This is a genomic window from Paraburkholderia sp. SIMBA_053, from assembly GCF_046534895.1.
Taxonomy (GTDB): domain Bacteria; phylum Pseudomonadota; class Gammaproteobacteria; order Burkholderiales; family Burkholderiaceae; genus Paraburkholderia; species Paraburkholderia caledonica.
The window spans coordinates 284,583-340,632 of record NZ_JAWRXU010000001.1 but is presented as its reverse complement, the minus strand read 5'-3'; the positions used below and the strand labels follow the sequence as shown (position 1 = coordinate 340,632).

The following is a 56,050-nucleotide window of genomic DNA, read 5'->3' as shown; positions in this document are numbered from 1 at the left end:
GCGCTCGGGGCCGGCGCGGGTGCGACGTTTGCCAACAGTGTGGCGCTCGGAGCGGGATCGGTGACGACGGTCGGCGCGTTGAGCAACTACATCGCTTACGGACTGAGCAGTCCGCAGTCGTCGGCGGGCGAGGTCAACGTCGGCAACCGGCAGATTACCGGTCTCGCTGCGGGCAAAGCCGGCACGGACGCCGTGAACGTCTCGCAGCTCGATGCAGTGACCAACCGGTTGACGACGCTCATCAACCAGCAGACCACCAACAACGGCGGCAGCTTCTCGTCGTCGCCCGGTACGCCCACGCCCCCGACGCCTTCAGGATCGAACTCGTCGGCGGGCGGGCAGGGGGCCGTGGCTTCGGGCAACAACAGTTCGGCGGTGGGTAACGGCTCGACGGCGTCGGGCAGCGGTTCCACAGCCGTAGGAGCCGGCGCGACATCCACAGGCAGCGGCTCGACCGCGCTCGGCGCGAACAGTAACGACGGCGGACGTGCAAATGTGGTTGCGGTCGGTTCCAGCGAGTCCACCCGGCAGGTGATCAACGTGGCGGCCGGCACCGCGCCGACCGACGCGGTGAACGTTCAACAACTGAACGCGGCGTTGTCGCAGGCAAACGCATACACGGACGCCCGCGTGAACGAACTGCAGAACGGCATCAATTCGACGGCGCGCAACGCGTACTCCGGCATCGCGGCAGCGACTGCGTTGACGATGATTCCCGAAGTGGACAAGGACAAGACCTTGTCGCTCGGTATCGGCACGGCGGGCTTCCGCGGTTACCAGGCGGTCGCGATCGGCGGTACCGCGCGCCTCGCGGAGAATCTGAAAATGAAGGCCGGCGTGGGCATGAGCCCAGGCGGCACGACCGTTGGCGTCGGCGCCGCAATGCAATGGTAAGTCGTGAGAGCGGGACCGCAGCCGCGTGTCCCGCGTTCTCCGCGTATTCCGCCACACACAGTCTATGGAGCACCTGATGAACCGACTATTTCTTGCAAGCCTTTTCACTACCGGCGTCCTTCTCATGAGCGGATGCACGGCAGCGAGTGGTCCATCCTTTAACGCCTATTCCGTCGACGCAAGCAACGGCGTCAGGACATACCGGGCCGAGTGCCACGGCCTCCTGGAAAGCGCGGCGACCTGCACGAAAGTGGCGCAACAGATCTGCGGCGACAAGTCTGTACAGCCGATCGAACGGATCGACCGCGTTCGCGAAGCCGACGACAACCGCAATGACCCTCGGGTTCTGCTGTTCAGCTGCGCTCAGGCGTCCGACAGCAAGACGTCGGCCGAACCGCCTTCGACGGTTGACGAAGGCGCGAGGATCGGAGACGTCGATCACCGTTCAGGAACTAAAGCGATGTAACCGTGAAGGCAGCGCGGCCACGCTCATCTCGGGCGTTGGCCGCCGTCTCGCCGACCTGAGCGACCTGCGCACGTTCAAAAACAGACGCACCGGCAGGTCGCGAAAACCGTACTTGCATGCCAGATCTCAACAAGCGCGGGGGAGTCTTACTCATCGCCTTGTTAAAAGCATGCATGCGGGGTCAACCTGCGGACGCATCGAGCGCCCTGTCATCCGGCGCTCGCATGCAAAACCGGGATGCCGCATCAATGCGTCGTTGCTTTCCAGGTCTTCGTTTCCTAATCTGGTCGGGAGGCTCCGGTCGGAGAGGCCGGTGAGCCGTCACGCGTTTTCCTGGAGGTCCGAAGTGTCCTTTGATCGTACGGAGACAGCCGTAGTATTCATCGACCCGCAAGTCGATGTCCTGAGCAAGTCGGGTAAGAATTGGGGCGCGGTGGGAGCGAGCGTGACGGAGAACAGGACGGTCGAAAACATGCTGCGAATCTTCAAGGCGGCAAAGACCGCGAAATTTCCCGTCTTTATATCGCCACATTACTTTTTCCCGACCGATCGCCTGTGGAAATTCAACGGACCGTTGGAGTCCGATGAATTCGCTACCGGGACGTTTGCCCGTAGCGGTCAGTTGAATCTCGAAGGTTTCGACGGATCAGGCGCTGACTGGCTCGACGAATTCAAGCCCTACATCAACGACGGCGAGACGGTTGTTGTGAGCCCACATAAGGTCTTCGGACCGCAAACCAACGATCTCGTCCTTCAACTGCGCAAGCGTGGCGTGAGCAAGGTGGTACTGGGCGGCATGCTCGCCAATATGTGCGTGGAATCGCATCTGCGCGACCTGCTCGAACAGGGATTCGAGGTCCACGTCGTGAGCGATGCGACTGCGGGACCACGTCACCCCGTTTGGGGCGATGGATATAAAGCGGCAATGGTCAATTACGCGTTTCTCGCACACGGCGTGGTGACCACCGACGAAGTTGTCGCTTCAATGGAATGACGCTCGCGTAACCGGCATTTCCTGGACGATCTGCCGTTCGCCTGCTGCCTCATCAATGCGCCGCTTCGGACTCGGCGATATGCCGCGCGATCGTCGCATTGACCTGGTCGGCGTGCGTGAGCGGTCCCATGTGTCCCGCGCCCGCGACGATTGCAAGGCGTGCCGCAGGCAGCAGCATGGGCAGCCGCTCGGCGATCGCCCGCGTCGGAACCGGCGCATGTTCGCCGCGCATGATCAACGCCGGCACACGCAGGCTCGTGTAAGCGCTGGTGGGCGTGCGTTCATCGAGAAGCGCGCGAAAGTCGAGCGGCGCTTTCGGCGCCCAGCGCGTGAGCGCGGCCTGCACCGAGGGCCGCAGCGCATCCCATGCGCCCCGTCCACTCCAGTAGTCGACGAACGAAGCCGCCGCACCGCGATAGTCGCCGCAGCTGACTCCGTCGGCGGTGCGCTTCGAGATCGCGACGATTTCCGAAAGCGCTTCGACTCCGTAGGTGCCCATTGCCTTCAGCAGGTGAAAAGCCGACGGTTCGTACAGCGTCAGGCTCGCAATGCGCTCGGGCCGCTCGACAGCCGCGCGCAACGCCACGCCACCGCCATACGAATGGCCGACGAGATGCACCTTGCCACAGGCGGCGTCGATGATGCCGACCGTCCTCGCCGCCTCGTCGGCAAGCGTGAACGCGCGCTCGCCGCTCCATGGGCCGGTGCTGTCGCAGCCGTAGTGCTCCGGCGCGACGAACGAATGGTGCGATCCAAGCGCCTCGCCGAGCTTGCGCCATTGCGTCGCGCCGGAGCCCGAGCAATGCAGAGCGATGACGGTCGTTGGAGATGAGCAGGTTCGCGATGCGATGGCGTTATTCATGTCGTTCCTGAGGAGTCGGGTAGTCGAGGAGTCGGAAGCACGGACGCCGTGCCGGGGAGTCTCTACTATCGGTGCGACGCCGCCGGCTGGCTATGCTCGAGACGCCGGAAGATTTGCTCTGCCATCCGAACTGATCGACGGACAGCGCGCCCATTGAGCGACTTCAACCGTCGATATCGAGCGACTGCATGCGACGTTCAAGCTCGCACATGTCCACAGCAGATGCGAGGTACGCGTCCCGACGGCTGTGTTCAGCGCGGTCGAGCAGCTCTTGCAGCAAGAGAAACAGATAGATGAACATGATGCCCTCCGGTCGACGACCTGGTCGATTAAGTACCAGCGCGAACGGGGCGCGACGCAACAGCATCCGGTGGGATGCACGGTGGCTTGCGCTACGGCTGGACGCTGTGTATTGCAGAGTCCATGCCATATCGATGCAAGCCTTGTTTAGCGGTGATCCGGACAATGCCGGGCGCGACGAATTCGATAAACTGTCGTCGCGTCGCCAACACGGATTCATGCGAAAGTCGGCATGACACGAACACCTGTTTGTTGCGGCGGGAAATGTGAGCGGAGCTTGAGAAACCAGGCGTGGGGATTGCTCGTAGTTTCTGTCGCCTCCATGAGGAGGCGTTATCGCACAGCAACGGAATCATCACTCGAAAGACGAACAACCCGAGGAAACACGCCAGCCGCGCCGACATGGCGTCGCCCCTGGCACGCTCGCACCGAAGGACACGCACCATGAGCAGACTGCTGACAAACTGGTTGACGCTTTTCGCCGTGACGATGCTGGTCGCCGGTTGCGTGGCTCCCGTCATGCCGTACACCGGACGGCACCTTACCCCGACAGAGTGCCGCGACCTCGCGGCACTGAGAACAAACGCGCCGCCGACCATGGCGCAGCACCAGAGCGAACTCGGTGCTCTGAGAAAGGCGGGCTACGACCCGTCCCCGTGGTATGACCCGTACTATCCGGACGACCTCCAGGCGGCGCAGCGCCTCGTCGACTACTGGTTCCAGACCGAGTGCCAGCGGCCTCAGTCCGGCTGATTGTCATTCACCAGCAGTCGATGCGAGGACGAACCGGGACAATCATTTGCAATGGTCCGATAGGGGGCATCCCGAATACAGACTGCCGCAACGCTCGTTTCTCTGGCTATGGACCATGTCCGGGCGCGGGCAGATTGCGCAAGTAACGAGCGAGCCCGTCAGATTCAACGGACTCGCGCAGTCCGCGCCCATGCGCCGGTCGCCTGTTAAGCCGCCCTTGCAGGAACCTTCGACAGAAGCGGCCCCAAACCTTCGGCGAACGTCAGATGCGAGATGACGGCATCGCGCAGTTTCGGGTACGGAAGCTCTGCGATCATTGCCGTCTGCACCGAAGCCATGACTTCGCCCGCCTCCGGTCCGATCATCGAGAATCCCAGGATACGATCGTCTTTGGCGTCGACGAGAACCTTCATGAATCCCTGAGTTTCGTCGGTCGCTTCAGTTCGCAGCACATTGCTCATTGGGAGTGTCGCGACGCGAACCGCAATACCGTCGCGAAGTGCATCGCGTTCGTTCAGACCCACGCGTGCGAGCGGCGGATCAGTGAATAGCGTGTACGGAACCAGGCGGCCGGTTGTCGTTCGATCTCCGCCAGCGAGGTTGTCGCGCACTATCCTGAAGTCGTCTACCGAAACATGCGTGAACTGCGGACTGCCCGCGACTTCGCCTATTGCCCATACGCCGGGTGCTGATGCCTGCAACCTGTCGTTGACGCGAATGTATCCGCGTTCGTCGAGTTCGATGCCTGCCTGCTCCAGCCCAATGCCGGCCGTATTGGGAACCCGTCCTGCCGCAACGAGGATGTCACTGCCTTCAATCACCCGTTCCCCCGAAGCGGTTCTCAGCACGACGCGAATCTGCGTACCGGAGCGGCCTTCGACACGAACTGTTTCAGCACCCGTCACGATATCGATTCCTTCGTTGGTCAGAATCCCACGCATCTCTTCGCTGATGTCCACGTCTTCGCGAGCCATCAGCCGGGCGCCGCGCTCGACAATCGTCACGCGACTTCCGAAGCGGCGATAAGCCTGTGCCATCTCGATGCCGATATAACCGCCGCCCAGCACGACCAGATGCGCAGGAGCGTAGTCGAGATCGAGCGCGCCGATATGCGTCAGCGGATTGGCGGCCAGCAATCCGGGCACATCGGGAATTGCAGCGTGCGTGCCGAGATTCACGACCACCTGATCGCCGGCGAGCGTGCGCGTGCCGCCGTCGTTCAGTTGCACTGCGATCGTCTTCGGTCCGATGAAACGGCCGGAGCCCATGATCAACTCGGCGCCGCTCGACGCATACGCCTGCACGTGAAACGCCGCCTCTCTCTCGATCATGCCGCGCTTGCGTTCGCGGACCTTCGCCATGTCGACGGCGACCGGACCGGTCGTCGTGCCAAAGTCGCCGGCATGCCGCGCCAGATGCGCGACCCGCGCGCTCCATATTTCATTCTTGCTCGGCAAGCAAGCCACGGCAGGGCATGACCCACCGACCCATTGCCGTTCGACTACGGCGACCCGTTGTCCGGATCGTCCCAGATGCCACGCCAGAAGCTTGCCGCCCTGGCCGCTGCCGAGAATCAACGTATCGAAATGTTCAACTTGAGACATGAAATCCTCCAGTACACCTGCGAGTGAGTTGGCCAGTGCGGCAGCGATCCGGCTTTCCGCCGGATCGCGACGATGCGGCGAGCGGCACGTCACCGCGTGACGAGTCCGCCCGACTACGCACGTGTTACTTGACCGGCGGGAAATCGACGTCAGTGTCGTTAATGCGATTGAATGTATTCGTGAAGATCGTCATGGCGATCGCCAGCGAAATCTCAGCCAGTTGCGTGTCGCTGTAGCCCGCGGTGCGAATGGCTGCAAACTCGCTTTCATCGATCGTGCCGCGCGTGTTCTGCAGCGTCAGCACGAAGTGGACGAGGGCGTCACGCTTCGCATCGCCCGTCGCCTTGCCCGCGCGAATCTGACGGAGCGTCTCGGGCGAGAGGCCGGTCATCTTTCCCAACATCACGTGAGCGGCCACGCAGTAATCACAACCCGTCTGCTCGCTGACGAGCAGCTTGATGGTTTCCAGATCCTGTTTGCTGAGACTGCTAGAGGCGAGCGCGCCTTCCGCGTCGAGCACGGCGTTCAATGTCGCGGGTGCGACTTGACCGACCGTCGCGAACAGGTTCGGCACGCTGCCGCCTGCGATCTTCCGTACCCGTGCATAGACTTCGGCGGTGGCGCCCGTGGCGTTCGAAACTGCGGGAATTGCAATGCGACTCATGATCGACCTCATGCGGTGGTGGTTAGGAGCCTTCACTTTAGGGTCGCGAAATGATCTTGTTGAGCCTCTCGATTGCCAATATCATGCTCAAAAGTATCAACCGAGGTAGATATGTCACTCACGCTCGATTGGCTGAGCCGTCTGCTCGGCATGATGACAGTGCGCGGGCAGCTCGAACTCCGATGCTCGTACGGCGCTCCGTGGCAAGTCATCTACGACGATTCCGCTGCCGGGGAAATGCCGTATCACATCGTGCTTGGCGGATCGGCCATTCTGGAGACGCCGGGCGAGGGCAAGCCGCAAGATCTGGGCGCTGGCGACATCGTGATGTTGACGCACGGTTCGGCCCATATTCTTCACGACGGCAGCGGCGCGCGCCCGAAACCTGCGCGCCAGCGCCAGACGTTGAACCTGACCGTCAGCGAAAATAAAGGCAGTGGTCAGCGCCTTGAAATGCTTTGCGGTCGAATCGTGCTGGCGCCGCCGCATGACCGCCTGATCCGCGCATATCTGCCTCCTCGGCTCGTTGTGCGGACGTCGGCCGCAAGGGCTTCGTCCAGCGCTGAGACGCTTGCACAACTGAAAGGGCTGATGGCGCTCATGCAGGCGGAATCGAGTGCGGACAGGCTGGGCGGCTATGCAATGCTGAACGCGCTGTCTACGGCGTTGTTCGCGCTTGCGCTGCGTATGTCCGGCGAGTCTGACGAGGCGCCGACAGGCTTGCTGGCTCTCGCTGGACATCCGCGCCTCGCCCCGGCGCTTGCAGCCATATTCAACGATCCGGCCTATCCGTGGACCCTGTCCGAACTGTCCGAACTTTGCAGCATGTCGCGCGCGACGTTGCTTCGCCACTTTCAGGACAAGGTGGGACGCTCGCCCAATGAACTCCTGACAGATGTCCGGATGGCATTGGCCGCCAATGAGTTGAAAAAGCCGGGCGTTTCCACCGAGGTCGTAGCCGAGACGGTCGGCTATCAATCCGTCGCGGCGTTCCGTCGGGCCTTCACCCAACATCTGGGCATGACGCCCGCCGACTGGCGTCGTTCGGAGAACAACCGGCACGGACAGTCATGATTTGCACCCGCTCCGGCCCGTCGCAGCGAAGATTGTCGCTGCGACGCAAATAAATATTCGAAGCATTCGACGGATTTTTCCCGCTGCCGCGTTTAAGAAGAAACGAAGCCCTGCCGCGCTTCGATACTGAATGAATGGGAGAAACCGACATGACATCGAAAACGCCGTTTCACTTTGGACGCAACGTGCTCGCCGTCGCGGCGACCTGCGCGGCCGCGCTGACCGCGGCACCTGCCATCGCCCAAGCCGTGATCATCGCGCCTGTCGCGCCACCGCCGCCCCGCGTCGAGGTCTTGCCCGCGCCGCGAGCGGGCTATGTGTGGGACCAGGGCCGCTGGCGTTGGCACCACGGTCGTTACGAGTGGGCGCCGGGCCATTGGCAGCCGGTTCGCGCCGGTTATCACTGGGTGCCGGGACATTGGGTGCAGCGCGCTCCGAACTGGCGCTGGGTCGAAGGCCATTGGGCGTGAAGGCCTCACATGACTCAAGGAGGCAAGCTGCCATGAAAACACTGTTGATATTGCTGCTCGTGGCGTCGCTCGGCGGTTGTGTGGTCTACCCGGCGCGGTCGGTCTACTATCGTCCGGCAGTCGTCGTGTATTGAACAACGGCGTGAATGACCGCTGCAAAAAAACCGCTTGAAAAACCGCGCCCGGATAATGCACGCGCAACGAACCTACGAGGATAAAGCCGACGTGAAGCGCATCGCACGTGTGTCGAAGGGTGCGGCCTCTTGAGCGAACGCGATCCCGACGCGGAATTGCTGGAGCAGGTCGGCCGGCACGATCCGGCCGCTGTGCGCACGCTGGTTGCGCGCAAGCTGCCGCGTCTGCTCGCGGTCGCCACGCGCATGCTGGGCGACCGCATGGAAGCGGAAGACGTCGCGCAGGAAGTGTTCGTGCGGATCTGGAAACAGGCCACGCGCTGGCGAGAAGGCGAGGCGAAATTCGACACGTGGATTCATCGCGTCGCACTCAATCTTTGCTATGACCGTCTGCGCGGCCGGCGCGAAGATCCTGGCGACGACCTGCCCGACGAGGTCGATCCCGCCCCGCCGCCGGATGCACGGCTCGAAGCGCGCGCCCGCGGCGAGCGGGTTCGCGAAGCACTCGCCGCCTTGCCCGCGCGACAACGCGAGGCACTGGTGCTCACTTATTACCAGGAGATGTCGAACACCGACGCCGCAGCACTCATGGGCGTCACCGTCGATGCGCTGGAAAGTCTGCTGGCTCGCGCGCGCCGCAATCTGCGCGCTCAACTGGCCGACAGCGGCCTTAGCAAGGACAAGTCATGACGCCGGAAAGATTTCACCAGATCGTCGAAGCCTATGGCGCCGATCCACGCCGCTGGCCGCAACAGGAGCGGGCAGCGGCGCAGGGCTGGGCGGACGCGCATCGCGCGCAAGCGGATGCGTACCTGGCTGAAGCCGCCGAGCTGGACACGTGGCTCGCTGCCGACCACGTTGCGCCGCCGGACGCGGCACTGCAGCATCGTATTATCGGCAGCGCGCCGCGGCGGCAGCCTGCTGCGCAGCGGCGCGCATGGTGGTGGTCAGGCGCGGCGGTCGCGGGCGTCGGCTTGCTCGGCGGCGCGGCCGGCGCTTTGGCCGTGTCGTTTTTCGTATTGACCGAGACGGTTCCGCCGATGCACGAGTCGTCATATCTAACGTCGAGTTTCGGTGGTTCATCTGCCGACTGGAGCGGCGAATGAACAGCCGGACATGGAAAATCGTTCTGGTAGCCTCGCTGGTGCTCAACGTGTTCCTGCTGGGCGCGATTGCCGGTGGCGCCTATCAGTGGTTTGCGGCGCGCGGTGCCACGACGCCGCTCGTCGCGCAACAGCGCGCGTTGCGCTTTGCCGCGCAGACGCTTTCAACCGAGCGCCAAAAAGAGTTTGCCGACAGCCTGAAGACCGGGCGCCGCGAGGCGCGACAGTTCGCGCGCGAGGCACGCGAAGGGCGGCGCGAGGTGTTGCGTCTGCTGGCCGCTCCGCAGCTCGATCGCCCGGCACTCGACGCCGCCCTCGCTCGCACGCGTGCGGCGGACAGCAATCTGCGCGCGCAAGTGGAAAGCAGTGTGGCGGATTTCGCGTCGGGGTTGTCGCCTGAGGAGCGCGTCAAGTTCGCCGACAGCCTCCGCTTGCGCGGACAGTGGCGCGAGCCGCAGCCCGGCGCCAGCGTCGCGAGGCCGGCGAGTCCCGCATCTTCGGGCGATTAAAAATCAGACTGGCGCGACGGATATCTCTCGCGCCGCACGTTCAAGCTGTATCTAACGCCGAAGAGGATCGCATGGCTGCGCAACCGAACCTTACCGCCGCTGCAATTGCGCTGAATCGCTTCGGCCTGGGCGCCCGCGCCGACGATACGCCGCCCGCCGATCCGAAGGCCTGGCTACTCGCACAGTTCGATCAGTATCAGGCGAAGCCGGCTGCGTGGGCGAGCCAGCCTGACTCGCTGGCAATCTCGGGCGAACTGGAGCAGCAGCGCATGCAGTTGCGTATGCAGGCTCAGCGCAATCCGGGCGGCGCGAGCATGCCCGTACAAGCGAATGCCCAGACAGGTGAGCAAGCGGCATCGCAAAGCGATGCGCGAAAAGATAAGGAAGGCGAACGAAAGGCGATTCGTGCGGAAATACGCGACAACTATCGATCGTCCGTGAATGCGCGGGTGGTGAGCGCACTGACGACACAGACGCCCTTTGTCGAGCGGCTGGTTCATTTCTGGTCTAACCATTTCGCAGTGTCGACGGAAAAGCCCGCTGTGGCGGCGCTCGCTGGCTCATTCGAAGCCGAAGCGATCCGTCCACATGTGCTGGGCCGCTTCGAGGACATGCTGGTCGCAGTGGAACGTCATCCGGCCATGCAACTGTTTCTCGATCAGACGCGCTCGGTAGGGCCGGACAGCGTCGCGGCGATGCGGGCGGCGCAGCGCAATCCCGAGAGCAAGCGCGGCCTCAACGAAAATCTCGCGCGCGAAATCATGGAGCTGCATACGCTAGGTGTGCGCAGTGGCTATAACCAGGAGGACGTGACCGAATTCGCCCGCGCGCTGACCGGTTGGAGTCTCGCTACCGGACCTCGGAATCCCGGGAATATCGCCAACGCCGGCAGTTCAGCCAGTGCAGGCATGCAGGCAAGCCGTCCGATGCAAGAAGCCTCGGCGCCGGGCAGCTTCGTGTTTCGCGACGCGTTGCATGAACCCGGCTCACGAACCATCATGGGCCGCCGTTACGATCAGCCCGGCGAACAGCAGGCGCTTGCAATCCTGCATGATCTCGCCAGCGCGCCCGCAACAGCGCAGCACGTCGGCTCGAAACTGGCCCGTCATTTCATTGCCGACAATCCGCCGGCAGGCGTGAGCGAGCGGCTTGCGGGCGTGTTCGAGCGCAGCGGCGGCGATCTGCCGTCCGTCTACCGCGCATTGCTCGACATGCCGCAAGCGTGGTCGCCCGTCGCTGTCAAGTTCAAGACGCCGTGGGAATGGGCGATCTCTTCGATGCGCGGGCTCGGCTGGCAAGACCTCGGTAATCAGCAGGCTGCGCCCATCCTGGCGCAACTTGGTCAACCCGTGTGGCGGCCCGGCTCGCCTGCCGGTTACGACGATATTGCTGCAAGCTGGGCCGCGCCCGATGCGCTGGTACGCCGCGTCGAAGTGGCGCAGCGCCTGGCCGCGCGCGTCGGCGACCGGCTCGACGCGCGTTCGCTGGGGCAGGTGCTGCTCCCGGGATCGCTCAGCGCGCCGAGCGCTGTGGCCGTCGCACGTGCCGAAAGCGCATCCACGGCCATCGCACTTTTGCTGGTCTCGCCCGATTTTCAACGGAGATAGTCCATGTCTTCACGCCGTCAATTTCTGCAAATTGCTGCTGCCGGAGCGGGCGCAATTCTCGTATCGCCGCGCATTGCTTTCGCGAGCGTCGGCACGGATCGGCGTTTCGTGTTCGTGATTCAGCGGGGCGCCGCCGATGGCCTGAACATCGTCGTGCCCTACGCGGAGCCTGCCTATGCAACATTGCGCGGCGCGCTTGCGATCGATGCATCGAGCGCGCGCCGCCTTGACGGCACCTTTGCGCTGCATCCCGCACTCGTGCAGATCGGCGCCATGTACGCGGACCGCCAGGCGCTGTTCGTGCACGCGGTGGCGTCGCCGTATCGCGACCGCTCGCATTTCGACGGACAGAACGTGCTCGAGACGGGCGGCGCGTCGCCATATCGGGTAAAAGACGGCTGGCTGAACCGGCTCGTCGCTCAATTGCCGAGCGCACGCGAAAACGCGATTGCGTTCGCGCCGACGGTGCCCATGGCGCTGCGCGGCAATGCGGAAGTAACTTCTTACGCGCCTTCAGCATTGCCGCAAGCGCCGGACGATCTGCTCATGCGCGTCTCCCAGCTATACGATCAGGACGCGCAGTTGCGCCCGCTGTGGGAATCGGCAATGACGGCGCGCGGTCTTGCTGGCGACGCCGGCGCGCGCCAGGACCCCGCGAGCCTCGGCAAACTGGCCGCCAGTTTCCTGTCACGCGATGACGGCCCGCGTATCGCAATGATCGAAACCGGCGGCTGGGACACGCACAGTGCGCAGAGCACGCGCCTTGCGAATCAGTTGAAAGCGCTCGACACAATGCTCGCGGCGCTGCGCGACAACATGGGCGCGGCCTGGAGCAAAACCACCGTACTCGTCGCGACCGAGTTCGGCAGAACCGCGGCCGCGAACGGCACTGGCGGCACCGATCACGGCACGGGTTCGGTGGCGGTGGTATTGGGCGGAGCGGTCGCGGGCGGGCGGGTCATCGCGGATTGGCCCGGTCTCGCGCCTCGCGATCTTTACGAAGCGCGCGACCTGAAACCGACCACATCGCTCGACTCGCTGATTGCCGGCGTCGCGAGCGAAGGCCTCGGCCTCGACCCTCAGCGTACGGCTCGCGCGCTATTCGGTCAGACCGTCGCGACGAAGCCGCTCACAGATATCGTGCGTGCATAGTGCGGCGCGCGCTAACCTCGGCTGACTCCCACGTCCACATGCTCCGGCGACTCGATCGCTTCCATCAACAGTGCAATGAACGCGGTCACTGCCTGTGGAAGCGTGCGGCCCGCCATTGTCTGAATCTGCAGCGTGCGCTGGTGCAGTTCGGGGTTTGAAATCGGCACCATTGCAAGTGAGTCGGACACGAGGCGGCTGTGTACCGTCAGATAGCCGGTCAACGTTATCGCGTCGGTGTAGCGCACGAAGTTTTGCAACGCCACGTGATAGTTGCTGGCGATTACCGGCTCGAAGATCAGCCCTTCGAGACTGCATGCGATATCGAACAGTTGCCGTATCGTCAGAGTCTGGCTCGGCATGGCGAGCGGCCAGGGCAGCAGGTCCGCCAGCGAGACGCTGGCGCGCGCGGCGAGCGGATGGCTCTGCCGCATCAGCGCGTACACCGGTGCGCGCTGTGCGTAATGCACTTGAACGTCCCGCTCCGGCACCATGTTGAAACATACCGCCACGTCGTGCGTGCCTTCACGCACGCGCTGCGTCGCTATCGACGGCGCGGAGACGTCGAGCTGGAAATGCGCTCCGGGATGCATCTTGAGGAACTGCGCAAACACGAGCGGCAGGAAGTCCGGTGCAACGCCTTCCGAACTCGCAATGCGAATCGTCGCGCGTTCGCCGGCTGAGAGACCGCGGATCTCTCCAGTGACACGCTCGTCCTCCAGCTGACTGCGGCGGGCGTGGTTGGCGAGGAGCCGCCCGGCATCGGTGAGTACCATGCCGCGCGGACGGCGCTCGAAGAGCGGCGTTCCCAGTTGCTCCTCGAGCCTCGCGATTTGCCGGCTCAAAGCCGACACGGCGACGAAAAGCCGCTCGGACGCCTTGCTCAGCGATCCGCTGCGCGCGACTTCGAGGAAATAGCGCAAGGCTGTCTGGTCCATTGGATGCGTTAGTCCCGGTGACGACCTTTGCCGTTCTGGCAAAGGTGGGTAAGAAATATTGTAATTGTGCAGAAATATCGGCCACCACAGCATGGGTGTCGACCCGCTGCCGCATGCGCCGCGCACTCTGACGCGGCGGCGCAACGCAGTTTCCAGCGCACCCGACGGAGACCGAGTTGACCCGACATACCGCCATTGAGCTAGCCACCGAAGGCTACCGATCCGGCCAGTTTCTCGCCGACCTGCAACGCCGCGTCGCGCTGCGTACTGAAAGCCAGGAGCCGGAGCGCAACTCGCTTCTGCGCGCCTATCTGACCGACGAACTGACGCCGCGCCTCGAAGCATGGGGCTTCGTGTGCCGCATCGCCGAGAATCCGCACGAAGGCGCGGGCCCATTTCTGATCGCGCATCGTCATGAAGGCGACGATCTGCCGACCGTGCTCAGCTACGGCCATGGCGACGTGGTGCGCGGCTACGACGCGCAATGGGCCGACGGCCGCTCGCCATGGGAGGTGAGCGTTGACGGCGAGCGCTGGTATGGCCGCGGCACCGCCGACAACAAAGGCCAGCACAGCATCAACCTGGCCGCGCTGAAAGCCGTGATGGATGCGCGCGGCGGCAAGCTCGGCTTCAACCTGAAGCTGTTGTTCGAAACCGGCGAAGAGGTTGGGTCGCCCGGTTTGCACGCACTTTGCACCAGCTTGCGCGACGAACTTGCCGCCGACGTACTGATCGCCTCCGACGGCCCGCGTCTCGCCGCCAGCCGCCCGACGCTCTTTCTCGGCTCGCGCGGCGTAACCAATTTCCGGCTCGATGTGAACCTGCGCGACGGCGCGCATCACTCGGGCAACTGGGGCGGCTTGCTGCGCAATCCGGGCATCGTGCTCGCCAACGCGATTGCGTCGATGGTCGATGCCAACGGCCGTATCGCGATCGAAGGGCTTCGTCCGCCGCCGGTGCCGGACGCGGTGCGCCGCGCGCTGGCCGACATCACCGTGGGCGGCAACCCCGGCGAGCCGGAAGTCGACACCGACTACGGCGAGCCGGGCCTGACGCCCGCCGAGCGCGTGTTCGGTTGGAACAATCTCGAAGTGCTCGCGTTTCGCACCGGCAACCCCGAAAAGCCCGTGAATGCGATTCCGCCGTTCGCGTTTGCGCACATGCAGCTGCGCTTCGTGGTGGGCACCGCCTGGTCCGATATCGCCGGCATCGTGCGCCGCCATCTCGACGCGCACGGTTTCCAGATGGTCGAAGTGAGCGTCGAACGCGGCGCGCCCGCCACGCGCGTCGATCCGGAGAACCCGTGGGTACGGTGGGCGTTGCGCTCGCTTACGCAAACCACCGGCGCGCAGCCGGTGCTGCTGCCGAACCTCGGCGGAACGCTGCCGAACGATGTGTTCGCCGACGTGCTCGGCATGCCCACGCTGTGGGTGCCGCATTCGTACCCCGGCTGTTCGCAGCACGCGCCGGACGAGCATCTGCTCGCGCCGGTAGTCGAAGAAGGTCTGCGCATCATGGCGGGCCTGTTCTGGGACCTCGGTACGCGCGAGGGCGACGCCCCCGACGCGAATCCGGCCGCCAATCTGCCCCGTCAACCGTATCGAGGACAGCGCAATGAGTACTGACACCGCCGCCATGCAACAACCGCTCGACGCCGCGCAGTCGCACAACATTGCGCGCCTGATCGTGGCGACATCGATAGGAAACGCGCTCGAGTTCTACGACCTCGTCGTGTATGGCTACTTCGCCTCCACGCTGTCGCGGCTGTTTTTTCCGACGCACGACCGCACGGTTTCGCTGTTACTTACGCTCGGCACGTTCGCGTTGTCGTATCTCGCGCGTCCGGTTGGCGCGCTGGTTCTCGGTTCATATAGCGACAGGCACGGCAGAAAGGCCTCGCTCACACTGTCGATTGGGTTGATGACGCTCGGCACAGGACTCGTCGCCGTCATGCCGCCGTATGCGACGATCGGCATCGCCGCGCCGATCCTGATCTTCCTGTCGCGCCTGCTGCAGGGCTTTTCGGCCGGCGGCGAATTCGGCAGTTCGACGGCGTTTCTCGTCGAGCATGCGCCGGCGCGCAGCGGCTTCATGTCGAGCTGGCAGTTCTCGAGCCAAGGCGCGAGCACCTTGCTCGCGTCGTTGTTCGGCGCCTTGCTGACCGGCCTGCTGACGCCGCCGCAACTGGAAGGGTGGGGCTGGCGTATCCCATTCCTGTTCGGCATGCTGATCGGCCCCATCGGCCTTTACATTCGCCGGCGCATGGACGAAACACCGGAATTCGCTCGCGCCGAAAAGCTCGCGTCGCCGATGCGCGTGGTGCTTGCGACACAAAAGGAACGGGTGCTCGTTTCTATCGGCTCGCTCGTGCTCACCACGACCGCGAACTACATGCTGCTGTATATGCCGACGTACGCGACGCATCAGCTCAAACTCTCGCCGTCGTCGGGATTCATTGCGACGCTCGTGGCGGGTTTCATCATGATGGCGCTGGTGCCGGTGGTCGGACACCTGTCGGACAAGCTCGGGCGCATACGCATCATGCTGCCGGTCGGCGTGCTGTTTCTGGTGACGGTGTATCCGGCCTTCATGCTGATGAACGCCTATCCGTCGTTGCCCATGCTGCTGGCCTGTGTGATCTGGGTCGCACTGCTGAAAGCGACGTACTTCGCGCCGATTCCCGCGTTGATGGCGGACCTTTTCCCTGTTGAAACGCGCACAACCGGCATGGCGTTCGCCTACAACATCGGCACGACGATTTTCGGCGGCTTCACGCCGGTGGTGGTCGCGGCGCTGATCGCGTTCACTCATAACAATCTGGCGCCCGGTTTGTACCTGATGATCGCCGCTGTAATCAGCCTCTTCACGCTGATGTGGGCGCGCCGTCGTCTGCATGTGCGGTGAGTGCGCGGGGTTAATCGCGGTCATCACTCTGCACGCGCAACGACTTTCCAGAAAAACTCACAGGAAATACGCATGAACGAAGCATTGCAGCAGGCCATCCAGTTTTCCATCGAGCATGAATCGACGTGGGATCGCCAGGTCGATGCCAACTGGGGCGTGCATGTGAAAGACCCGGCACCGTGGAACCGGCTGCTCGGACCCGTGCATGACCGGGGGCCGGTCTCGGGCGCGATTGCGCTCGACGGACACAAGCTCGCGACGTGGGGTGAGCCGGACCGCGCGGACCTCACGTTCAGCATTGCGAAGACGTATCTGGCGCTGCTCGCGGGCGTGGCCCACGACCGCGGCCTGCTGTCCGATCTCGACGAGCCCGTGCGCGTGCGCGTGCCGGGGATCGGCTTCGACGACGATCACAACGCAAGCATCACGTGGGCGCAATTGCTGCAACAGACGAGCGAATGGCAGGGCACCTGCTTCGGTTTGCCCGACCAGGCGGATCACTATCGCGCGGTCACGTTCGGTGAGCCGCCGAATGGCAAAAAGGGCGATCTGCGTCCGCTACAGCAGCCGGGCACGTATTGGGAATACAACGACGTGCGCATCAACCAGCTTTCGCTTGCGCTGCTGCATCTGTTCGGCGACCCGCTGCCGGACGTGTTCCGCGAGGCGATTGCACGGCCTTCAGGAGCAAGCGACGCCTGGGATTGGGTCGGCTACGACCACTCATGGGTGGAGGTGGGCGGACGCCGCGTGCAGTCGGTGCCGGGCGGCACGCACTGGGGCGGCGGCATGTCGATCAGCGCAAACGATCAGTTGAAGATCGCGCAGATGCTACTCGACGAAGGCGTCGCATCGGGGCGCCGTGTGCTGTCGAAGGAATGGATCGAGCGTATGCAAACGCCTTGCGCGATCGCGCCGTTCTACGGCTATCTCGTCTGGCTCAACACCGGGCAGAAGATGTTTCCGAGCGTGCCGACATCGAGCTATTTCGGTGTGGGCGCGGGTAGCTCGTTCATGTGGATCGAGCCGACCCGAAGGCTCGCCGTCATAGTGCGCTGGCTTAATCCCGAGCATGCGGATGAGTTCTTTGGGCGTGTGTTCGATGCAGTGGCGCAGTTGCGGTGACGGCCGGTCGGGTGAGCACGGCACAGATGCACATTGATAATTCGCTCGGCCGAAACAACCGGATCGTGGACAATGGTGCTCCGGGAACACGATCGCGCCGGACAGCCGGCCGCGTCGTGGTCCGCACAAATAAAACGGCGGCAAGGTATCCGCCTTCAATTTGCTACGGCGTCAGCGAAACGGAAACCGTCCAGTGCGCACCAATCAAAGTGCCTTCTTTGCCTCTTTGTTTCTGTCGAGACTAGCGGACCAGATTCTGCTCTTTCTGGTGCCCCTGGTCGTCTATCAGACTACGCATGAGACGTCGTGGTCCGGCATTGCGTTCTTCATCGAGGCGCTCCCGAGGTACCTGGTGTTTCCCTTCTGTGGCGTCCTTTGTGACCGGATATCGCCGGTCAGGATTCTGCGTGTCAGCCAGTTGTATCGCGGCTTCGCGTGTATTGCAGGCGTTATCGGATACGCAATATTCGCCGGCATTGGTTGGCTCGTCGTACTTTCAGCGTGTTGTGGCGTTCTCACGAGTCAGGGACTCGTCGCACGAGAGGTGTTGCTGCCCCAGTTATTCAAAAATCAAAAATTGGAACGGGTCCTGTCGCACTCGCAACTCGCCGACCAGATAGGTGTGGTTGCCGGCCCCGTATTAGCCGCGTTGATGTTGGGTTGCTGGAGATGGGAGTTCGTTGTCGTGGCAACGGCGATTCTGTTTTTCGCCGCGGACTGGGCGACCGTCTTATGGCAACGCACGAGCGACTTCGAACTGTTAGCGCCTGAGGTTGCCAGGGGGCCTTGGTCCGCGCCAATCAAGGTCGCGTTAGATCACGTCGCGCGCCTGCCGAAACTGAAAAAGCTCGTGGCGCTGGCTGCGGCGGAAAACCTCGTCATTGGCGTTACGCTGGCGACTTCGGCGGCGATGGTGACCGGCGTGCATCATCAATCCGATGCTTTCTATGCGCTTTTGCAGACTGCCGGGGCTATCGCAACCGTCGTCATTTTGCTGGTGATCGCGAGAACCGCGATACCTCGGCGAGTGCTGGGCCTGCTGTCATTCGTAGCGATATGCGCCGGCGGGATCGTTGCAGGTGTCAGCCCGTCCCCCTGGGGCTACGCGATCGGCTTTCTGCTGATCGCAGGCTTCGACAAGATGTTCAGCATCTACATTCGGACTGTGCGGCAGACAGTCATTCCACCAAGGGATTACGGCAAGACTCTCGGTGTGGTCATCATGCTCAACAATTTGACGCAGCCGCTTGCGGGCTTACTGGTCGGCCTGTTCTCGGGACACAACCGCGTCGGTCTGGTAATCGTATCGATCTCGCTCATGATGGGCGGCTCAGGGGTTCTTGCTCTGGCCATCGAGGCTCGGCGCCGCCACGCGAACAAACGCCTTTCGACAACTCCACCGAAAGCATGATCAAACCAATGCACAGCCAAAGCTGTTTCATCCCGGTGATTCCGCCGCGCCGCCTATCTTGCTGGACGCACGCGACTGTACGCTCGACAGATGCTCGCGCATGCATCGAGCCGCCGTTTCACCGTCACGGGCTTTCATCGCGTTGACGATTGCCTGATGCTGCTGGGCAAAATAATGCCGCGTCTCCTGGCTGACGGTTTTCTTTCGAACCTCCGGCTTGACGCGCATACCGTTGATCACTTCCATGAGCGCAATGAGCGCCGGATTGCGGGTGGCCTGGCTGATCAATAAGTGAAAGCGGTGATCCCATTGCTGCCACTCCTCGTCGCTGTTCGCGGCCGCGTTTTTCCGCGCGCACTTCTCAAGTTCGAGCAGATCGTCCCAACTGGCCTTGGTCGCGGCGAGTTCCGCCAGCGCGGGCTCGAAAAGTAGCCTCATCTCGGCGATATCCGCTGGACTGGTGCCCGCGCGCAAACCGCGCAGCGTGGGACCGAACTTGAGCGGCCGTGCTCCCAGATACGTGCCGCGCCCAACTCCGCGCCATACGCGACCCGACGCTTCCAGCGAGGCAAGCACCGAGCGCAATTCCCGTCGACTGACGCCAAGCTCTTCAGCCAGCTTCCTTTCGGGCGGTAACGCGTCGCCGTCTTTGAGCTGATGACTGGCGATATACCCGAGCAGGCCGTTCAACGCGGTCTCTTCCATTCCATTCGTCCGAACCAATGAATATTGGTATCAAAGATAACAGATTGACGGTGCACCGGCGCTGTGAATTTCATGCAATGCTTTTTTTGGCTGGTATTGCGCGATTGTATTCCAGGTTAGCATCGAGGAAAGGGTGGGGTCATCCAAGGCCGGCTGATGAAATTGATACCTTTAAACATTGGTTCAGCACCCGGTCGCAGCGATCAAAAGAGGAGTAGGTCATGTCGTTCACAACTCGTCCCGAACTGATTGGCACGTTCGGAATGGTGGCGTCGACGCATTGGCTGGCCAGCGCGTCGGCCATGGCCGCGCTGGAAAAAGGCGGCAATGCCTTCGATGCCGCTGCAGCCGCGGGGTTTGTACTCCAGATCGTCGAGCCGCATCTGAACGGTCCCGGCGGTGAACTGCCGGTGGTGTTCTACAGCGCTCGCGAAGACCGGGTTCGAGTGCTTTGCGGCCAAGGCGTGACGCCCGCGAGCATGACCATCGGGCGTATGCGCGAGCTGGGGCTGGAAGTGGTGCCGGGCACCGGACTTTTGCCGGCGGTGGTACCGGGGGCATTCGGCGCATGGATGGCCATGCTGCGCGACTATGGCCAGTTGCCGCTCGAAGACGTGTTGAGCTATGCGATTGGCTATGCGGAGAACGGCTACCCGGTGCTGCCGCGCATGGCTTCGTCGATCCTCGCGATCAAGGATTTTTTCCTCACCGAATGGCCTACTTCGGCCGAACAATGGCTGCGAAATGGCGACGCGCCCACGCCGAATCACCTCTTCGCCAATCCTGCGATCGCTGCCACCTACAAGCGCATTCTGCGAGAAGCGACTAGCCGCAGCGACCGCGCCGAGCAGTGCGAACGGGCTCGTGAAGTGTTCTACCGCGGATTCGTGGCAGACGCCATCGACCAGTACTTTCGGTCCACAGCCGTTCTCGATACGTCCGGGCAGCGCAATCGCGGCTTGCTGTCCGCCGACGATCTCGCTCGGTGGGAGCCATCCTATGAAGACCCAGTGTCCTACGACTACGGCGACCTTCGCGTCCACAAGACGGGTCCGTGGGGGCAGGGACCGATGTTCCTGCAGCAGCTTGCGCTGCTCAAGGGCTTCGATCTCGCGGCGATGGATCCGCTGGGAGCGGATTTCGTCCACACGGTTATCGAGTGCTCGAAGCTCGCGTTCGCCGACCGCGAGGTCTTCTACGGCGACCCGGCGTTTGCCCATGTGCCGCTAGATGTGCTGCTCAGCGACGCCTATAACGACGAACGTCGCAAGCTCATCGACCCGCAGCGTGCGTCGCTCGAATTTTGTCCGGGAACGCTGGGCGACAGCGGGCGCCGCGCCGCGCGCATCATGGCACTCGCCGGGAAGGAACAGTTTGGGGGCTTCGGGCAGGGAGAGCCGACCTTCGCGCCGCTGCCTGAACTTCGAGGCGACACCGTACACCTCGATATCGTCGACCGGTGGGGCAACATGGTGTCGGCTACGCCGTCCGGCGGCTGGTTGCAGGCGTCGCCGGCGGTGCCCGGACTCGGGTTCAACGTCACCACGCGTGCGCAGATGTTCTGGATGGAAGAGGGCCTGCCATCGTCCTTGGGTCCTGGCCGACGTCCTCGCACGACGCTGTCGCCCACGCTCGTTACCCGCGCGGGCAAACCTTACGCGGCATTCGGCACGCCCGGCGGCGACCAGCAGGATCAGTGGTCGCTCCAGCTATTCCTGAAACATGTGCACGCCGGCATGAACTTCCAGGCCGCCGCGGATTCGCCGTCGTTCCAGACCGCTCATTTTCCCGGCTCGTTCTACCCGCGCGCGATGCAGTTGGGCAAGATGTCCGCCGAAGCACGCTTTCCGGAAAGCACGCTCGCCGAATTGCGCGCGCGTGGACACGATCTGACCGTGGCGGAGCCTTGGGCATTGGGGCGGGTCTGCGCGGTCGGCATCAGAAATGGCCTGATGCGCGGCGCGGCGACGCCTCGCCAGATGCAGGCATATGCGATCGGGCGATGAACTTCGTGCCCGCGATCAACGCGCTCATTCCTCCATGGAGAAACTCGCCATGTCCGCTGTAGCTGCTCGTCTTGAACGGCTCCCGTTATCGGGATTTCATCGCAAACTTCTGCTGATCGGCGGGCTGGGGTATCTGTTCGACGGACTCGATTCGTCGTCGCTTGCGTTCCTGTTACCGGTCGTCAGCAAGCTGTGGCATCTGACGAGCGCCGAGACTGGCCTCGTTGCCAGCAGTACCTATATCGGGTACTTCTTCGGCGCTTTTCTGTCGGGGGTTTTCGCCGATCTCATCGGCCGCCGCCGCATCATGATGACGGCGCTGGCGATCTACTGTGTCGCGTCGCTCGCGAGTGCAGCGGCAACCGACTGGCACACGTTCTTCGCATTACGCATCGTCGCGGGTTTTGGCTCCGGCGCGGAGACCGTGGTGATCGCGCCATTCCTCGCGGAATTCGTGCCGCGGCGCTACAGGGGAATGTTTTGCGGCGCACTGGTCGGTTTCATGTCGTTCGGCTATCTGAGTTCGTCGATTCTCGGCTTCGTGGTGGTCAGAAATTTTGCCGATGGCTGGCGGTATCTCGCCGTGGTCACGTCCTTGCCGGTCGTCATGCTGCTCTGGTGGCGAAGGACGCTGCCCGAGTCGCCGCGATGGCTCGAAAGCCAGGGCCGAACCGAAGAAGCGAATCGCATCGTAAGCGCAATCGAATCATGGTTTACCGGCCGCGGCATTCATCTTGCGCCGGTTGCCTCCGTCCGCATGATGCCGGCGACGGCACCGGCCAAGGGTCGCGCATTGCAGAACGTGTTGACGTTGTGGTCGCCGCGACTCGCGCGTACCACGGCGGTAAGCTGGCTCATGTGGTTCTCGGTCGCGTTCGCGTACTACTCGTTCTTCTCGTGGATCCCGAGTCTGCTCCTCAAGGAGGGGCTCACCATGACCAAAAGCTTCGGTTATTCGATCGCGATCTATGGGGCGCAGATCCCTGGCTATTTCTCTGCGGCATGGCTCAATGAACGCATCGGACGCAAAGCGGTGGTCGCCTCGTACATGCTGCTGGGCGGCATCGCGGCGATCGCGCTTGCGTTCTCTCACACGGGAATCGGCATCATGCTTGCGGGCATATGCCTGTCGTTCTTCATGAACGGCGCATTCGCGGGCGTCTATGCGTACACCCCGGAAGTGTTTCCCACTGCAGTCCGCACGACGGGCACGGGATCGTCGTCGTCCTTTGGCCGCATCGGCTCGGTGAGCGCGCCGATTCTGGTCGGCCTCGTCTATCCGACGTTCGGGTTTCTGGGCGTATTCGCGATGACCACGACAGTTCTGCTCGTCGGAGCATGCGTGGTTTTCTGCCTCGGTATCGAGACTCGCAACCGTTCGCTCGAAGATATCGAGGCCGAGGAGTTCGGGCGTGCGCAGGATGTTCGAGGTCCGCTCAGTTCCACGGAATTAGGCGGCTGAACGCCGCGATGTGCCAACTCTTCGTTTATAGACCATGCAAGCCAACAGGATCGTGACTACGCCGCCCGTCCCGCAAACGCTGGACATTTCCCATCTGGAACATCTCGCCAGGGCCATGCGGCTCAACGGTCAGCCGGTGGCGCTTTTCCGTGCGGTTCATGAGGTGGCGGCAAGCGTAATCGGCTTCCGCCTGCTCACGATCATGTCTTACGACGCCGGGCGCGAGGAAGTCGAGCGCGCTTATACGAACATGCCAGACGTGTATCCAGTTGGCGGGCGCAAGAAGAAACGCGGCACCGCGTGGGCCAGACAGGTTCTGCACGACCTTGAGCCATTTCGCGCAGAAACGCCGCAAGGCATTCTCGAAGCGTTCGACGATCACACGGTGATGACCGGCATGGGCCTCGGATCGATATTGAATATCCCTATCGCGTACAACGGCGTGTGCATCGGCACGATGAACCTCACACACCGGGAAGGGTGGTACACCGAGCGGCACGAAGCGCTTGGCTTGCTGATCGGTTCGTTCCTCGCTCCCGCTCTGATCGCGGGCAATACGGTATCCGCCGGCAGTTCGGATTCTCTCTGACATGACTACAACTCCCCGCGCTACAACAGCGGCGACGGCGACGGCGACGGCGACGGCAACGGCAACGGCAACGCAAAGCGCGGAATCGCAAGGCCGTTGGCTGCTGGTCTTCGTCCTTTCCTATCTCGCGCTAATGGCCGATGGCGCCGACGTGATGATGTACGGCTTGACCCTCACGCGAATCAAGGACGATTTCGGGCTCAGCAATGTGCAGGCAGGAGCGTTGGGAAGTTTGACGTTGGTAGGCATGGCCGCGGGCGGGATACTGGGCGGCTGGCTGAGCGACCGTGTGGGCCGGGTGAGGGTGGTCGTATGGGCGCTGACGCTATTCTCGCTCGGCGCGGGACTGCTCGGGCTAACGCACAGCTTTTGGCAATTCGCGATTGTTCGCTTCATTGGTTCGTTGGGAATCGGCTGCATGGTGCTCGTCACCACGCTGGTTGCCGAATACGTGCCCACCGAAAGACGTTCGTTGATTCTCGGCGCGTTGCAGACCGCCATTTCGGCCGGCTATATCGTGGTGATCGCGCTGAGCAGCTGGATCTTGCCGCACTATGGCTGGCGCACGCTGTATTACGTGTCGGCGGTTCCCGTGGTTTTTGCGCTCGCGATCAAATTTGCCGTGCCCGAGCCGGCCAGTTGGCGGGCAAGCCGTGCAGCCGACCGCAAAAGCCAGAACGAAAGCGGCACTCAAGGTCACAGTGGAGCGCGATTGCGCGACGGCCGCTACGCCGTGATTTTCCGCACACGACAAACGCGCACGCTGTTCATCCTGTGGACTCTCGCCTCTGTTTTCATTCTTTCCGGCTTTTATGGTTTGAACAACTGGCTACCCACGTACCTCGAAAGAGAACTGCATATCAAGTTCAGTTCACTGACCGGCTACATGATCGGCACCTACGTGGTCGCCTTCATCGGCAAGATCTTCGCCGGGTGGCTGGGCGACCGCTGGAGCCGGCGCGGTGTATACGTGCTGGGTTGCGCGGGCGCCGCGCTCTTTTTGCCGGTCATAATCTTCTGGCATACGCGGGAGAACATTGCTGCACTCATGCTCTTCTTCGGCTTTCTGTATGGTGTTCCGCTCGGCACGATCGGCACTTTCATGTCCGAGAGCTTCGCCACTTCGATACGTGGCACTGCTGTTGGCGGTTCCTATAACGTTGGCCGGTTCTGCGCAGGCGCAGCGCCGATTGTTATCGGCTACCTCGCCACGCAGTTCTCCATCGGCTTCGGCTTTCTTGTCGTGGGTGCGGTTTTCTTTCTGAGCGGCGTCACGGCGCTGTTTATCCCGGACCGCCTGTACGACACCGAGCGGCCATCCACGCCATGACGCTTCGGGTTTCGTCCCAAAGCATTCAGGATGCGGTGGATCGTCGTGTCCCGCGCAGAGGCAAGAGGATCGTCCTATCAGCCAAGCGATGGAAGATAGGAGAATCGTAGCCACTTTCTGCGGATGGTGAAACGGTGATGCGCGCTCTTGTACGCATTCCCGAACTCACCGCTGCAGTTCACCAGGAAGCGGCAACCGGCGGCTGTGAAATGTTAAGGATCGACGAAGTCACGAATAGCGAAAGTTTCCCCGATCGATGCGATGTCGCGGTGATAGGCGGCGGCATCGTCGGCGTCAGCACCGCGTATGAACTGGCGCGGCGCGGTGTCCAGGTGGTGTTGCTCGAAAAGGGCGTTATTGGCGGCGAGCAGTCGGGGCGCAATTGGGGTTGGGTGCGTCAGCAAAACCGCGACCTCTATGAGTTGCCGCTCGCCATGCAAAGCCTCAGGCGCTGGGATGAACTGAGCGGAGAACTCGGCGAGGACATTGGCTTTCGCAGGGCGGGCATTCTGTATGGCACGGAGCTTCAATCGGACGTCGCGCAATGGGAGTCGTGGATTGCGCGCGCACGGGAGATCGGTTTCAACAGTGAGATCCTCAGTGCGCGAGAACTGGCTGCGCGCATTCCTTCCGGACGTGCAAGGTGGGCTGGCGGTCTGTGGTCGGTCACGGACGGCCGCGCCGAGCCGTCGAAAGCCGCGCCTGCAATTGCACGCGGGGCGCAACGGCTTGGCGCCAAGGTCTTCCAGAACTGCGCGGTACGCAGTCTGGACATGAGTGCAGGACGCGTAGGCGGCATCTGGACGGAGCGCGGCCGCCTCGCAGCCGACACCGTCGTGCTTGCCGGAGGCGCCTGGAGCGCGTTGTTCTGCCAGCATCATGGTATCGATCTGCCCGCCATCAACGTAATCGGAACGGCGTTGCGCACCGCTGAGGCACCGGCGGTCGTCGAAGGCTGCTTCTCCGGACCTGACTTCGCGTTGAGGCGGAGGTTGGACGGCGGCTACACCATCGCGGTCCCCGGCTATGGACGGGTCGAACTCGCGCCGCAAAACCTGCGGCATTCGGTGAAGTTCCGCACCATGTTCCGCAGCAAGCTGAAGAAGAAACTCAAGGTTCGCGTCGGTGCCAGCTTCTTCCACGGACCAGAGGCGAACGCGACGTGGCGCGACGATGACATCTCGCCATTTGAACGGACACGGGTGCTCGACCCGCGTGTCGATAGTGAATGGCTCGAACGCGGCCTGCGCAATGTGGCCCGCGTGTTTCCCGAGTTGTCGGGCTTGCGGATCGCTCACGCATGGGCGGGCGCAATCGACACGACGCCGGACCTTGTCCCGATCATCTCGAAGGTCGATGCGAAACCGGGTCTTGTGATCGCCTCCGGCTTTAGCGGTCACGGCTTCGGGCTAGGGCCCGGCGCGGGCTTACTGGCGAGCCGGCTGGTAATGGACGAGGCGCCGCAATTCGACATGGGTCCCTACAGACTGACGCGATTTTCCGACGGAACGAAACTGAGCAGCCCCGAAATGATGTGAGTTGAATTACGGGGACTAGTTCTCGTGGCACTGCAATGCGCGCTGAATGGAGTGCGCCTTTGCAATTAAACGCGACGTGCTACGATTGCCATCGTCAAGTTCCTGGCTGTCGCACGTCCATGCACAAACTGGCTTACCTGCTCGTTCCTTTGACGCTCGCCGCACCGTTATCAGCCTTCGCGCTTGGCGGCGAGAATGTGGAATACGACCAATGCATTCTGAATTCTTTAGCGAATAGCCAGAGCAGCTACGCGGCACGTGTTATCAGAAATTCGTGCCAGGCACTGTACGTAAACAGTGCACTGCTTTTGCCGCGCGAGAAGTCTTATCACGTGTGTATCTTGCAGAATGTCCAGAACGTGAGAGGGGCATTTGCAGTCAACGAAATATTGCACGCCTGCCGCCGCCAGAATCGGATGTGAGTTGTGCGCGTCGCGATTCGATATCGGCAAGCGCGAGCCTGTACCCGGTTCGCGGTTCACCGACCGCGCGGATAGAAAATGCCGACGTGACGTAGCTCGGTCAAACAGGCAGGGTGTGCCTGCCTGTTTGTCTACTGTTTAGCCGGCGTGCGCGAAGGCGCGTGTCGTGCGAGTCCTGGGCGGCCGGTCCCGCAGCAGCAGTGGCATCAAACGCCGGTTGGCTGTGCGCGCGGCCCACTCGCAATACTCGGCGCTGCCTAGCACCCAGCCATTCAGCGTGGACTGCATCAGTTTTTCGACTTCGAGTTGATCCGGGGACTGCGCGCCCAGATCCCGATAAGCCTCGTTACGCTCGAACGGCGTGTTGCCGAGCGCGCGATAAAGCGGGTGATCTTTGATAAAGCTATCGACACGCAGCCCGATATGGTGCGAGTAGCTCGACCACCGGTATTTTCCCGGCTCGTCTACAAGGTTGCTGCGCACCGGCGCATGATCGATGATCTGGCTCGCCAGCAGAAAATATCGATCCGGCTCGATCACGGTTGCCCGGTACCCGCCACGCCACATCGTGCCGCGCCGTCCGTGGCGTCGATTAAACGTCTCGACATAGCGGCGGCCCACCGCCTGCATCGCCATGGCCACGCTCGACTCATATGACGGCGTGACCAGAAATTGCACCGCACCTGGCATCAGGACCCAGGCGTGGACTGCCAGGTCGGCGACGCGCGCTGCGTCTGCCAGGCAGGCGAGGAAGTACAGGTAATCTCCTTCGTCCAGGAATGCGGGCCCCGTGAGCCCCTGCAAAATAACGTGCTGCGGTTGATCTGGAACGTAATGACGTGCGAGCCGTGTCATGCTGAATTAACCGGAAATCCGATGTGAGAAAGCGTTCCGACAGGTAACGAATGTGTGACGGTGCGTGAAGCAGGTATGAGATGGAATTCTAGTGGTGATAGGCGCGAGTTTTCATTGCGAATAGGCCTTTGTTCTAGCCTCATTTCACTGAATTGGCGTGCGCTGCCATCGCCGGTTTTATGCCAATGCTGAATCGCAGCGGCGTGCTAACGCAACTGGCCGGTGTGGTTGTGTCGACGCGGAAGGACGAAGTGGGGATCGATGGGCTGGCGGATGCGAAGCAGCGATCAGGCGCAATCGCGTGCGTCTGGGAGACCTCGGTGGTCGGACAGGTCTTACGCTTCTTTGGAAAGTGCGCCTGATGTCGTTATCAGGCGCACCTGGCACTTTGCGAGACTGTGAGTCGCCTACGACTGTCCGGACACCTGCTCTCGCCACCGGTAAGCCTGCTTCCACCCCAGCAAACGCTTGAGCTTTTCATTACTCAGCAAGGTCTCGAATTCACCGAGCGATTTTTTCACCGGCACATTCGGGTAGTAAGTCTTCAGCAATTCCGCGACTGGCCGGTCGGAGGAAACGTCGTCTGCGGCTACGTTCATCACCGTGAAGCCCAGTCCATCCTTTTCGATGCCCAGACGGCAGGCCGTTGCCAGGTCGCGGCCGTCGATATAGCTCCATGCAATGCGCTTTCTCAAGGCGGGGTCCTTGAGCCAGGTCGGGAATTTCTGGTAGTCCACCGGGTCGAGTACATTGCCGATGCGCAAGCAGTAAATATCCGCGCCCGTGCGCGCATGAAACGCCTTTGCTGTCACTTCATTAATGACTTTCGACGTGGCGTAGCTGTCCATCGGGTCCACGGGATACTCTTCATCGAGCGGAAAGTACGCCGGGTCGCGATGCCGGTGCGCGAACACCACGCCGTAGGTCGTCTCGCTCGAAGCGACGATGACCTTCCTGATGCCGAGCTTTGCAGCCGCGTCCAGCACGTTGTAGGTGCCCATCACATTGATGCGGAACACCTCGTTGTCCGTGGTGACGAGAATGCGCGGAATGGCGGCGAAATGCACGACGGCGTCGATCGGCTTGGGCTCGATGTCGTCGTCGAATTCTTTTGCCGTGGTCGTCGACGAAAGTGCATTGAACACCTGTCCCGCATCGGTAATGTCGGTGATCAGAGTCCGCGCGGTGCCTTTGGCCATTGGCACGCGGTCCAGATTGAGTACTTCGTAGCCGTGCGCCACCAGATCTTCAACTACCCATTTGCCGGCAAGTCCGCTGCCGCCCGTCACAATCACTCGTTTGGTCATGCCTTGTCTCCTTTGCAGTTCATCAAGCCACCCGACGGCAATGCGCCGCTGACGACACCAGACGCATCGTAACGCCACACCCTGCGCGATGCTGTGACGCCCGTCATAGGCACGTGGGCATTCATCGCGCTATCTGCAGACAATCTACGGGTCAATCCCGATGCGAATCTATGACGCGCGTCACAGATTTCCGCATGTCCGCGCTCCTATGATCTGTTCCGAGCCCGTAAAGGAGGAGCGATCGGTGACTGCAATATCGTCGAAGAAGGAACCCCCGTCCGGGCGTGCCGCTGACTGGATCAGGGCGTGTTTGCGCATACGCGAGCTGAACGTGCTCTCGGTGCTGCTGCTCGTTGGACTGTTGATCAGCGTTTTCTCACCGTACTTCCTCACGACCAACAACCTGATGGGCGTGTTCCGCTCGTTTTCGTTGATTGCGCTCATGTCGATCGGCATGATGCTCGTGATCATTACGGGCGGCATCGACCTCTCGGTTGGATCGGTCATGGGCCTGTCGTCGCTCGTTACCGCGCTCGTCTTCCAGCATGGTTACAACGCGCCGGCGGCCATTGGCGCGGGGCTCGCCGTGGGAATCGCGGTCGGCGCATTCAATGGCTTCATGATCACGTGGATACAGTTGCCGCCTTTCATTGCGACGCTTGGCACGCTGTCGATCGGGCGCGGCCTCATGTACATCATCACCAAAGGCGTGCCCGTCACGCCCGACGTTCCCGACAGCTTCACATTCATCGGCCAGGGTTACATTGGATTCGTGCCTTTTCCGGTCGTCATTCTTCTGGCCATGACGGCCGTCTTCTCCGTCGTCATGCGACAGACGCGCTTTGGCCGCTACGTGTACGCGACGGGCGGCAATGAAGTGGCCGCGCGCCTATCCGGCGTGCGCACCGCGCGCGTGAAATTCACGGTCTATGTGCTATCCGGCCTGATCGCATCGATGGCCGGCGTCATTGCGTTCTCGCGCTTCGTGTCGGCCGAGCCGGCTTCTGGCTTCGGCGCGGAACTCGATGTCATCGCGGCGGCGGCCATCGGCGGCGCGAGTCTGTCGGGCGGGGCGGGCAGCGTGGAGGGCGCGATCATCGGCGCGGCCCTCGCGGGAATCATCACGAATGGCGTGGTGCTGCTCAACATCGATACCTATGCGCAGCAGGCCATCACCGGCTGCGTGATTCTCATTGCCGTCAGCATCGACATCTGGCGCGTGCGTCGCAAGGAACGCTAGGAACACTGAACGCTGCAACCATAACATCAGGAGACATGCATGAAACTCACGCAACGAATCACCGCGAGCGCCCTGATCGCACTAGCCGCATCAGTTGGCGCAACGGCTCACGCCAAAGACGCAAAAGATATTTCCGTCGCCGTTATTCCCAAGGTCGCGGTGCCGTTCTTCGACGACTGCAACAAAGGGGCAAAGACGGCGGCCGACAAAGCCGGTGTGAAATATCAATGGGTGGTGCCGCAAAACACGCAGGGTTCCACGCAGGTACAGATTATCGAGGACCTGATTTCGAGGCATGTGGATGGCATTGCGATATCGGTGAACGAGCCGAAGTCGGTCGAAAGCGTGATGAAGCGCGCAGAGCAAAGCGGCATCAAGGTGCTGACGTATGACTCGGATTCGCCCAGAAGCGGACGTTCGATGTATATCGGCACGAACAACGAACAGGCGGGCGCGACCATGGCGGATACGATGGGCAAGGCGCTCAATGGTCAAGGCGAAGTGGCGATCATCACGGGCCAACTGGGCGCGGTCAATCTGAACGAACGTATTGCCGGCATCAAGAAAGGGCTGGCGAAATATCCGGGCATCAAGATTGTCGAGACGCAAGGCACCGACGACGATCTGGCCCGCGGCGTCTCTGTGGTCGAAACCACGCTGCGTGCGCATCCGCAACTCAAAGGCATCTTCGGCGTGAGCCAGGTGGGCGGTCCGGCTGTCGCGAAGGTGCTCAACACGAAGGAGTTCGGCACGATGAAGGGCAAGCTCGAAGTGCTTGCCTTCGACGATCTTCCCGACACGCTAAAGGGGCTTAAGGAAGGCTATATCCAGGGCATCATGGTTCAGCGTCCGGTGACCATGGGCTCGCTCGCTGTCGAACACCTCGTTGCGCAGATCCAGGGCCAGGAAGCGCAGCCAAAGGACATCGACACCGGCGTGACCGTTGTCACGAAAGACAACATGACCAGCTACACGAAGTGATGAGCCACGTAACAGGCGTGCCTTTTCTGGAGATGCGTAACATCTCCAGAACTTTCCCTGGCGTCAAGGCGCTCGACCGCGTGAATCTGGAAATACGCGCGGGCGAAGTGCTCGCGCTTGCCGGTGAGAACGGCGCGGGCAAAAGTACGCTGATGAAGATACTCACCGGCATTTACGCGCCCGATGCCGGCGGCACTATTCTTGTCGAAGGGCAGGAAGTTGCACTCGCCGACAGCCATCACGCTCGCGCGCTTGGCGTGAACATCATTTATCAGGAGCTTGCGGTTGTCGGCAATCTCACTGTCGGCGAGAACATTTTTCTGGCGAGAGAACCGCGTACACGGCTCGGACTGATCGACCGTCCGCGCATGTATCGCGAGGCGCGCGAAGTGCTGGCCACCATCGACATGGACATCGATCCGGCTACGCGCGTAAGCGAATTGAGTGTCGGCCAGCAGCAGATGATCGAAATTGCCAAGGCCCTCTGCGCGCGGTCCAAGGCCATCATCATGGACGAGCCGACAGCATCGCTCAGTCATCACGAAACCAGCGTTTTGCTGGGCATCGTCAAGCGCTTGCGCGAAAGAAACATTGCGGTGGTCTATATTTCGCATCGGCTCGAAGAGATTTTCGAACTCGCAGATCGCGTGACGGTTCTGCGCGACGGACGCACGGTCGGCACCGCGCCCATTGCTGACATGACGCGCGAGACGCTCGTGCGCCTGATGGTGGCCCGCGAGTTGAGCGAACTCTACGGCGAGCCGCAGTCTCATGCGAGCCGCGATCCCGTGCTCGAAGTGCGAGCGCTGTCGCTCAAGCCGGTCAGGAAGGCAGAGCCTCGCATCCGCGATATAAGCTTTACGCTGCATCGTGGCGAAGTGCTCGGGATCGCCGGGCTGGTCGGTTCGGGCCGCACCGAGATAATGGAAATGATCTTCGGAATGCGTGCGTGCACGGGATCGGTCAAGGTAGAAGGCAAGCCGGTGTCGATCCGCAATCCGCACGATGCGATCAGGTCGGGCATAGGTTTCGTTACCGAAGACCGCAAGGCCCAGGGGCTCATACTCGGCATGACTGTGCGTGAGAATTTCAGCCTTACTCATCTGGAGCGCTATTCGCCGTTCCAGTTCGTGCAGCATGCGCGAGAACGTGAGAGCTGTCGGCGGTTCGTCCGTATGCTGGGCATCAAAACGCCGGGCGTCGAGCAGAAGGTCGTCAACCTGAGCGGCGGCAATCAGCAAAAGATCGTGATCGCCAAGTGGGTCGCGCGCAGCCCGAAAGTGCTCATCGTCGATGAGCCGACGCGCGGCATCGACGTAGGCGCGAAAGCGGAGGTGCACGCGCTCATTGCGCGGCTCGCGGCAGAGGGCATTGGCGTGATCGTCATCTCTTCGGATCTTCTCGAAGTGCTCGCCGTCAGCGATCGCATCTTGACTGTGCGGGAAGGACGCATCAGCGGGGAATTGAGCAGGGCGCAAGCTTCGCAGGAAAAAGTGATGGCGCTCGCCACCGCTTGATAACCATCAACGAAGTAATGGATACGAATATGACCACGATCGTCGTTATACATACCGGCCCAGTCACGGTCGATCCCCTCAAGGCGCAGTTCGCCGAGCAGTTGGCCGATGCGCGGGTCGTCAATATCGTCGACGACAGCCTGCTGACCGATGTGCGTTCGGCGGGCCGCCTGACGCCCGAAGTGACACGCCGTTTATATAGCTATATGGCGAACGCCGAAGCGCTCGGCGCGGACATCATTCTCAATGCGTGTTCGTCGGTGGGCGAGGCAACCGACCTCTTGCGCAGCATGATCCGCACGCCAATCGTCAAGGTCGACGAAGCGATGGCCGAGGAGGCCTGCGCGCTTGGACCGCGGATCGGCGTTGTCGCAACTGTGTCCACGACGCTCGAGCCGACGGTGCGTCTGATCCGCAAAAAAGCCGCCGAGCGCCGCATCGAGATTCAGGTGACGGAATCCATCGCGCCAGGTGCATTCGAAGCGCTGCTTGCGGGCGACGCCGCGAAGCACGACGAAATCCTCAAGCGCACGATTGTCGAACTTGCCGATCAGGTGGATGTGATCGTGCTCGCGCAAGTCTCGATGGCGCGCCTCGTGCCGTCGCTCGCCTCGCTCTCAGTGCCGGTACTGTCGAGTCCTCAAAGCGGCGTAGCGTTGGTCAAGCGCGCATTAGCGGCGCTCTGAACTCGCGTGGAGCCGGGTTCGCGGGCAGGGCAGCAAAGGCCGGCGCTTTGGTGATGTACCGCGTGACGAAGGCGGGTGTCAGCACGATTTTGCGCTCGTGCATGTCGACGAAGCCTTCTGACTTGAGGTCGCTGAAGTGCCGGTTGACTGATTCGCGCGACGTGCCGATGAATTCCGCGAGCTTGTCCTGCGCGATCGGCAAGTCGATGAGAACGGTATCGCCATGCTCTGGATGATCGAAGGGTGTGCCCACTTGCCCCGAGAACATGACGAGTATGTTGACGAGCCGCTTTCTCACGTCGTGTAACGAGAGATTCTCAATTAATTGCTGTGCTTCCTGCCAGCGCAGATAGTGGTTGCGCAGCACGAACTGGTTGATGACGTCGTAGCGCGCAAGCAGTTCCTTGAAATCCGCTTTACGGATATAGCAGACCATGCTCGGCGTGAGCGCCTGTGCGTGATGGGAGTAGTTGTCCTCATTGAGAACATCGCCATCGCCGAAAATCATGCCCGCCTTGACGAAGGCAAGTGTGATTTCCTGGCCGTCTTCGGTGAGGCGATAAAGCCTTACGCTGCCGCTCTTGAGCAGGTACACATGCTCGCTCGATTCATCCGGCCTATAGATAACGGTGTTCTTGCGTAACGTGCGATGGTCGCTGAAGGCGGGCATCACCTCGTCGAGGCAATGACACTGGATCAAAGAGAGCAATTCGCTCTTGCCGACAAACCACATTGCCGTCTCCTTAAAGTTGCCTTGCGAACTTTGGCGCCTTATCAGGCGTTTGTAATGACGCTGCTTTGGTCCGATTCATTCTACACACGGAGCCTCGAAACGCGCTGAGGACAACGCGCCGGAAATGTTCGCGAGAGCTGGCTGCGGCAAACCGTTTTTGCGCAACGCAGCGCGTCGCAAAGCCAACGACAACAGGGTCGAGGGCAATGGCATGTTGCGCGAGCGACGCGCGTCGCTACCCGCGAACCGCACTCGGCGCGAAACGAAACCAAGGGAAATTCCCTACAAAAACATCAGATGTCTGATGTATATTTGGTCCAGTGACGAGCGAGAGAGCAACATGCGCCTAAGCGTAGAGCGATCGATGAGCGACAAGATCCAGGAGTCGCTGTTGACCATGATTCGTGAGCGCAAGCTCAAGCCTGGTGATCAGATTCCCACGGAATTGGAGCTCTGCGAGCTGCTCGGCGTTGGCCGTTCGAGTTTGCGCGAGGCCGTGGCGCAGATGATCTCGCATGGGCTCCTCTCACGCGTGCAGGGACGCGGCACCTTCATCAGACAAATTTCGCTGAAGCTGCAAGGCGGTCTGGATGATCTGATGTCTGTGACCGACATGATCAGGAGCGTTGGCGCGGTGCCTTCCACGAGCCGTATTCAGATGGACAGCATTGCGGCTTCGGAGAGTCTTGCCGAAAAGCTTGGGATCGCGCCCGGCGAAACTTGCATCCGCATCGAACGGGTGAGGCGTGCCGACGATGCAATTGCCGCTTACTGCATCGACACGATCCCGAAAACGCTTTTCGATGAAGCTCAAGGTGAATTAGGCGAATCGCTCTTTGGCATGTTCGCGCGCACAGGGCGGCGCTTGTCGCATACGCACACGTCGATACAGCCGACCATCCTCACGCCGCGCGATCTGCCAGAACTGGGCGACGGATTCGGCATGTTTCTCCTGCTGGACGAAGTAGATTTCGATCAGAGCGGCGAGCCGCTTTGCTATAGCAACGACTACTACAACACGAGCATCTTCAAGTTCGATCTGGTGCGCAAGCGTCGCTAAAGACGTGTCCAGGTCGATGGGCGCCGGAAGCAACATCGGAGGAGGCACCGATGGAGTTTGAAGCCTTTACCGCAGGTGAGCTGGCAGCGTATCTCGGCGCCATTCCCAAGGTGCGCGCGCTGCTTGGCGAGCCTGACGATCTGGACGTAGCCGAAGTGGGCGACGGCAATCTGAATTACGTGTACTTCGTAACGAATGCGAAGGCGCCGCAGCGCAGTGTCGTGGTCAAACAGGCGCCGCCTTTTCTGCGGCTCGTCGGCAAAACGTGGCCTCTGTCGTGCCAGCGCATGGAGCACGAAGTCGCAGCCCTGCGCCGCTTCGGCGCGCTCTGCCCACAGCACGTGCCGAAGGTGTATCACGCCGACAGCAAACGTTTCCTGATGGTCATGCAAAGGCTTGCCTCGCATTGCATCCTGCGGCAAGGCCTCGTTAACGGCATAACCTATCCGAAGCTCGCTGCGCATCTTTCCACTTATCTTGCGCATACGCTTTTTTACGGCTCCGATCTCTTTCTGGCGCCGGACATCAAGAAGCAGGCAATGAGCGCGGCCGTCAACGTCGAGTTGTGCAGGATTACCGAAGATCTCGTATTCACTTTTCCCTTCGAAGACCATCCGTCCAATGTATATAGCCCGGCACTGCCGTTGTCCGTGCTCGAGCGCCTGAGAACGAACGAAGCATTGCGTATTGCCGCAGGCGACATGAAATGGGCATTCATGAATCGCGCGGAGACGTTGCTGCATGGCGACCTGCATACCGGCTCCATCATGGTCAACGAGGAAGAAACGTTTGTCATCGATCCGGAGTTTGCGTTTTACGGGCCGATGAGCTTCGACATCGGCGCCTTGCTGGCCAATCTGCTGCTGGCCTATTTTTCCCGCGACTGGCATGGCCGTACTGACGGGCGAGACCCGGCGCCTTACGAGGAATGGCTGCTCGCGCAGGCGATCGGTATATGGAATGGCTTTAGCGAGCAGTTCGTCGCGCTCTGGCGCGATCACGAAAGCCGCAGCGAACGCCGCTTCATCGGCGGACAGACCGACTCGCGCGCAGTCGAAGGCTATCGTGCGCATTTCATGCGCCGCCTGCTTGCCGATACGCTCGGCTTTGCGGGCTGCAAGATGATTCGACGCATCGTGGGCATGGCGAAAGTCGCGGAAATCACACGCATACCGGATGCGCAGGCACGGGCACGGATCGAAGTGCGGTGTCTGCGTTGTGCCGAAGCCTTGCTCGTGGAACGCGACGCGCTGACCGATATCGAGCAGGTCGCCATGCTTGCGCGCGAGATTCGGCGCGAGACGCACACACACGTTTAACGCACACGGAGCCTTCATGGTTGCGCAGTCCCTGTTCCCCGCACTGGCCCCTACGATCGAATGGCGCGACGACGCTCTTCTGCTGCTCGATCAGACCCGCCTGCCGCATGAGGTCGTGGTGGAGCATGTCGCCGATGCAGCCGCCGTATGGCGGGCCATTCACGAACTGCGCGTGCGCGGCGCGCCCGCCATCGGGGTCGCAGCGGCGTATGGCTTATGTGTGGCCGTTCAGGATGCGCGCGCATTGCCGCTCGCCCAATTCCGGGCGGAACTCGAACGGCGGGCGCGCTGGCTCAATACGGCACGTCCCACTGCTGTGAATCTCAGCTGGAGTCTCGGACGCATGCTGCAACGTGCGCACACGTGTGGCACGAGCGATTCGACTGCGCTTTACGAGGCGCTCGTCGAAGAGGCCCGGCAGATTCATGTGGAAGACCAGACGCTGTGCGAAGGCATCGGCCGCCACGGCATGCCGCTCATCAAGCAGGGCGGCGGCGTGCTCACCCACTGCAACGCCGGCGCGCTTGCGACCACTGGCCTTGGCACCGCCACGGCACCGATTTACGCAGCGCATCGCGAGGGCATAGCGTTCAAGGTATTCGCGGACGAAACGCGGCCGCTGCTGCAGGGCGCGCGGCTGACTGCATTCGAATTGCAACAGGCAGGCGTCGACGTGACGCTGATCATGGACAGCGCAGCCGCTTCGATCATGTCCCAGGGGCTCGTCGATGTAGTGATCGTCGGCACCGATCGCGTGGCGGCCAATGGGGACTTCGCCAACAAGATCGGCACGCTCGGGGTTGCCATTGCAGCGAAGCATTACGGCATACCGTTCTACGTGGCCTGCCCGTCGTCGACACTCGACTTTCGCACGCCCACCGGCGCGCAAATCGAGATCGAGGAGCGGTGCGACGAAGAGGTTACGCATTTCGCGGGGCAGCGCACGGCACCGGACGGCATCAAGGCTCGCAATCCCGCATTCGATGTAACGCCGCACGAACTCGTCACCGGATTCATCACTGAGCGCGGCATTGCGAAGGCGCCGTTCGAACGGTCGCTCGGCCAGTTCTTTCCGGCGGCGGGGAACGCGGCATGAAGGCGGCGCAGGAACGCGCGCTGCGCCGGGGCATCGTCGAGACCTCGCTCGAGATGGAGCGGCTCGGCATCAACCAGGGCACCTCCGGGAATGTGAGCGCGCGTCTGGGCGATGGTTTTCTGATCACGCCGAGCGGCGTGCCGGCTCGCGAGTTGCGCGAAGAAGGCATCGTCTGGTTACCGCTCGACGTGGACGACGACGCCGAGGTGCTGCATGTAAAGCGCCCGTCGTCTGAATGGCGCATTCATCGCGACATTCTTCGCGCGCGGCACGAGATGCATGCGGTCGTGCATACGCATTCGACCGCGGCCACGGCTATGGCAATTCATGGACGCGATATTCCGGCGCTGCACTACATGGTTGCGGCAGCGGGCGGCGATTCGATTCGCTGCGCGCCCTATGCGCTCTTTGGCACGCAGTTGCTCTCCGATCATGCGCTCAAGGCATTGCAGGACCGGCGTGCGTGCCTGCTTGCGCATCACGGCGTAGTCGCCCTTGGTGACGATCTCGCGCGCGCCCTGTGGCTCGCGCACGAAGTGGAAGTGCTGGCCAGGCAGTACCTGCTCGCCTGTCAGCTGGGTCCGCCGCCGCTTCTGTCGGACGTGCAAATGGAAGAGGTTCTGGCAAGGTTCAAGACGTATGGCAGACCGAGGCATGCCGAGCGTTAGTGTGCTTGCTTCAAGGGAAATTATCGTTAGCACCGCAGTGAATAATCTACAACGGAGACGACTATGGCCTGGAGTTCAGCAAGATTCGACGGATGGGACGTATTGGGTAAGCCGACCTGTGCGGTGCTGCTGTGTGCGGCAGCCGCGCTTGCCGGTTGTTCCAAAAGCGACAACAGCTCGACCAGCACCACTTCGGGCCAGGCCGCGAGCGCGCCGGCCAGCGCGCCCGTGGCCAACGCGTCGGGCGGCAAGACAAAAGTTGGATTTTCCGTTTCTACGCTCAATAACGCTTTCTTTGTCGGCCTGAAGGCTGGCGTGGAGAAGGGCGCTAAAGAGCAGGGCTTCGACCTCGTGCAAACCAATGCGAATGGCGACGCGCAGCAGCAGGTGAACGACGCGATCAATCTTCTGAGCCAGGGCGTGACAGCGCTCGTGCTCAATCCAATCGATTCCAAGGCCATTATTCCCGCCGTCGAAAAAGCCAATTCGATGAACATTCCGGTGTTCATGCTGGATCGCGGGTCGGACGGCGGCAAGGTCACGTCTTTCGTTGCATCGGATAACGTCGCGCTGGGGCAGACGGCGGCCAAATGGATTGCCGACCAGTTGACGAAGCGCTACGGCTCCGCCAAAGGCAACGTGGTCGATCTGATCGGGCTCGTCGGCACGACGGCCGCCACCGATCGCGAGAAAGGCTTTAGCGACGAGATCGCCAAATATCCCGACATCAAGGTGGTCGCTCGTCAGGAAGGCGCGTTCGATCAGGAGAAGTCCCTCAACGCAATGACCAATATCCTGCAGAAGTATCCGCAGATCGACGCGGTGTTCGGCGCCAACGACGACAACACGGTCGGCGCGGAAAAAGCGATCGACAATGCCGGCCGCTATAAGCCGCTCGGCGACAAGCAGCACATTCTGGTCATCGGTGCGGACGGTACCGCGCAGGCGCTGTCGGCGATTCGTGCCGGCAAGCAGGACGCGACCATCTCGCAGAACCCGATTCAGATGGCGGCGAAGTCGCTGCAATTCGTCGCCGACTACAGCGCGAAGAAAGAGGTGCCGGCGAATTATGCGTGGCCGACGCTGCTGATCGACAAGTCGAATATCGATTCGGATGCGACGAAGAAATACGGGCTGTGGTCTGAGGAAGTCAAACAGTAAGACAGGCCGCGGGCTGCGTCGCATCGGACAGCGCGCAGCCCGCAAACGGAAAGAGGCGACATGACAGTGCAAGCCGAAGAACGGGAGCGCGCGCCCGTGAATACATCCGTGCCGTTGTTGCGCATGCAGGGCATCGTCAAGAGTTTTCCGGGCGTGAAGGCCTTGCGCGGCGTGAGCCTCGAATTGCAGGCGGGGCACGTCATGGCGATCGTCGGCGAGAACGGCGCTGGCAAGTCGTCGCTCGTCAAGACGCTGTCCGGCGCGTACGAGCCAGACGAAGGCACGATCGAAATAGATGGAGTGCCGCTTGCGCGCGGCACCAATGCGGCCATTGATGCCGGTGTCGCGGTGATCTATCAGGAACTTTCGCTGATCAACGACATGACGGTCGCGGAGAATCTGTTTCTCGGCCGCATGCCTGCGCGCAAGGGTTTCATCATGCAGCGCGAGGCGAATCAGCTCGCACGGGAGGCGCTCGCGCGTGTGGGCCTCGATTCCGTGCCGCCGTGGATGCGCCTCGGCGATCTGCCGCTCAACAAACGCCAACTGGTCGAAGTGGCGAAAGCCATTGCACGCGATGCGCGCATCCTCGTCATGGATGAGCCGACCGCGGCGCTGCAAAGTCAGGACATCGTCAATCTGTATGCCGTGGTACGCAGGCTGCGAGCCGCGGGCATGGGCATCATCTTTATTTCGCATCATCTTGAAGAAGTGTTCGAACTGGCCGATTCGGCGGTCGTGATGCGCGACGGCGCCACTGTCGGTGCGCGTCCCATGTCGGAATGGACCGAAGCCGCACTCGTGCAGGCGATGGTCGCGCGCAATCTGGAGTCGTTCTACCCCTGGGAGCCGCGCGAATACGGCGATGTCGTGCTCGAAGTCCGTAATCTCGTCAGCGCGCCTCTGCTGCGCAATGCGAGCTTCAAGGTGCGGGCGGGAGAGATTGTCGGTATCGCGGGAATCGCGGGCGCGGGGCGCACCGAACTGCTCAAGACGATTTTCGGCGCGCTGCCGGCGACGGGCGGCGAGATACTCATCAAAGGCAAAAAGATCGCGAATCATTCGCCGACCGAAGGCGTGCGTCACGGGCTCGTGTACACGTCGGAGGATCGCAAGCTCGAGGGGCTCGTGCTCGATGCCAACATCGAAGAAAACATTGCACTGTCCAGCCTTAAAGCGCTGGCGAACGGCGGATTTGTTAGCGGTGCCAGGAAGCGCAAGCTGGCGCGAGATGCCAGCACGCGATTCGGCGTGCGGGCGTCTTCGGTCCTGCAGGTCACGCGCACGCTGTCGGGCGGGAATCAGCAAAAAGTGATTCTGGGGCGCGCCACCGCAACCCAGCCCGTCGTCATCATGCTCGACGAGCCGACGCGCGGCATTGACGTAGGGGCGAAGACGGAAATCTACGCGCACATGGTGGCCATGGCGCGGGCGGGCGGTGCTGTCGTCATGGTGAGTTCCGAATTGCCGGAGCTGCTCGGCATGTCGGATCGCGTGCTCGTGATGTATCGCGGCAGCATCGTGACGGAGATTCCGCGCGAAAAAGCGCATTCGGAAGCTGTCATTCAATGGGCTACAACAGGAGCAGGCGCATGACCTCCACGGCAGCCAACCGTGCGGATACGGAGGCGCTGTCGCGCCGCGTGATCCGCCAATTGAGGAGCGGGATCGGGCCACTGTTCGCCGCGCTCGTCATCATCTGTATTGCTTTGTCGATTGCATCGCCCGAGTTTCTGACGACCAGTACGCTGACCAACATCATGGTGCAGGTGTCGGTGGTCGGCATTGCGGCGGTGGGCGGGACCTTCGTCATCATTACGTCGGGAATCGATCTCTCGGTCGGTTCGCTCGTCGCGTTGACGGGCATGGTCGCTGCGACTGTCATGGCCGGGTCGAGTCCGGGGGCGATCGGCCTCGGCATTGCGGGGCTTTGCGCGGCGCTCGCGGTCGGCGCTGCGGCAGGCGCATTGAACGGTCTCGCGGTTGCGTGGCTGCGGCTCGTGCCCTTCATCGTCACACTGGCGATGATGGCCATGGCGCGCGGTTTGACTCTCGCCATTTCGGATGGCCGCACCAAGTTCGATTTTCCGAATGCCTTCACGGCATTCGGCGCGAAGACGGTCGCCGGCTTGCCGATGCCGATGATCGTCATGCTCGTGATCTTCGTCATAGGTCATGTGTTGTTGCGCAAGACCACGTTCGGCCATCAGGTGTTCGCGGTGGGCGGCAATCAGGAAGCCGCGCGTCTCGCGGGTATCCCGGTGCATCGCGTCGTGTTCCTCACTTACATGCTGGCCGGTGTGACGGCCGCAATTGCCGGGATCGTCCTTGCGGGGCGGCTCAATTCCGCGTTGCCTTCCGCAGCCAACGGGCTGGAGTTGCAGGTGATCGCCGCTGTCGTGATTGGCGGGACGTCGCTTGCCGGAGGACGCGGGTCGATTGTGGGAACGTTCATCGGCGTCGTGCTCATCGGCGTGATCAATGTGGGATTGTCGCTGCTCGGCGTGAATCCCTTCTGGACGCAGTTCATACAGGGCGGCGTCATATTCGCGGCTGTCCTGCTGGATGCGCTCAGTCAGCGACGCAAGCAGTGAGCGTCTTTTTGCATTCTGTGAAAGCACCCCGAACCGGAGGAGCACGACATGAAAAAAATCATCAACGAACCCGATGCCTTTGTCGATGAAATCATCGAAGGCCTGCTTATCGCGCATCCGGCATGGATCAAAAGCGCAACTGCGGACAAGCGGGCGCTGGTACGCAAGGACGCGCCGAAAGCGGGGCGCGTGGGCATCGTGACGGGCGGCGGCTCGGGTCATCTGCCAGGCTTTCTCGGCTACGTGGGCGAGGGTTTGTGCAGCGGCGTCGCGGTGGGCAACGTTTTTTCATCGCCGTCCGCCGAGCAGATACTGGAAGCGACGAAGGCTGTGAATGGCGGCGCCGGTGTGCTCTACGTGTATGGGAACTACGGTGGCGATGTGCTCAACTTCGATCTTGCGGCCGACCTGGCCGAGCCGGACGGCATCGAGATCCAGACGGTCGTGCTGACCGACGACGTGGCCTCCGCGCCCAAGGAACGTGCCGCAGACCGGCGCGGCGTGGCCGGCATGCTGTTCGCCTTCAAATGCGCGGGCGCCGCAGCGGAACGCGGCGACTCACTGGACGAAGTGGCGCGTATCTGCGGCAAGGCCAATGCCAATTGCCGCACCATGGGCGTCGGCCTGTCGCCGACGATCCTGCCCGCTGCCGGCAAACCTACCTTCACGCTGCCCGAAGGCGAGATGGAGATCGGCATTGGTATTCATGGCGAGCCCGGCACGCACCGCGGCAACCTCGAATCCGCGGATGCAATTGCTGAGCGCATCACGCGTGAGATTCTCGACGATCTGGATGCGGAGAAAGGCTCACGCGTTGCGTTACTCGTCAACGGACTCGGCGCGACGCCGTTGGAAGAGCTCTATCTGCTTTATCGACGTTCGGCGCGACTTATCGCGGATCGCGGATTGAAGGTGGCGCGCTCGTATGTCGGCGAATATGTGACGAGTCTCGAGATGGCGGGCGCATCCATCACTGTGATGCTGCTCGACGACGAACTTCAGGCGCTGCTCGAAGCACCGGCAAATTCGCCGTTCTTCCGCGACGGCACGCCATCCTGACGAGGCACGCGATGAGTGTATCCAACAACGAACTGCGCGAGCTTCTGACGCGCGCATTGAATGCGCTTCCCGCTCACGCCGACGAACTGCGCGACCTCGATGCCGCGTTGGGCGATGGCGATCTCGGCATCACGGTTCGCGCGGGATCGGCAGCGGTCGTCAATGCGCTTGCCGCATTGCCCGACGGCGCGTCGCTCAGCGATGTGCTGCTGGCCGCGGGGAAGGCCTTCTCGACCGCCAACCCGTCCACGTTCGCGGCGCTCGTGGGCGGCGGTCTGCTTGCTGCTGCCAAGGCGGTGCCCGGAGTACAAGCGGTGGGGCGCGCCGAAGCCCTGGCGATTGGGCGCGCGGTGGCGGGCCGCATCGTCGAACGCGGCAAGAGTCAGCTCGGCGACAAGACGGTGCTCGATGCGCTGCTGCCGAGCCTCGATACGCTGGAGGCATCGCAAGGAAGCGCCGTCGAGCTTCTCGACGCGATGATCGCCACGGCGCAGGAAGGCGTCACCGCCACGGCCTCCATTCAATCGCGAAAAGGCCGTGCCGCGTGGGTGCAGGAACGAAGCATCGGCCATGCGGACCCCGGAGCAACGGCATACGTGCGCTTCTTACAGGCGCTGCGCGAGGCGTGTGCTGGATAGCGCGATTCGAGGTGGGGCCGCTTTGCTTGCTGGTGTAAGAAAACTGCGTTGAAGGGGCGGCCTTTCTACATCCGAAGCTCTGTATCGCGCGCAATCCCGCAATCGGACTGTTGAACGTCATGCTGCTCCCACTGGCACCGTTTACGGTGTCAGTGGTGACCGCTTGCGTCGTATGGACCTGTCGCTTCTCGATTAGTGCGGCTCCGTTCAACCTGGAAGCCAGACACCCGCGTCTGGTCGAGAGCACTCCCTGTCTACACGAAATGTCTCTGAAGGACACTGGCTGTCCGGAAAAGACCTTACGTGGCGAACTGCATCCACACTACTATCACTCGCACAACAGTCCGTCGGATCGGGCTGCGATCGTTCATAGGCATGACGCGGCGCACAACGTCGCGCGCAGGGCCGTGCGCTCGGCACAAGCGCACGAGATAATAGTTAGATATACGAAGTAAATATTCGACGCCGTTAAATTGTCGAATGTGGCGTGAGTGGAGCTCCGGCGGCGGCAACGCGATCTGAATCTGGCTGTGGTGAAAGCGTTGTCGTGCGTGTGGCGAGGCGAGCGCCCAGACGGCGAGTATGGCGTTCTCATAACGGAGACAGCATGATTTCACTTGATACTCGTATCTTGAAGATAGCGGCCGTGGGCGCGTTCTGGCTGACATCGGCGGCCTCGGCAGCCACCGGCGCCGCGAGACCGCCTGCGGAGCCCGTAACCGCCTGCGAACGTCTTCGAGGCTTTGTCGTCCCTCCATTCGAAATCGGCTTGTCCACTTCCGGCGCGACCGTGGTTTCCGTCAAGCCGGTTGCTGCGAGCGGGACTGGCGCAAAAGCTTTACCGGATTACTGCGAGGTCACAGGCAAGATCTCTCCGCTCGACAGATCCGCGCCCGACATCCAGTTCAAGGTCGGACTGCCTGCGCAATGGAACGGCAAGATCGTCATGTTCGGCGGTGGTGGTTTCGACGGCACCATCCCCGACATAACCGGGAACGTACCGAATGGCCCGGTCGACGAACTGGTGCCGCTTGGCCGCGGCTACGCAACCTTTGCGAGCGACTCCGGCCATCAGGCTAATGCGCTCGGCTCACAGGACGGACGCTTCGGCTTGAACGACGAGGCAGTGAGAAATTTTGGCGGTGACGCGTTGAAGAAGACGCACGACGCGGCGCTCGCCATCATCAAGGCCCGGTATGGGCATTGGCCGCATAAGGCCTATTTCGCCGGCGGATCGACGGGCGGCCGCGAAGCCGTGACAGCGATTCAGCGCTGGCCGTCCGATTGGGACGGTGCGATTGCATGGTATCCCGCATGGGACGACGCTGCCGCGCTGCTCGGCGGTCAACGCATGAACCGTGCGCTCGCGAAACCCGGTGCCTACCTTTCCGTTGGCAAGCGCAAAGCGCTGTACGACGCGGCGATGCAGGCATGCGACTCGCTCGACGGCGTTGCCGACGGGCTTATCAGCGACCAGCAGCAGTGTAACGCCCGGTTCGATCCGGTTACCGCTACGTTGAACGGCGCTCCGCTGCGTTGCCGGAACGGCGCGGACACCGGCGACAATTGCCTTTCGGACGCACAAATCGAGGCTTTGAAAACAATAAACTCGACGACGCATTTTCGCTTCCGGCTCGTGAGCGGTGAAACTCAATATCCCGGATACAACGTCTGGGGAGCGGACCTGGGCATCACCACACGTAGTTCGCCAGTCGAGCCCGTGGTCACGTTTCTCGCTTTCGGAACGTCCCAGCCGGCCAATCCCATGCCTGCAACGGCGCCATACATCAGCGTTCTAACCGACCAGTGGTTCAAGTACGCCGTGACGCGCGACCCTGACTTCAATTCACTCTCGATCGACCCCGAGCAGCCCGGCGTGTGGGCGAATCGTATTAGCGAACTGAGTTCGCAGCTCGATGCAAGCACGGACATCTCGGCTTTCAGGAGGCACGGCGGGAAGTTACTACTGGTGCATGGATTAGCCGATGTTCTGGTCAGTACGCGCGCGACCGAGGAATACTATCGGCGGTTACAAGAGCAGTTCGGCATCCGTCAAGTCGATTCCTTCGTACGCTTCTATGAAATTCCAGGAATGGGCCATGCGGTGAGCAGTACCTTCAACGCGACCTGGGATTCACTGTCCGCGCTCGAGCAGTGGGCCGAGAGAGGCAAGGCCCCTGTCGCGCAGGTAACGACCGATACCGCTGGCGTGCGTGGCCGCACGCGGCCGCTGTGCGATTACCCGGAGTGGCCGCGGTACGTAAGTGGCGACGTCAATCGGGCCGAATCGTTTCAATGCTCGCGATGAGCGATTGGCGTGACACCGATTAAGTCGCCGGCAGGGCCGCCACAGAAAATGCGGCCGCAACCGCATCGGCAAAAGGCGTAAAACGCAGAGATATCGGCAGGCGTGGGTTTTAGTCCGCTTGTAGCGAGTTGCCGCTTTGTCGCGAAAGAGGGCGTCGCCGACGTTTCCGTCCCGCTAATCAGCGCATCCACTGGATATGTAAAGTTCCGCGCGCCCAACTGGGCGCAGGCACTTATCAACGGTTGATCTCGCCTTTTCTTCCGGAACGCGTAGCTGCTGGGCGACGGCGCTCCCGGATGTGAGTGGCGCTTCGCGTCCAACTGAAGCATGTCAGCCAGTCATTTCTGCAATGACGGCAACGTGCTGGACTGCACATCACGTGAGCGGTAGCTTCTTCAAACGCGCAAAACTCGCGCTCGGTGTCTCCATGAGGCGACACATGGCTAGTCTTTTCTTCAAGGAGCGCACATACGATGGCAACTGACAAAACAGCACTGATCATTGGTGCTTCCCGCGGACTCGGCCTGGCGCTTGCGTCGGAGTTTAGTAGACGCCAGTACAACGTAATCGCCACGTCGCGACAATCGTCTCCAAAGCTGGCAGAACTGGACGCGCAATGCTCGGGGAGAGTGACGACCGAAACCCTAGACGTAGTGGACCTGGAATCGGTAAGGGCGCTTTATGAACGCCTCAATGGTCGCAAGCTTGACGTGTTATTTGTCAACGCGGGCGTTTGTAAGGCAAACGAACTCACACCGTTGCAGGTGGACGAAAGCGACTTTCTCGACATGATGCTCACCAATGCGCTCAGTCCGATGCGGATCGTCGAAATGTTCCACAACCTCGTCGCGGAAAACGGTGTAATCGCTGTGATGTCGTCCGAAATCGGAAGCATCGAAAACTCCGCCGGGTTCTGGGAACTGTACAGTTCGAGCAAGGCAGCCTTGAACATGCTGATGAAAGCCTTCTCGCAACGTCATCCTCAAGACAGCCGCGCGCTCCTTCTTGTGGCGCCGGGCTGGGTTCGAACCGACATGGGCGGCAGCAATGCGACGCTGGATATTTCTGAAAGCATTCCGCTTGTCGTGGACATGATCGAGGCAAACTTCGGGGTTCCGGGTCTGCGCTTCACGGATCGCCACAACAAGGCTATACCTTGGTGAGTGCCAGTGCGCCAACAGGGTGGTGCGTCCGGCTTTCGACCCGCGACGCCCCTTGCTGCTTTCACGCGTGTTGATAAGCCTCAAGGGCCCAGGTAGAAATCGAACGGAATAAGCTCGACCGCCCATCCGCCTTCTTCGCCCAGTGTGGCGGCCGGGTGCATGGACGCGATGCGCAACGCTTCGTCACGGCTATCCGCCTCGATGATGAACAGGCCGCCCACGACTTCCTTCGATTCCGTGTAGGGCCCGTCCGTGACGTGCGTCTTGCCACTGAGCGGGCGAAGCGTGCTCCATTTGTCCAGATCGCCAAGCGACGCGGAAATCAGAACCTTGCCGGTAGCCCGCATCTTCTCGTCCAATGCGGGGCATTGGCTCACCAGAGCCTTGACGGCTTCTGGTGTCATGGCGGCGAATTTTTCGGGGGTGAAGTAGGCCAGGCCAAGGTATTTCATGGGAGTTCCTTTGGGTGGGACATACACCTACGACGAACCTGATGATCGAAAATCGACATTCTCCGAAGAGAATTTGTAACGGGTCACGCCAGCCTGTCCTGCTTCGGCCCGGCTGCCGGAGTTCGAACAACAAAAGTACGGCTGAACACTATGGGCTTCGGTCACCGGCCAGTTCAGGAGCGCCACGCGTGGCATACGTCGATTGTTGTCGCTCAGTCTGCCAGCAACCCGTCTTCCCGCAGCACCCGCTGGACGGCCGGTCTATCCCTGATTCGCTGATACCACGCCTGCAGGTGGCGATACGGACCGAGGTCGATATTCGCGTGGTACACCGATTTCATCCACGAGGCGGTGCCCCATCCTGTCAGTGCGAAAAGGTAAGCATCGGCAATCGTAAACCTGTCGCCCATCAAAAACCGCTTACCGTTTAATTGACCGTCGATCCAGCCGAATCTGCTTTCGAGCTTTGGCCTCGCGGTATCGACCCACTTTCCCGCAGCCACCGCATAAAGCAGCGGAATGAAGCCCTTATGGATTTCGGTGCTCAGGAAGTTGAGCCATTCGAGCAGCCTGTAGCGTTCAATCGAACCATGAGCGGGCGCGAGTTTCGATTCCGGCGACTGGTCAGCAAGGTACTGGGCGATGACGGTACCCTCACGCAGAAATGTGCCGTCCTGCAATTCCAGAAGCGGCACGTAGCCAAGCTCGGAGACATCGTAATAGCTGGTCCCGTCTGGCAGCAAATGGCGCCGCGCGTCGACCGTGACGACATCGGCATTGAGCCCCGTCTCCTGCAATACGATGAATATTGCTTGCGAACAGCTTCCAGGCGCGTGATACAGCTTCATGCGGTCTTCCTTTAATGATCATGTTGCGAGAAGTATCCCGCGCAAAGGCTAAAAAAAGAAGAAGGCAGAAGTTTGTGATATAGGTACAAAAACTATACTGGACAGAAAAGCAATGAGGCAGAGTGCAACGGGATGTTCAATCGAAGAGGCGATGCGTCTACTAGGTGGGCGCTGGCGTTTGCTGCTGGTGTCCTATCTGGTAGATGGGCCGAAGCGCTTCAATGAGCTTCGCCGCGATGTGCCGGGAATATCGCAGCGCATGTTGACGCTCGACTTGCGGGCACTGGAGCAAGCGGGGCTGATTCAGCGGACGGTCTTTGCAGAGGTCCCCGTGAAAGTCGAGTATCGACTCACGAGTGACGGTGAACGGCTAAAGCCAGTCATCGAAGTCATGCGCGAGTTCGGCCTCTGGCTCAAAGGGCGTCCGATTCTGGACTCACAAGAAGCGGACCTTGAGTGTGCAGAAGATGCATCGCAATAGATGCCTTCGCGGTTTCCCGAATGGGTGATTGGCGCGTCTACCCGTCAACCGCTCACATGACATATCCTCTTGCCAACGTCACTACGGCCACAACAAGGCCACAACGCGGCCACAACGCGGCCAAAACACGAATAGACATGGAAGACCCCATCATCACCACCCGCGCAGCGGCCGAACTTCTGGGCGTATCAATCCGCACAGCGCAGACGTGGATTGAAGAAAATGCTCTCGACTCGTGGAAGACGCCAGGCGGGCACCGGAGGGTGCGCCGCAGCGCTGTGATGGATCTCATGGCCCGACTGGCGCGCGAAAGAATTCAGGGGCCCGCACTGGTTCTGGTGCATGCGCCACAGCATAAACTTCAGCGGTACGTCGATGCCCTCAGCCTCTCGCCCGAATGCACGGTGCACGTGGAGGCCGACACTTTCAGAACGTTGCTCACTGCCGGCTATCTCTTACCCATGATCGTCGTCCTTGAACTGGATGGCGGCGACAGCGACGGTCAGCGCCTTGTTCAACAGATTCTCAGTCATCCAGGGCTGGGGCATACCAGTATCGTCGTGACAGGTGATGCAACAGGTGAGGATCTGATTAACCTGGGGGCTTCACGCAGCCGCGTGCACATTCTTCCTGCTAGCTGGACCGCGGAAGCGCTGCAGAGCAAAGTGCGCCAGTGGCTGAGCGACAAGGGCGCGCTTGCTCGGACTGCAACTGGACCGGTCAGCGGGGAGCCTGCCACTAACGAGTCGCAGCGTCTGCTGGCCGTCGCCGCCGCTGGCGTCGTCGATACACCTGAAGAAGAAGCGTTCGACGAAATCACGCGGCTGGCCGCAACGATCCTCGAGGTACCCATTGCGCTGCTGACGCTGCTCACACCTGACCGCCAATGGTTCAAATCTCATTGGGGCCTTGACCGGCAAGAGACGCCCCGTTCATGGGCGTTTTGCAACTTCACTGTCCTGCAGGACGACGTGTTCGTCGTCGAAGATGCAACAGCCGACCGGCGCTTCGCCGAGAACCCGCTGGTGACAGGCGAGCCGCACATCCGGTTCTATGCGGGCGTCAACATCCGCGACATCCAGGGTTACGCGCTTGGTTCGCTGTGCGTGATCGATCGGGCGCCAAGAAGGCTGCCTCATTCTCACCGTGACGCGCTGGCCACGTTGGGTCGCCTCGCGTCTGACCGTATCAACCTGCGCATCAGGGAGCGGCAGCTTAGGTGGGCGGTTGCGGCATCCGCCAACACCAATCCGGCGGGGAGCGCCTGACAGTCCCGGGCGACCGGGAGCCTGGTCGACGAGCCCGCAAACGAGCTAGTTTTGAAGGCCGAGAGACGGCGTTAGGCTTGTGCGACTGCATTGACTGACACCACTACGCACGCACGACTGTGACCCCCGCAGATTTGATCTGTTTAATCACTTCACGGTCGGCGTCCTTCTCGACCACGATGGTCTGTGCGAGCGAGATCTCACCGATGACGAACCGCGACGCCGCGTTGAGTTTGGACGACGACGCGAGCACGACTGTTTCGGCCGCACGCGCAGCAAGCGCGCGCTTGATCGCGGCTTCCTCGAAATCGCCGGTACTCAGGCCCGCCTGTGGATGAACGCCGGTCACTCCCATGAAGTACCAATCTGCATGGATGCGGGAGATGCCCTCCATAGCAGCGGCGCCAACGGCAACGATCGAATGCTTGTACAGCCGGCCGCCGATCAAGATGACCTCGACGCAGGGATGCTCAGCGAGCGCCGTCGCGACGCTCGGGCTGTGCGTGACAATCGTCGCACGCAGATCAGCGGGCAGTGACCTGACCAGCAATGCGGACGTGGTTCCGCCGTCAATAATCGCTGTCTGTCCGGGCGCAATCATCATGGCCGCTTGCCGTGCGATCCGCTGCTTGGCCGCTGATTCAATGTCGCGGCGCGCCTCGAACGGTGCGAGCGCCGGAGAAACGGGCAAGGCGCCGCCGTGAACGCGTTGCAATAGTCCTTCCGCAGCCAGTTCGCGCAGATCCCGGCGAACGGTGTCTTCCGACACGCCGAATTCAACGCTCAACTCTCCCGCGAGCACCTGGCCATCGCGAGCGAGCGCATCCAGGATAGCTTTCTTACGTTGCGTAGTTAACATTGATGTGCACGAAATATCTTGATATTGCACGAAACTGCACGATACCATGAGCGCCATTTGCTGTCGACTGGAGACGCCATGAGCGCAACGAAAGACCGGGTTCGCATCGTCGAGTCAACCACACTCTCCGACGATTGGTACACGCTGAAAAAGGTGACGTTCGACTTTCTTCGCCGCGACGGTACGTGGCAACGTCAAAGCCGAGAAACGTACGACCGCGGCAACGGGGCAACTATCCTGTTGCATAACCGGCGCACAGGAAATGTCGTGCTCACGCGCCAGTTTCGAATGCCCGTGTTCGTGAACGGGCACGACGGCATGTTGATCGAGGCGGCCGCCGGTCTGCTCGACATGGCCACGCCGGAGGAGCGCATACGCCTCGAAGCGGAGGAGGAGACCGGGTATCGCGTGAGCAATATTCGCAAGGTCTTCGAGGCTTACATGAGTCCAGGATCAGTGACCGAGAAGCTCTACTTCTATCTGGGCGAATACGACGCGTCCACGCGCGTGAACGATGGCGGGGGCATCGAAGACGAGGGCGAGGATCTCGAAGTGCTCGAAATGCCGCTCGGGACCGCTTTGCAACTCGTGAGAAGTGGCGAGATCGTCGACGGCAAGACGATCATGCTGTTGCAGCATCTGGCGTTAAGCGAGATTGCGGAGGCAGGCCGAGCATGAAGGCCAACTCGCTCTGAGTGCGGGCCGTTATCGCTGTCTGCAGCAAGCGCTTTCTGAGGACGGTGAGCCCATCGTGAACGTGCCGACCCAGTGCGCTCTTCCCAACCTGACGTTCGAATAAGCACGCTTAAGGGAATCTTAAGGTAGCGGGTGCCGTTTTCCTCGGCAGGAGGCAAATTGGCAGCCCGCATATCGACCTGCACGGAAGGCACGATGAGGACGGGCGTCGCCAATGTGGGCGTGCGTTTCAAGTATCCACTTAACGTGCATGCCTTTCTGGCGCACGAACTCGATGACCCGGTCCGCATTCGTCGTTGCAGTGCGTCCTGACTTTGGGTCATAGTCGAGAACCGGGTCAACGATCGCGCATTCCGGTTGCCCGGACTGGAAAACCACGTAACTGACCGTGCGGTCACCGGTTCGAAGTACGGCTGAACCGTGGGCTGCATGCTGAACTCCTCAAAGATCGTTCATTCTATTCATGAACAATATATTTTTAAATATAATGTACATGTGTGAATCAGAGGATGATGCGATGAGGAAGAAGTCCGTCCCGATCGACTTTTCGGCGATGCAGGCCTCGGCAGAGAAAGCCTGCGCGCTGCTGAAGGTGCTGGCTAATCCCGACAGGTTGCTGCTGATGTGCCAGTTGTCGCAAGGCGAGTTGTGCGTGAGCGACCTCGAAGAGCAACTGGGTATACGTCAGCCTACGCTTTCCCAACAGCTCGGCGTACTTCGCGACAACGAACTCGTCGAAACACGCCGCGAGGGCAAGAGCATCTTCTATTCCATCGCGAGCAAGGAGGCGATTGCGGTCATGAACGTGCTCTACGACCAGTTTTGCGCCCCTTGAAGATGAGGACTGACCATGTCGATTGATACTGCGAGTTTTACGCCCGGCCTGTCCCTGACGGGAGGTCTGATGATTGGCGCCGCAGCGGCGATGCTGGTTCTCTTCAACGGGCGCATCGCGGGCATCAGCGGCATTCTCGGCGGCCTGCTGAGCGGGTCACACAAGATGCTGGGATGGCGGATCGCTTTTCTTGCAGGGTTGATCGGTGCACCTGTGCTGGCGAACCTGCTCGGAGACCCGATAGCGCCTGATATCGAAGCGGGGTGGGTCCAGATACTTCTCGCAGGATTTATGGTTGGCATCGGCACGCGCTACGCAAGCGGTTGCACGAGCGGCCACGGTGTCTGTGGCATCTCGCGGGGCTCCGTTCGTTCGCTTGTCGCGACGGCAATATTCATGGCAACCGGTTTTCTGACCGTGTTCGTGTCCAGACATCTGCTGGGAGGCTGAGATGAGTTTGCTCGTGGCCATGTTGTCCGGCCTGCTGTTTGGAGTGGGCCTGATGGTGTCTGGCATGGCCAATCCTGCGAAGGTGCTGGGATTTCTCGACCTCGCGGGACGATGGGACCCTTCGCTTGCATTGGTGATGGCAGGGGCGATAGCTGTCGGCGCCATAGCGTTCCTGTTTGCAAAGCGTCGCAAGAAGTCGCTGCTGGGGCTGCCCATGCAGATTCCGGCCAGCGCGAACGTGACGTTGAGACTTGTACTGGGAAGCGCGGTGTTCGGCGTTGGTTGGGGGCTCGCAGGGTTTTGTCCCGGACCGGCACTTGTCGCCCTAGGCGCCGGCCTCCCAAAGGCGTGGGGTTTCGTGGCCGCGATGCTCGCCGGCATGGCCGTGTTCGAGTTCATCGAGCGAGCTAGCCAGCGTCGGCAGGATGGTGCGCTCTGATTGCAGGCCGCGCCTGAACATTCTTCGCTTTGGCTCGACGCTTAGCTCGACCGCTTCAACAACACCTCTTTGAATACGGGCATCGCTGAAAAAACATTCGGCCAACCCGCGTAGAACGCGAGTTGTGTCAGCATTTCAGACGCCTCAGCGTTGGTCAGCCCATTGTCCATCGCGCGATTCAGGTGATACGGAATCTGCGCGACCTGACCATTGGCAACGAGAGCGCTTACGGTCACGAGGCTTCGGTCGCGAGGGACGAGTCCGGGACGCAGCCAAAGATCGCGAAAGAGCGCATCCGTCGTGTACTGAACGACGCCGGGAGCAACCGCGCCGAAGTTCTCCTGAACCATCTCTGCACGCTGTTTCTCGGCCGATTCGTTCAACGGCAGAGGTTTAACATCGGCCGGGGAGAGTTGGTCGGGGCCAATGCCACGGTCATCAAAGACGCGTTTGACAATCGCGGAAGCAGCCGTTGCATTGGCCCACCCGGAATAGAAGGCCAGATGCGCGATCATTTCAGAGATCTCTGCGGGCGTCACGCCGTTATCGAGCGCTAAACCAAAGTGAAAAGGCATCTCAATGGTCTGGTTTCGGGCGATGAGCACGGACAGGGTCACAATGCTCCGGTCGCGTGCGGAGAGCTGCGGCCGTTTCCACAATCCGTCGAGCACTGTTTGGTTGGTGTACCGCTCGAACGCCGGAGAAGCCGACTTCAAATCAACGGTTGTCAGCGAATCTTGCATGTTTCTCGTCCTTTCCAGATTCGTACAGGCGGCCAGCAAAACGGCCACGCAAGCTACTGCGACCAGGCGCGATATGGGGTGTGCTTGCGGGCGTGCTTGCGGGCGTGCTTGCCGATTACGGTTTGCGATATTGCTCATCAGTGACTTTCTCGAGCCATTCGACGTTCTTGCCGTCGAGTGCTTCCTGAATCGCGATGTGAGTCATCGCCGTGGTCTCAGTTGCGCCATGCCAGTGTTTGTGGCCCGGCGGGCACCAGATCACGTCGCCTGCGCGGATCTCGACGCGCTCTTCGCCTTCGCATTGAGTCCAGCCGCATCCGGCGGTGACGAGTAGCGTTTGACCGAGCGGATGCGTGTGCCACGCCGTGCGCGCGCCAGGCTCAAACGTCACGGCGGCGCAAGACACTCGCGCGGGCGGAGGCGGCGCGTTGAGCGGGTCGATCCGGACCGTCCCGGTGAACCATTGTTCGGGACCTTTCATTGATGGCTGCGAGCCAGCGCGTTTCAGTTCCATGATTTCTTCGCCGATGTCCGATTAACGTAATGCACATGACCACAATGTAAGCCTTGGCCGGCTAGTGGACTAGATGGCAAAATCGGGATGCCCTTATGCGCTGGAGCATTAATGAACGAAGACTTCAACGATCTCGCCGGTTTCATTACCGTTGCCCGGGAGCGCAATTTCACTCGCGCGGCGGCGCAACTGGGTGTTTCGCAGTCGGCGCTGAGCCGGACTGTGGCGGGCCTCGAGCGACGCATTGGTCTGCAACTCCTGACGCGAACGACCCGCAGCGTTTCGCTGACTGAGGCGGGGGAGCGGCTACTGTCTGCGATCAGGCCACGCTTCGAGGAAATCGAGGCTGAAGTTGCCTCGTTACGAGGGATGACAAATCGGCCGAGCGGCACCGTCCGGATTACCACCACGGATTACGCCGCCAACACCTTTGTGTGGCCGCGGTTGCAGCCTTTGCTTCGTCGATATCCCGAGCTCAAGATCGAACTGGTGAATGACTACGGGCTAGCTGACATCGTTGCCGATCGCTTCGACATTGGCGTGAGGTTGGGCGATCAGATAGAGAAAGACATGGTCGCCGTGCGTATCGCGCCTGACATGACGATGTGCATCGTGGGTTCGCCGAAATACCTGCAGTCGAGGCCGCACGCAAAAAGGCCGCAAGATCTCACTCTTCATAGCTGCATTAATCTGCGGTTACCGACGCGGGACTCGTTACTGCCCTGGGAGTTGTCGAAAGGCCGGCGCGAGTTGCAGGTGCGCGTCGAAGGGCAACTTACTTTTAACAACGTCTATCAGATGGTCGATGCAGCCCTTGCCGGATTTGGTCTTGCATACCTGCCGAAGGATCTGGTCGAGCAATACGTCCGCGCCGGGAAGCTTGCATGGGTGCTTGAAGATTGGTGTCCGACCTTCGTCGGACATCACGCCTACTATTCGACCGGGAGAAAGTCTTCGCGGGCGGTGCAGCTTGTAGTCGATGCGCTAAAGGCGGGTTATCAAAGCGGGCGGTGAACGTTGTCAGTACATCGCTACGTGTGAAGGGTTCAATGGGCGAGCGCAAGCCC

At 61.4% G+C, this 56,050-nt stretch carries 58 protein-coding genes and 1 pseudogene (2 of these 59 only partly in view); 43 read left to right on the top strand and 16 right to left on the bottom strand.

What is annotated here, in order from left to right; genetic code table 11:
- The 3 genes from SB753_RS01595 to SB753_RS01585 all read left to right on the top strand — a co-directional run.
- Positions 1-894: the end of a YadA-like family protein gene (locus SB753_RS01595; protein ID WP_410798670.1), read on the top strand. It extends 3,291 nt beyond the left edge of the window; 894 of the gene's 4,185 nt are visible here — the last part of the coding sequence; its start codon lies beyond the left edge, outside the window; the stop codon is at positions 892-894.
- Positions 895-958: 64 nt separating this feature from the next.
- A complete protein-coding gene (locus SB753_RS01590) occupies positions 959-1,360 on the top strand; it encodes a hypothetical protein (RefSeq protein ID WP_410798669.1) in 402 nt (133 codons plus the stop codon).
- Positions 1,361-1,706: 346 nt separating this feature from the next.
- Positions 1,707-2,354: a cysteine hydrolase gene (locus tag SB753_RS01585; protein ID WP_310350432.1), complete on the top strand. Its 648-nt coding sequence runs from the start codon at positions 1,707-1,709 to the stop codon at positions 2,352-2,354.
- Positions 2,355-2,406: 52 nt separating this feature from the next.
- On the opposite strand, the gene SB753_RS01580 is transcribed toward SB753_RS01585, so the two are convergent.
- Together SB753_RS01580 and SB753_RS01575 are read right to left on the bottom strand one after the other, a co-directional pair.
- A complete protein-coding gene (locus tag SB753_RS01580) occupies positions 2,407-3,216 on the bottom strand; it encodes an alpha/beta fold hydrolase (RefSeq protein ID WP_410798667.1) in 810 nt (269 codons plus the stop codon).
- Between the two features lie 163 nt (positions 3,217-3,379).
- Positions 3,380-3,517 (bottom strand): DUF3563 family protein, encoded by a 138-nt coding sequence (locus tag SB753_RS01575; protein WP_020067775.1) that lies wholly within the window; start codon positions 3,515-3,517, stop codon positions 3,380-3,382.
- Between the two features lie 443 nt (positions 3,518-3,960).
- Here SB753_RS01575 and SB753_RS01570 point away from each other — a divergent pair, with 443 nt between their 5' ends.
- A complete protein-coding gene (locus SB753_RS01570) occupies positions 3,961-4,269 on the top strand; it encodes a DUF4148 domain-containing protein (RefSeq protein ID WP_410798666.1) in 309 nt (102 codons plus the stop codon).
- A gap of 206 nt (positions 4,270-4,475) precedes the next feature.
- On the opposite strand, the gene SB753_RS01565 is transcribed toward SB753_RS01570, so the two are convergent.
- Complete coding sequence (locus SB753_RS01565; protein WP_410798665.1) at positions 4,476-5,873, bottom strand: mercuric reductase; 1,398 nt, start codon at positions 5,871-5,873, stop codon at positions 4,476-4,478.
- Positions 5,874-5,997: 124 nt separating this feature from the next.
- Positions 5,998-6,537 (bottom strand): carboxymuconolactone decarboxylase family protein, encoded by a 540-nt coding sequence (locus SB753_RS01560; RefSeq protein ID WP_410798663.1) that lies wholly within the window; start codon positions 6,535-6,537, stop codon positions 5,998-6,000.
- Positions 6,538-6,648: 111 nt separating this feature from the next.
- Here SB753_RS01560 and SB753_RS01555 point away from each other — a divergent pair, with 111 nt between their 5' ends.
- From SB753_RS01555 to SB753_RS01525, 7 genes are all read left to right on the top strand, one after another.
- Positions 6,649-7,611, top strand: coding sequence for a cupin domain-containing protein (locus tag SB753_RS01555; protein WP_410798662.1), 963 nt, complete (start codon positions 6,649-6,651; stop codon positions 7,609-7,611).
- Positions 7,612-7,760: 149 nt separating this feature from the next.
- Positions 7,761-8,081, top strand: coding sequence for a hypothetical protein (locus tag SB753_RS01550; protein ID WP_410798661.1), 321 nt, complete (start codon positions 7,761-7,763; stop codon positions 8,079-8,081).
- 263 nt (positions 8,082-8,344) lie between these two features.
- Positions 8,345-8,905 (top strand): RNA polymerase sigma factor, encoded by a 561-nt coding sequence (locus SB753_RS01545; protein WP_020067763.1) that lies wholly within the window; start codon positions 8,345-8,347, stop codon positions 8,903-8,905.
- Complete coding sequence (locus tag SB753_RS01540; RefSeq protein WP_410798659.1) at positions 8,902-9,321, top strand: hypothetical protein; 420 nt, start codon at positions 8,902-8,904, stop codon at positions 9,319-9,321. Before SB753_RS01545 ends, SB753_RS01540 begins: the two co-directional genes overlap by 4 nt.
- Positions 9,318-9,827 carry a periplasmic heavy metal sensor gene (locus SB753_RS01535; RefSeq protein WP_408130744.1) on the top strand — a complete coding sequence of 170 codons (510 nt, stop codon included), beginning with the start codon at positions 9,318-9,320 and terminating at the stop codon, positions 9,825-9,827. Before SB753_RS01540 ends, SB753_RS01535 begins: the two co-directional genes overlap by 4 nt.
- Positions 9,828-9,898: 71 nt before the next feature.
- A complete protein-coding gene (locus SB753_RS01530) occupies positions 9,899-11,434 on the top strand; it encodes a DUF1800 family protein (RefSeq protein ID WP_410798657.1) in 1,536 nt (511 codons plus the stop codon).
- 3 nt (positions 11,435-11,437) lie between these two features.
- Positions 11,438-12,586 carry a DUF1501 domain-containing protein gene (locus SB753_RS01525; RefSeq protein WP_410798656.1) on the top strand — a complete coding sequence of 383 codons (1,149 nt, stop codon included), beginning with the start codon at positions 11,438-11,440 and terminating at the stop codon, positions 12,584-12,586.
- A gap of 11 nt (positions 12,587-12,597) precedes the next feature.
- Here the strand turns inward: SB753_RS01525 and SB753_RS01520 are convergent, their stop codons facing one another.
- Positions 12,598-13,521 (bottom strand): LysR family transcriptional regulator, encoded by a 924-nt coding sequence (locus SB753_RS01520; RefSeq protein ID WP_020067758.1) that lies wholly within the window; start codon positions 13,519-13,521, stop codon positions 12,598-12,600.
- A 176-nt stretch (positions 13,522-13,697) separates the two neighbouring features.
- Between SB753_RS01520 and SB753_RS01515 the strand changes: the two genes are divergently transcribed.
- The 4 genes from SB753_RS01515 (at position 13,698) to SB753_RS01500 (ending at position 18,961) form a co-directional block, all read left to right on the top strand.
- The gene (locus SB753_RS01515; protein ID WP_410798654.1) at positions 13,698-15,146 is read left to right on the top strand and encodes a M20 family metallopeptidase; all 1,449 of its coding nucleotides are present in this window, start codon (positions 13,698-13,700) and stop codon (positions 15,144-15,146) included.
- Positions 15,136-16,425, top strand: a complete 1,290-nt coding sequence (locus tag SB753_RS01510; RefSeq protein WP_410798652.1) for an MFS transporter — start codon at positions 15,136-15,138, stop codon at positions 16,423-16,425. Before SB753_RS01515 ends, SB753_RS01510 begins: the two co-directional genes overlap by 11 nt.
- Before the next feature lie 72 nt (positions 16,426-16,497).
- Positions 16,498-17,550, top strand: coding sequence for a serine hydrolase domain-containing protein (locus tag SB753_RS01505; protein WP_410798650.1), 1,053 nt, complete (start codon positions 16,498-16,500; stop codon positions 17,548-17,550).
- A 193-nt stretch (positions 17,551-17,743) separates the two neighbouring features.
- Entirely contained in the window at positions 17,744-18,961 is a 1,218-nt protein-coding gene (locus SB753_RS01500) for an MFS transporter (RefSeq protein WP_410798648.1), read from the top strand.
- Positions 18,962-18,988: 27 nt separating this feature from the next.
- On the opposite strand, the gene SB753_RS01495 is transcribed toward SB753_RS01500, so the two are convergent.
- Positions 18,989-19,666: a FadR/GntR family transcriptional regulator gene (locus SB753_RS01495; protein ID WP_310066884.1), complete on the bottom strand. Its 678-nt coding sequence runs from the start codon at positions 19,664-19,666 to the stop codon at positions 18,989-18,991.
- A 221-nt stretch (positions 19,667-19,887) separates the two neighbouring features.
- Here SB753_RS01495 and SB753_RS01490 point away from each other — a divergent pair, with 221 nt between their 5' ends.
- The 6 genes from SB753_RS01490 to SB753_RS01465 all read left to right on the top strand — a co-directional run bounded on the left by SB753_RS01490 (position 19,888) and on the right by SB753_RS01465 (position 27,013).
- Positions 19,888-21,672, top strand: a complete 1,785-nt coding sequence (locus tag SB753_RS01490; RefSeq protein ID WP_410798646.1) for a gamma-glutamyltransferase family protein — start codon at positions 19,888-19,890, stop codon at positions 21,670-21,672.
- A 49-nt stretch (positions 21,673-21,721) separates the two neighbouring features.
- Entirely contained in the window at positions 21,722-23,134 is a 1,413-nt protein-coding gene (locus SB753_RS01485; RefSeq protein ID WP_410798644.1) for an MFS transporter, read from the top strand.
- Between the two features lie 34 nt (positions 23,135-23,168).
- Positions 23,169-23,723 (top strand): GAF domain-containing protein, encoded by a 555-nt coding sequence (locus SB753_RS01480; RefSeq protein WP_310066887.1) that lies wholly within the window; start codon positions 23,169-23,171, stop codon positions 23,721-23,723.
- A 1-nt stretch (position 23,724) separates the two neighbouring features.
- Positions 23,725-25,053, top strand: a complete 1,329-nt coding sequence (locus SB753_RS01475) for an MFS transporter (RefSeq protein ID WP_410798642.1) — start codon at positions 23,725-23,727, stop codon at positions 25,051-25,053.
- 209 nt (positions 25,054-25,262) lie between these two features.
- Positions 25,263-26,591: an NAD(P)/FAD-dependent oxidoreductase gene (locus tag SB753_RS01470; RefSeq protein WP_410799587.1), complete on the top strand. Its 1,329-nt coding sequence runs from the start codon at positions 25,263-25,265 to the stop codon at positions 26,589-26,591.
- 119 nt (positions 26,592-26,710) lie between these two features.
- The gene (locus tag SB753_RS01465) at positions 26,711-27,013 is read left to right on the top strand and encodes a VF_A0006 family four-cysteine protein (protein WP_020067748.1); all 303 of its coding nucleotides are present in this window, start codon (positions 26,711-26,713) and stop codon (positions 27,011-27,013) included.
- Positions 27,014-27,151: 138 nt separating this feature from the next.
- On the opposite strand, the gene SB753_RS01460 is transcribed toward SB753_RS01465, so the two are convergent.
- Positions 27,152-27,868, bottom strand: coding sequence for a hypothetical protein (locus SB753_RS01460; RefSeq protein ID WP_020067747.1), 717 nt, complete (start codon positions 27,866-27,868; stop codon positions 27,152-27,154).
- Between the two features lie 407 nt (positions 27,869-28,275).
- Positions 28,276-29,175, bottom strand: a complete 900-nt coding sequence (locus SB753_RS01455; protein ID WP_020067745.1) for an NAD-dependent epimerase/dehydratase family protein — start codon at positions 29,173-29,175, stop codon at positions 28,276-28,278.
- Between the two features lie 244 nt (positions 29,176-29,419).
- On the opposite strand from SB753_RS01455, the gene SB753_RS01450 reads away from it, so the two are divergent.
- The 4 genes from SB753_RS01450 to SB753_RS01435 are packed head-to-tail and all read left to right on the top strand — an operon-like array spanning position 29,420 to position 33,599.
- Positions 29,420-30,415, top strand: coding sequence for an ABC transporter permease (locus tag SB753_RS01450; protein ID WP_020067744.1), 996 nt, complete (start codon positions 29,420-29,422; stop codon positions 30,413-30,415).
- 39 nt (positions 30,416-30,454) lie between these two features.
- Complete coding sequence (locus tag SB753_RS01445; RefSeq protein WP_410798641.1) at positions 30,455-31,396, top strand: sugar-binding protein; 942 nt, start codon at positions 30,455-30,457, stop codon at positions 31,394-31,396.
- Positions 31,396-32,913: a sugar ABC transporter ATP-binding protein gene (locus SB753_RS01440; protein WP_214880619.1), complete on the top strand. Its 1,518-nt coding sequence runs from the start codon at positions 31,396-31,398 to the stop codon at positions 32,911-32,913. The genes SB753_RS01445 and SB753_RS01440 overlap by 1 nt, the downstream gene beginning before the upstream one ends.
- A 29-nt stretch (positions 32,914-32,942) precedes the next feature.
- Entirely contained in the window at positions 32,943-33,599 is a 657-nt protein-coding gene (locus SB753_RS01435) for an aspartate/glutamate racemase family protein (protein WP_088176460.1), read from the top strand.
- On the opposite strand, the gene SB753_RS01430 is transcribed toward SB753_RS01435, so the two are convergent.
- Positions 33,574-34,332: a Crp/Fnr family transcriptional regulator gene (locus SB753_RS01430; protein ID WP_088176379.1), complete on the bottom strand. Its 759-nt coding sequence runs from the start codon at positions 34,330-34,332 to the stop codon at positions 33,574-33,576. The two genes, SB753_RS01435 and SB753_RS01430, sit on opposite strands and share 26 nt — an antisense overlap.
- 364 nt (positions 34,333-34,696) lie before the next feature.
- Between SB753_RS01430 and SB753_RS01425 the strand changes: the two genes are divergently transcribed.
- From SB753_RS01425 to SB753_RS01375, 11 genes are all read left to right on the top strand, one after another.
- Positions 34,697-35,392 (top strand): GntR family transcriptional regulator, encoded by a 696-nt coding sequence (locus SB753_RS01425; RefSeq protein ID WP_227471287.1) that lies wholly within the window; start codon positions 34,697-34,699, stop codon positions 35,390-35,392.
- Positions 35,393-35,442: 50 nt separating this feature from the next.
- The gene (gene mtnK / locus SB753_RS01420; RefSeq protein ID WP_410798639.1) at positions 35,443-36,711 is read left to right on the top strand and encodes an S-methyl-5-thioribose kinase; all 1,269 of its coding nucleotides are present in this window, start codon (positions 35,443-35,445) and stop codon (positions 36,709-36,711) included.
- 16 nt (positions 36,712-36,727) lie between these two features.
- Positions 36,728-37,807, top strand: a complete 1,080-nt coding sequence (mtnA, locus tag SB753_RS01415) for an S-methyl-5-thioribose-1-phosphate isomerase (RefSeq protein ID WP_410798638.1) — start codon at positions 36,728-36,730, stop codon at positions 37,805-37,807.
- Positions 37,804-38,475 (top strand): class II aldolase/adducin family protein, encoded by a 672-nt coding sequence (locus SB753_RS01410; RefSeq protein ID WP_410798636.1) that lies wholly within the window; start codon positions 37,804-37,806, stop codon positions 38,473-38,475. Before mtnA ends, SB753_RS01410 begins: the two co-directional genes overlap by 4 nt.
- Positions 38,476-38,538: 63 nt before the next feature.
- Positions 38,539-39,636, top strand: coding sequence for a sugar ABC transporter substrate-binding protein (locus SB753_RS01405; protein ID WP_020067735.1), 1,098 nt, complete (start codon positions 38,539-38,541; stop codon positions 39,634-39,636).
- Between the two features lie 60 nt (positions 39,637-39,696).
- Entirely contained in the window at positions 39,697-41,232 is a 1,536-nt protein-coding gene (locus tag SB753_RS01400) for a sugar ABC transporter ATP-binding protein (protein ID WP_410798635.1), read from the top strand.
- Positions 41,229-42,230 carry an ABC transporter permease gene (locus SB753_RS01395; protein ID WP_020067733.1) on the top strand — a complete coding sequence of 334 codons (1,002 nt, stop codon included), beginning with the start codon at positions 41,229-41,231 and terminating at the stop codon, positions 42,228-42,230. Before SB753_RS01400 ends, SB753_RS01395 begins: the two co-directional genes overlap by 4 nt.
- Before the next feature lie 48 nt (positions 42,231-42,278).
- Entirely contained in the window at positions 42,279-43,289 is a 1,011-nt protein-coding gene (locus SB753_RS01390) for a dihydroxyacetone kinase subunit DhaK (RefSeq protein ID WP_020067732.1), read from the top strand.
- An 11-nt stretch (positions 43,290-43,300) separates the two neighbouring features.
- Entirely contained in the window at positions 43,301-43,927 is a 627-nt protein-coding gene (locus SB753_RS01385; RefSeq protein WP_408165167.1) for a DAK2 domain-containing protein, read from the top strand.
- A 607-nt stretch (positions 43,928-44,534) separates the two neighbouring features.
- Positions 44,535-46,235 carry a tannase/feruloyl esterase family alpha/beta hydrolase gene (locus SB753_RS01380; RefSeq protein WP_410798634.1) on the top strand — a complete coding sequence of 567 codons (1,701 nt, stop codon included), beginning with the start codon at positions 44,535-44,537 and terminating at the stop codon, positions 46,233-46,235.
- A 473-nt stretch (positions 46,236-46,708) separates the two neighbouring features.
- Positions 46,709-47,398: an SDR family NAD(P)-dependent oxidoreductase gene (locus tag SB753_RS01375; RefSeq protein ID WP_410798632.1), complete on the top strand. Its 690-nt coding sequence runs from the start codon at positions 46,709-46,711 to the stop codon at positions 47,396-47,398.
- Between the two features lie 80 nt (positions 47,399-47,478).
- Here SB753_RS01375 and SB753_RS01370 read toward each other — a convergent pair whose 3' ends face one another.
- Both SB753_RS01370 and SB753_RS01365 read right to left on the bottom strand, forming a co-directional pair.
- A complete protein-coding gene (locus SB753_RS01370; protein WP_408473046.1) occupies positions 47,479-47,850 on the bottom strand; it encodes a YciI family protein in 372 nt (123 codons plus the stop codon).
- Between the two features lie 212 nt (positions 47,851-48,062).
- Positions 48,063-48,698, bottom strand: a complete 636-nt coding sequence (locus SB753_RS01365; protein WP_410798630.1) for a glutathione binding-like protein — start codon at positions 48,696-48,698, stop codon at positions 48,063-48,065.
- A gap of 112 nt (positions 48,699-48,810) precedes the next feature.
- Here SB753_RS01365 and SB753_RS01360 point away from each other — a divergent pair, with 112 nt between their 5' ends.
- The gene (locus SB753_RS01360; protein WP_087753678.1) at positions 48,811-49,179 is read left to right on the top strand and encodes a winged helix-turn-helix transcriptional regulator; all 369 of its coding nucleotides are present in this window, start codon (positions 48,811-48,813) and stop codon (positions 49,177-49,179) included.
- A gap of 137 nt (positions 49,180-49,316) precedes the next feature.
- The gene (locus SB753_RS01355; protein WP_410798628.1) at positions 49,317-50,447 is read left to right on the top strand and encodes a GAF domain-containing protein; all 1,131 of its coding nucleotides are present in this window, start codon (positions 49,317-49,319) and stop codon (positions 50,445-50,447) included.
- Positions 50,448-50,550: 103 nt separating this feature from the next.
- Here the strand turns inward: SB753_RS01355 and SB753_RS01350 are convergent, their stop codons facing one another.
- A complete protein-coding gene (locus SB753_RS01350; RefSeq protein WP_408412501.1) occupies positions 50,551-51,306 on the bottom strand; it encodes a DeoR/GlpR family DNA-binding transcription regulator in 756 nt (251 codons plus the stop codon).
- A gap of 78 nt (positions 51,307-51,384) precedes the next feature.
- On the opposite strand from SB753_RS01350, the gene SB753_RS01345 reads away from it, so the two are divergent.
- Positions 51,385-51,984, top strand: coding sequence for an NUDIX domain-containing protein (locus SB753_RS01345; protein ID WP_020067722.1), 600 nt, complete (start codon positions 51,385-51,387; stop codon positions 51,982-51,984).
- Positions 51,985-52,218: 234 nt separating this feature from the next.
- Here the strand turns inward: SB753_RS01345 and SB753_RS01340 are convergent.
- Positions 52,219-52,433 (bottom strand): annotated as a pseudogene (locus tag SB753_RS01340) (MBL fold metallo-hydrolase); the annotation flags it as partial.
- 86 nt (positions 52,434-52,519) lie between these two features.
- On the opposite strand from SB753_RS01340, the gene SB753_RS01335 reads away from it, so the two are divergent.
- Genes SB753_RS01335 through SB753_RS01325 form a run of 3 tightly spaced genes read left to right on the top strand, consistent with a single transcriptional unit; the run spans position 52,520 to position 53,726 of the window.
- On the top strand, positions 52,520-52,837 hold the full coding sequence (locus tag SB753_RS01335; RefSeq protein WP_027804580.1) for an ArsR/SmtB family transcription factor: 318 nt from the start codon (positions 52,520-52,522) through the stop codon (positions 52,835-52,837).
- A gap of 15 nt (positions 52,838-52,852) precedes the next feature.
- Entirely contained in the window at positions 52,853-53,287 is a 435-nt protein-coding gene (locus tag SB753_RS01330; protein WP_408130719.1) for a YeeE/YedE family protein, read from the top strand.
- Between the two features lies 1 nt (position 53,288).
- Complete coding sequence (locus SB753_RS01325) at positions 53,289-53,726, top strand: DUF6691 family protein (protein WP_088176394.1); 438 nt, start codon at positions 53,289-53,291, stop codon at positions 53,724-53,726.
- A 41-nt stretch (positions 53,727-53,767) separates the two neighbouring features.
- On the opposite strand, the gene SB753_RS01320 is transcribed toward SB753_RS01325, so the two are convergent.
- Together SB753_RS01320 and SB753_RS01315 are read right to left on the bottom strand one after the other, a co-directional pair.
- Positions 53,768-54,469, bottom strand: coding sequence for a carboxymuconolactone decarboxylase family protein (locus tag SB753_RS01320; RefSeq protein ID WP_310350339.1), 702 nt, complete (start codon positions 54,467-54,469; stop codon positions 53,768-53,770).
- Positions 54,470-54,584: 115 nt separating this feature from the next.
- Complete coding sequence (locus tag SB753_RS01315) at positions 54,585-54,983, bottom strand: cupin domain-containing protein (RefSeq protein WP_310350336.1); 399 nt, start codon at positions 54,981-54,983, stop codon at positions 54,585-54,587.
- 111 nt (positions 54,984-55,094) lie between these two features.
- Here SB753_RS01315 and SB753_RS01310 point away from each other — a divergent pair, with 111 nt between their 5' ends.
- Positions 55,095-55,997: a LysR family transcriptional regulator gene (locus tag SB753_RS01310; RefSeq protein WP_410798626.1), complete on the top strand. Its 903-nt coding sequence runs from the start codon at positions 55,095-55,097 to the stop codon at positions 55,995-55,997.
- 6 nt (positions 55,998-56,003) lie between these two features.
- Here SB753_RS01310 and SB753_RS01305 read toward each other — a convergent pair whose 3' ends face one another.
- Positions 56,004-56,050: the final stretch of a glyoxalase/bleomycin resistance/extradiol dioxygenase family protein gene (locus SB753_RS01305; RefSeq protein ID WP_410798624.1), read on the bottom strand. Its footprint extends 328 nt past the window's final position; the window shows 47 of its 375 coding nt (coding positions 329-375); its start codon lies off the right edge, out of view; its stop codon occupies positions 56,004-56,006.

Bases quoted from the DNA above. Each gene is read 5' to 3' on its own strand.
- SB753_RS01590 (WP_410798669.1), top strand. From the start codon at position 959: ATGGAGCACCTGATGAACCGACTATTTCTTGCAAGCCTTTTCACTACC.
- SB753_RS01580 (WP_410798667.1), bottom strand. From the start codon at position 3,216: ATGAATAACGCCATCGCATCGCGAACCTGCTCATCTCCAACGACCGTC.
- SB753_RS01575 (WP_020067775.1), bottom strand. From the start codon at position 3,517: ATGTTCATCTATCTGTTTCTCTTGCTGCAAGAGCTGCTCGACCGCGCT.
- SB753_RS01570 (WP_410798666.1), top strand. From the start codon at position 3,961: ATGAGCAGACTGCTGACAAACTGGTTGACGCTTTTCGCCGTGACGATG.
- SB753_RS01565 (WP_410798665.1), bottom strand. From the start codon at position 5,873: ATGTCTCAAGTTGAACATTTCGATACGTTGATTCTCGGCAGCGGCCAG.
- SB753_RS01560 (WP_410798663.1), bottom strand. From the start codon at position 6,537: ATGAGTCGCATTGCAATTCCCGCAGTTTCGAACGCCACGGGCGCCACC.
- SB753_RS01555 (WP_410798662.1), top strand. From the start codon at position 6,649: ATGTCACTCACGCTCGATTGGCTGAGCCGTCTGCTCGGCATGATGACA.
- SB753_RS01550 (WP_410798661.1), top strand. From the start codon at position 7,761: ATGACATCGAAAACGCCGTTTCACTTTGGACGCAACGTGCTCGCCGTC.
- SB753_RS01540 (WP_410798659.1), top strand. From the start codon at position 8,902: ATGACGCCGGAAAGATTTCACCAGATCGTCGAAGCCTATGGCGCCGAT.
- SB753_RS01535 (WP_408130744.1), top strand. From the start codon at position 9,318: ATGAACAGCCGGACATGGAAAATCGTTCTGGTAGCCTCGCTGGTGCTC.
- SB753_RS01530 (WP_410798657.1), top strand. From the start codon at position 9,899: ATGGCTGCGCAACCGAACCTTACCGCCGCTGCAATTGCGCTGAATCGC.
- SB753_RS01525 (WP_410798656.1), top strand. From the start codon at position 11,438: ATGTCTTCACGCCGTCAATTTCTGCAAATTGCTGCTGCCGGAGCGGGC.
- SB753_RS01520 (WP_020067758.1), bottom strand. From the start codon at position 13,521: ATGGACCAGACAGCCTTGCGCTATTTCCTCGAAGTCGCGCGCAGCGGA.
- SB753_RS01510 (WP_410798652.1), top strand. From the start codon at position 15,136: ATGAGTACTGACACCGCCGCCATGCAACAACCGCTCGACGCCGCGCAG.
- SB753_RS01505 (WP_410798650.1), top strand. From the start codon at position 16,498: ATGAACGAAGCATTGCAGCAGGCCATCCAGTTTTCCATCGAGCATGAA.
- SB753_RS01495 (WP_310066884.1), bottom strand. From the start codon at position 19,666: ATGGAAGAGACCGCGTTGAACGGCCTGCTCGGGTATATCGCCAGTCAT.
- SB753_RS01490 (WP_410798646.1), top strand. From the start codon at position 19,888: ATGTCGTTCACAACTCGTCCCGAACTGATTGGCACGTTCGGAATGGTG.
- SB753_RS01485 (WP_410798644.1), top strand. From the start codon at position 21,722: ATGTCCGCTGTAGCTGCTCGTCTTGAACGGCTCCCGTTATCGGGATTT.
- SB753_RS01480 (WP_310066887.1), top strand. From the start codon at position 23,169: ATGCAAGCCAACAGGATCGTGACTACGCCGCCCGTCCCGCAAACGCTG.
- SB753_RS01475 (WP_410798642.1), top strand. From the start codon at position 23,725: ATGACTACAACTCCCCGCGCTACAACAGCGGCGACGGCGACGGCGACG.
- SB753_RS01470 (WP_410799587.1), top strand. From the start codon at position 25,263: ATGTTAAGGATCGACGAAGTCACGAATAGCGAAAGTTTCCCCGATCGA.
- SB753_RS01465 (WP_020067748.1), top strand. From the start codon at position 26,711: ATGCACAAACTGGCTTACCTGCTCGTTCCTTTGACGCTCGCCGCACCG.
- SB753_RS01460 (WP_020067747.1), bottom strand. From the start codon at position 27,868: ATGACACGGCTCGCACGTCATTACGTTCCAGATCAACCGCAGCACGTT.
- SB753_RS01455 (WP_020067745.1), bottom strand. From the start codon at position 29,175: ATGACCAAACGAGTGATTGTGACGGGCGGCAGCGGACTTGCCGGCAAA.
- SB753_RS01445 (WP_410798641.1), top strand. From the start codon at position 30,455: ATGAAACTCACGCAACGAATCACCGCGAGCGCCCTGATCGCACTAGCC.
- SB753_RS01440 (WP_214880619.1), top strand. From the start codon at position 31,396: ATGAGCCACGTAACAGGCGTGCCTTTTCTGGAGATGCGTAACATCTCC.
- SB753_RS01435 (WP_088176460.1), top strand. From the start codon at position 32,943: ATGACCACGATCGTCGTTATACATACCGGCCCAGTCACGGTCGATCCC.
- SB753_RS01430 (WP_088176379.1), bottom strand. From the start codon at position 34,332: ATGTGGTTTGTCGGCAAGAGCGAATTGCTCTCTTTGATCCAGTGTCAT.
- SB753_RS01425 (WP_227471287.1), top strand. From the start codon at position 34,697: ATGAGCGACAAGATCCAGGAGTCGCTGTTGACCATGATTCGTGAGCGC.
- mtnK (WP_410798639.1), top strand. From the start codon at position 35,443: ATGGAGTTTGAAGCCTTTACCGCAGGTGAGCTGGCAGCGTATCTCGGC.
- mtnA (WP_410798638.1), top strand. From the start codon at position 36,728: ATGGTTGCGCAGTCCCTGTTCCCCGCACTGGCCCCTACGATCGAATGG.
- SB753_RS01410 (WP_410798636.1), top strand. From the start codon at position 37,804: ATGAAGGCGGCGCAGGAACGCGCGCTGCGCCGGGGCATCGTCGAGACC.
- SB753_RS01405 (WP_020067735.1), top strand. From the start codon at position 38,539: ATGGCCTGGAGTTCAGCAAGATTCGACGGATGGGACGTATTGGGTAAG.
- SB753_RS01400 (WP_410798635.1), top strand. From the start codon at position 39,697: ATGACAGTGCAAGCCGAAGAACGGGAGCGCGCGCCCGTGAATACATCC.
- SB753_RS01395 (WP_020067733.1), top strand. From the start codon at position 41,229: ATGACCTCCACGGCAGCCAACCGTGCGGATACGGAGGCGCTGTCGCGC.
- SB753_RS01390 (WP_020067732.1), top strand. From the start codon at position 42,279: ATGAAAAAAATCATCAACGAACCCGATGCCTTTGTCGATGAAATCATC.
- SB753_RS01385 (WP_408165167.1), top strand. From the start codon at position 43,301: ATGAGTGTATCCAACAACGAACTGCGCGAGCTTCTGACGCGCGCATTG.
- SB753_RS01380 (WP_410798634.1), top strand. From the start codon at position 44,535: ATGATTTCACTTGATACTCGTATCTTGAAGATAGCGGCCGTGGGCGCG.
- SB753_RS01375 (WP_410798632.1), top strand. From the start codon at position 46,709: ATGGCAACTGACAAAACAGCACTGATCATTGGTGCTTCCCGCGGACTC.
- SB753_RS01370 (WP_408473046.1), bottom strand. From the start codon at position 47,850: ATGAAATACCTTGGCCTGGCCTACTTCACCCCCGAAAAATTCGCCGCC.
- SB753_RS01365 (WP_410798630.1), bottom strand. From the start codon at position 48,698: ATGAAGCTGTATCACGCGCCTGGAAGCTGTTCGCAAGCAATATTCATC.
- SB753_RS01360 (WP_087753678.1), top strand. From the start codon at position 48,811: ATGAGGCAGAGTGCAACGGGATGTTCAATCGAAGAGGCGATGCGTCTA.
- SB753_RS01355 (WP_410798628.1), top strand. From the start codon at position 49,317: ATGGAAGACCCCATCATCACCACCCGCGCAGCGGCCGAACTTCTGGGC.
- SB753_RS01350 (WP_408412501.1), bottom strand. From the start codon at position 51,306: ATGTTAACTACGCAACGTAAGAAAGCTATCCTGGATGCGCTCGCTCGC.
- SB753_RS01345 (WP_020067722.1), top strand. From the start codon at position 51,385: ATGAGCGCAACGAAAGACCGGGTTCGCATCGTCGAGTCAACCACACTC.
- SB753_RS01335 (WP_027804580.1), top strand. From the start codon at position 52,520: ATGAGGAAGAAGTCCGTCCCGATCGACTTTTCGGCGATGCAGGCCTCG.
- SB753_RS01330 (WP_408130719.1), top strand. From the start codon at position 52,853: ATGTCGATTGATACTGCGAGTTTTACGCCCGGCCTGTCCCTGACGGGA.
- SB753_RS01325 (WP_088176394.1), top strand. From the start codon at position 53,289: ATGAGTTTGCTCGTGGCCATGTTGTCCGGCCTGCTGTTTGGAGTGGGC.
- SB753_RS01320 (WP_310350339.1), bottom strand. From the start codon at position 54,469: ATGCAAGATTCGCTGACAACCGTTGATTTGAAGTCGGCTTCTCCGGCG.
- SB753_RS01315 (WP_310350336.1), bottom strand. From the start codon at position 54,983: ATGGAACTGAAACGCGCTGGCTCGCAGCCATCAATGAAAGGTCCCGAA.
- SB753_RS01310 (WP_410798626.1), top strand. From the start codon at position 55,095: ATGAACGAAGACTTCAACGATCTCGCCGGTTTCATTACCGTTGCCCGG.